General features: G+C 61.3%; 62 protein-coding genes, 1 tRNA gene and 4 pseudogenes (1 of these 67 only partly in view). 37 read left to right on the top strand and 30 right to left on the bottom strand.

Annotated elements, in window-relative coordinates; translation table 11 throughout:
* The 4 genes and pseudogenes from lspA to HJB84_RS31325 all read right to left on the bottom strand — a co-directional run.
* On the bottom strand, positions 1–102 hold the beginning of the coding sequence (gene lspA, locus HJB84_RS31340) for a signal peptidase II (RefSeq protein WP_207582658.1). Its footprint begins 402 nt before the window's first position; only the first 102 of its 504 coding nucleotides appear in the window; the start codon lies at positions 100–102; its stop codon lies off the left edge, out of view.
* Positions 99–959 carry an RNA methyltransferase gene (locus tag HJB84_RS31335; RefSeq protein WP_207582659.1) on the bottom strand — a complete coding sequence of 287 codons (861 nt, stop codon included), beginning with the start codon at positions 957–959 and terminating at the stop codon, positions 99–101. The genes lspA and HJB84_RS31335 overlap by 4 nt, the downstream gene beginning before the upstream one ends.
* The gene (locus tag HJB84_RS31330) at positions 956–2,053 is read right to left on the bottom strand and encodes a class I SAM-dependent methyltransferase (RefSeq protein WP_207582660.1); all 1,098 of its coding nucleotides are present in this window, start codon (positions 2,051–2,053) and stop codon (positions 956–958) included. The genes HJB84_RS31335 and HJB84_RS31330 overlap by 4 nt, the downstream gene beginning before the upstream one ends.
* Positions 2,054–2,149: 96 nt before the next feature.
* Positions 2,150–2,799: pseudogene (locus HJB84_RS31325) on the bottom strand (NUDIX hydrolase).
* Positions 2,800–2,867: 68 nt separating this feature from the next.
* On the opposite strand from HJB84_RS31325, the gene HJB84_RS31320 reads away from it, so the two are divergent.
* Both HJB84_RS31320 and HJB84_RS31315 read left to right on the top strand, forming a co-directional pair.
* On the top strand, positions 2,868–3,323 hold the full coding sequence (locus HJB84_RS31320) for a carbon monoxide dehydrogenase subunit G (protein ID WP_207582661.1): 456 nt from the start codon (positions 2,868–2,870) through the stop codon (positions 3,321–3,323).
* A gap of 50 nt (positions 3,324–3,373) precedes the next feature.
* Complete coding sequence (locus HJB84_RS31315) at positions 3,374–3,808, top strand: GNAT family N-acetyltransferase (RefSeq protein WP_221117806.1); 435 nt, start codon at positions 3,374–3,376, stop codon at positions 3,806–3,808.
* Positions 3,809–3,841: 33 nt separating this feature from the next.
* On the opposite strand, the gene HJB84_RS31310 is transcribed toward HJB84_RS31315, so the two are convergent.
* The 3 genes from HJB84_RS31310 to sppA all read right to left on the bottom strand — a co-directional run bounded on the left by HJB84_RS31310 (position 3,842) and on the right by sppA (position 5,621).
* Positions 3,842–4,174, bottom strand: coding sequence for a DUF1049 domain-containing protein (locus tag HJB84_RS31310; protein WP_164006301.1), 333 nt, complete (start codon positions 4,172–4,174; stop codon positions 3,842–3,844).
* 167 nt (positions 4,175–4,341) lie between these two features.
* A complete protein-coding gene (locus HJB84_RS31305) occupies positions 4,342–4,641 on the bottom strand; it encodes an integration host factor subunit beta (RefSeq protein WP_221117805.1) in 300 nt (99 codons plus the stop codon).
* Between the two features lie 29 nt (positions 4,642–4,670).
* Positions 4,671–5,621: a signal peptide peptidase SppA gene (gene sppA, locus HJB84_RS31300; RefSeq protein ID WP_207584241.1), complete on the bottom strand. Its 951-nt coding sequence runs from the start codon at positions 5,619–5,621 to the stop codon at positions 4,671–4,673.
* 225 nt (positions 5,622–5,846) lie between these two features.
* Between sppA and lptC the strand changes: the two genes are divergently transcribed.
* From lptC to ptsN, 7 genes are all read left to right on the top strand, one after another.
* Entirely contained in the window at positions 5,847–6,512 is a 666-nt protein-coding gene (lptC, locus tag HJB84_RS31295; RefSeq protein ID WP_207582663.1) for an LPS export ABC transporter periplasmic protein LptC, read from the top strand.
* Positions 6,513–6,527: 15 nt separating this feature from the next.
* Entirely contained in the window at positions 6,528–7,178 is a 651-nt protein-coding gene (locus tag HJB84_RS31290; RefSeq protein WP_207582664.1) for an LptA/OstA family protein, read from the top strand.
* A gap of 40 nt (positions 7,179–7,218) precedes the next feature.
* Positions 7,219–7,995: an LPS export ABC transporter ATP-binding protein gene (gene lptB, locus HJB84_RS31285; RefSeq protein WP_007633745.1), complete on the top strand. Its 777-nt coding sequence runs from the start codon at positions 7,219–7,221 to the stop codon at positions 7,993–7,995.
* Between the two features lie 221 nt (positions 7,996–8,216).
* Entirely contained in the window at positions 8,217–9,770 is a 1,554-nt protein-coding gene (gene rpoN / locus HJB84_RS31280) for an RNA polymerase factor sigma-54 (RefSeq protein WP_207582665.1), read from the top strand.
* An 88-nt stretch (positions 9,771–9,858) separates the two neighbouring features.
* Positions 9,859–10,773: a DMT family transporter gene (locus HJB84_RS31275; RefSeq protein WP_207582666.1), complete on the top strand. Its 915-nt coding sequence runs from the start codon at positions 9,859–9,861 to the stop codon at positions 10,771–10,773.
* A gap of 291 nt (positions 10,774–11,064) precedes the next feature.
* Complete coding sequence (gene hpf, locus HJB84_RS31270) at positions 11,065–11,640, top strand: ribosome hibernation-promoting factor, HPF/YfiA family (protein WP_007633740.1); 576 nt, start codon at positions 11,065–11,067, stop codon at positions 11,638–11,640.
* 70 nt (positions 11,641–11,710) lie between these two features.
* On the top strand, positions 11,711–12,175 hold the full coding sequence (gene ptsN, locus HJB84_RS31265) for a PTS IIA-like nitrogen regulatory protein PtsN (RefSeq protein ID WP_003570770.1): 465 nt from the start codon (positions 11,711–11,713) through the stop codon (positions 12,173–12,175).
* 155 nt (positions 12,176–12,330) lie between these two features.
* Here the strand turns inward: ptsN and HJB84_RS31260 are convergent, their stop codons facing one another.
* Entirely contained in the window at positions 12,331–13,230 is a 900-nt protein-coding gene (locus HJB84_RS31260) for a ribokinase (protein ID WP_221117804.1), read from the bottom strand.
* 141 nt (positions 13,231–13,371) lie between these two features.
* Complete coding sequence (locus HJB84_RS31255; RefSeq protein ID WP_207582668.1) at positions 13,372–14,595, bottom strand: DNA recombination protein RmuC; 1,224 nt, start codon at positions 14,593–14,595, stop codon at positions 13,372–13,374.
* Positions 14,596–14,798: 203 nt separating this feature from the next.
* Here HJB84_RS31255 and HJB84_RS31250 point away from each other — a divergent pair, with 203 nt between their 5' ends.
* The 6 genes from HJB84_RS31250 to truA all read left to right on the top strand — a co-directional run bounded on the left by HJB84_RS31250 (position 14,799) and on the right by truA (position 19,412).
* Positions 14,799–16,295, top strand: coding sequence for a globin-coupled sensor protein (locus HJB84_RS31250; protein ID WP_221117803.1), 1,497 nt, complete (start codon positions 14,799–14,801; stop codon positions 16,293–16,295).
* A gap of 97 nt (positions 16,296–16,392) precedes the next feature.
* Positions 16,393–16,908 carry a peptide deformylase gene (gene def / locus HJB84_RS31245; RefSeq protein WP_221117802.1) on the top strand — a complete coding sequence of 172 codons (516 nt, stop codon included), beginning with the start codon at positions 16,393–16,395 and terminating at the stop codon, positions 16,906–16,908.
* Positions 16,909–16,973: 65 nt separating this feature from the next.
* Positions 16,974–17,234, top strand: a complete 261-nt coding sequence (locus HJB84_RS31240; protein WP_164006310.1) for a FitA-like ribbon-helix-helix domain-containing protein — start codon at positions 16,974–16,976, stop codon at positions 17,232–17,234.
* Positions 17,231–17,650: a type II toxin-antitoxin system VapC family toxin gene (locus HJB84_RS31235; RefSeq protein ID WP_207582671.1), complete on the top strand. Its 420-nt coding sequence runs from the start codon at positions 17,231–17,233 to the stop codon at positions 17,648–17,650. Before HJB84_RS31240 ends, HJB84_RS31235 begins: the two co-directional genes overlap by 4 nt.
* Positions 17,651–17,670: 20 nt before the next feature.
* Positions 17,671–18,606, top strand: a complete 936-nt coding sequence (gene fmt / locus HJB84_RS31230) for a methionyl-tRNA formyltransferase (RefSeq protein WP_207582672.1) — start codon at positions 17,671–17,673, stop codon at positions 18,604–18,606.
* Positions 18,606–19,412 carry a tRNA pseudouridine(38-40) synthase TruA gene (gene truA / locus HJB84_RS31225; protein WP_207582673.1) on the top strand — a complete coding sequence of 269 codons (807 nt, stop codon included), beginning with the start codon at positions 18,606–18,608 and terminating at the stop codon, positions 19,410–19,412. Before fmt ends, truA begins: the two co-directional genes overlap by 1 nt.
* Positions 19,413–19,418: 6 nt before the next feature.
* Here the strand turns inward: truA and HJB84_RS31220 are convergent, their stop codons facing one another.
* The 3 genes from HJB84_RS31220 to dapD form a co-directional block, all read right to left on the bottom strand.
* Positions 19,419–20,015 (bottom strand): hypothetical protein, encoded by a 597-nt coding sequence (locus HJB84_RS31220; RefSeq protein ID WP_207582674.1) that lies wholly within the window; start codon positions 20,013–20,015, stop codon positions 19,419–19,421.
* Complete coding sequence (gene dapE, locus HJB84_RS31215) at positions 20,002–21,195, bottom strand: succinyl-diaminopimelate desuccinylase (RefSeq protein WP_207582675.1); 1,194 nt, start codon at positions 21,193–21,195, stop codon at positions 20,002–20,004. Before dapE ends, HJB84_RS31220 begins: the two co-directional genes overlap by 14 nt.
* Positions 21,196–21,295: 100 nt before the next feature.
* The gene (dapD, locus tag HJB84_RS31210; protein ID WP_207582676.1) at positions 21,296–22,156 is read right to left on the bottom strand and encodes a 2,3,4,5-tetrahydropyridine-2,6-dicarboxylate N-succinyltransferase; all 861 of its coding nucleotides are present in this window, start codon (positions 22,154–22,156) and stop codon (positions 21,296–21,298) included.
* Between the two features lie 193 nt (positions 22,157–22,349).
* On the opposite strand from dapD, the gene HJB84_RS31205 reads away from it, so the two are divergent.
* Positions 22,350–23,216 (top strand): LOG family protein, encoded by an 867-nt coding sequence (locus HJB84_RS31205; protein ID WP_207582677.1) that lies wholly within the window; start codon positions 22,350–22,352, stop codon positions 23,214–23,216.
* A 120-nt stretch (positions 23,217–23,336) separates the two neighbouring features.
* Here HJB84_RS31205 and HJB84_RS31200 read toward each other — a convergent pair whose 3' ends face one another.
* Positions 23,337–23,972: a calcium-binding protein gene (locus tag HJB84_RS31200; protein ID WP_207582678.1), complete on the bottom strand. Its 636-nt coding sequence runs from the start codon at positions 23,970–23,972 to the stop codon at positions 23,337–23,339.
* A 130-nt stretch (positions 23,973–24,102) separates the two neighbouring features.
* Positions 24,103–24,816, bottom strand: a complete 714-nt coding sequence (locus HJB84_RS31195) for a pyrimidine 5'-nucleotidase (protein WP_207582679.1) — start codon at positions 24,814–24,816, stop codon at positions 24,103–24,105.
* 103 nt (positions 24,817–24,919) lie between these two features.
* Here HJB84_RS31195 and HJB84_RS31190 point away from each other — a divergent pair, with 103 nt between their 5' ends.
* Both HJB84_RS31190 and HJB84_RS31185 read left to right on the top strand, forming a co-directional pair.
* Positions 24,920–25,993: a bifunctional transcriptional activator/DNA repair enzyme AdaA gene (locus HJB84_RS31190; RefSeq protein ID WP_221117801.1), complete on the top strand. Its 1,074-nt coding sequence runs from the start codon at positions 24,920–24,922 to the stop codon at positions 25,991–25,993.
* Positions 25,990–26,760, top strand: coding sequence for an isocitrate lyase/phosphoenolpyruvate mutase family protein (locus tag HJB84_RS31185; RefSeq protein ID WP_207582681.1), 771 nt, complete (start codon positions 25,990–25,992; stop codon positions 26,758–26,760). Before HJB84_RS31190 ends, HJB84_RS31185 begins: the two co-directional genes overlap by 4 nt.
* A 56-nt stretch (positions 26,761–26,816) precedes the next feature.
* Here the strand turns inward: HJB84_RS31185 and argB are convergent, their stop codons facing one another.
* The gene (gene argB / locus HJB84_RS31180) at positions 26,817–27,704 is read right to left on the bottom strand and encodes an acetylglutamate kinase (RefSeq protein ID WP_207582682.1); all 888 of its coding nucleotides are present in this window, start codon (positions 27,702–27,704) and stop codon (positions 26,817–26,819) included.
* Between the two features lie 143 nt (positions 27,705–27,847).
* Here argB and HJB84_RS31175 point away from each other — a divergent pair, with 143 nt between their 5' ends.
* The 3 genes from HJB84_RS31175 (at position 27,848) to HJB84_RS31165 (ending at position 29,798) form a co-directional block, all read left to right on the top strand.
* Positions 27,848–28,387, top strand: a complete 540-nt coding sequence (locus HJB84_RS31175; RefSeq protein ID WP_221117800.1) for a sigma-70 family RNA polymerase sigma factor — start codon at positions 27,848–27,850, stop codon at positions 28,385–28,387.
* Positions 28,384–29,103, top strand: a complete 720-nt coding sequence (locus HJB84_RS31170) for an anti-sigma factor domain-containing protein (protein WP_221117799.1) — start codon at positions 28,384–28,386, stop codon at positions 29,101–29,103. The genes HJB84_RS31175 and HJB84_RS31170 overlap by 4 nt, the downstream gene beginning before the upstream one ends.
* A 140-nt stretch (positions 29,104–29,243) precedes the next feature.
* Positions 29,244–29,798, top strand: a complete 555-nt coding sequence (locus HJB84_RS31165) for a fasciclin domain-containing protein (RefSeq protein WP_221117798.1) — start codon at positions 29,244–29,246, stop codon at positions 29,796–29,798.
* An 87-nt stretch (positions 29,799–29,885) separates the two neighbouring features.
* On the opposite strand, the gene HJB84_RS31160 is transcribed toward HJB84_RS31165, so the two are convergent.
* The 4 genes from HJB84_RS31160 to HJB84_RS31145 form a co-directional block, all read right to left on the bottom strand.
* Positions 29,886–30,962, bottom strand: coding sequence for a sensor histidine kinase (locus HJB84_RS31160; protein WP_207582685.1), 1,077 nt, complete (start codon positions 30,960–30,962; stop codon positions 29,886–29,888).
* A gap of 325 nt (positions 30,963–31,287) precedes the next feature.
* Positions 31,288–31,497, bottom strand: a complete 210-nt coding sequence (locus tag HJB84_RS31155) for a cold-shock protein (protein ID WP_003588915.1) — start codon at positions 31,495–31,497, stop codon at positions 31,288–31,290.
* A 338-nt stretch (positions 31,498–31,835) separates the two neighbouring features.
* Entirely contained in the window at positions 31,836–32,489 is a 654-nt protein-coding gene (gene yihA / locus HJB84_RS31150; protein WP_207582686.1) for a ribosome biogenesis GTP-binding protein YihA/YsxC, read from the bottom strand.
* Between the two features lie 118 nt (positions 32,490–32,607).
* Positions 32,608–33,240 (bottom strand): TetR family transcriptional regulator, encoded by a 633-nt coding sequence (locus tag HJB84_RS31145; RefSeq protein ID WP_221117797.1) that lies wholly within the window; start codon positions 33,238–33,240, stop codon positions 32,608–32,610.
* Between the two features lie 89 nt (positions 33,241–33,329).
* Between HJB84_RS31145 and HJB84_RS31140 the strand changes: the two genes are divergently transcribed.
* On the top strand, positions 33,330–33,986 hold the full coding sequence (locus HJB84_RS31140; protein ID WP_221117796.1) for an O-methyltransferase: 657 nt from the start codon (positions 33,330–33,332) through the stop codon (positions 33,984–33,986).
* Between the two features lie 214 nt (positions 33,987–34,200).
* Here the strand turns inward: HJB84_RS31140 and yidC are convergent, their stop codons facing one another.
* Genes yidC through rpmH form a run of 3 tightly spaced genes read right to left on the bottom strand, consistent with a single transcriptional unit; the run spans position 34,201 to position 36,551 of the window.
* Positions 34,201–35,994: a membrane protein insertase YidC gene (yidC, locus tag HJB84_RS31135; protein WP_207582689.1), complete on the bottom strand. Its 1,794-nt coding sequence runs from the start codon at positions 35,992–35,994 to the stop codon at positions 34,201–34,203.
* Positions 35,994–36,395 carry a ribonuclease P protein component gene (gene rnpA, locus HJB84_RS31130; protein ID WP_207582690.1) on the bottom strand — a complete coding sequence of 134 codons (402 nt, stop codon included), beginning with the start codon at positions 36,393–36,395 and terminating at the stop codon, positions 35,994–35,996. Before rnpA ends, yidC begins: the two co-directional genes overlap by 1 nt.
* 21 nt (positions 36,396–36,416) lie before the next feature.
* Entirely contained in the window at positions 36,417–36,551 is a 135-nt protein-coding gene (gene rpmH / locus HJB84_RS31125; protein ID WP_207582691.1) for a 50S ribosomal protein L34, read from the bottom strand.
* Between the two features lie 417 nt (positions 36,552–36,968).
* On the opposite strand from rpmH, the gene HJB84_RS31120 reads away from it, so the two are divergent.
* The 4 genes from HJB84_RS31120 (at position 36,969) to HJB84_RS31105 (ending at position 41,667) form a co-directional block, all read left to right on the top strand.
* Positions 36,969–38,966 carry a methyl-accepting chemotaxis protein gene (locus HJB84_RS31120; protein WP_221117795.1) on the top strand — a complete coding sequence of 666 codons (1,998 nt, stop codon included), beginning with the start codon at positions 36,969–36,971 and terminating at the stop codon, positions 38,964–38,966.
* A 157-nt stretch (positions 38,967–39,123) separates the two neighbouring features.
* Positions 39,124–40,656 carry a HAMP domain-containing sensor histidine kinase gene (locus tag HJB84_RS31115; RefSeq protein ID WP_207582693.1) on the top strand — a complete coding sequence of 511 codons (1,533 nt, stop codon included), beginning with the start codon at positions 39,124–39,126 and terminating at the stop codon, positions 40,654–40,656.
* A 122-nt stretch (positions 40,657–40,778) separates the two neighbouring features.
* Positions 40,779–40,855: transfer RNA gene (locus tag HJB84_RS31110), tRNA-Arg, on the top strand.
* 155 nt (positions 40,856–41,010) lie between these two features.
* The gene (locus HJB84_RS31105; RefSeq protein WP_207582694.1) at positions 41,011–41,667 is read left to right on the top strand and encodes a DNA methyltransferase; all 657 of its coding nucleotides are present in this window, start codon (positions 41,011–41,013) and stop codon (positions 41,665–41,667) included.
* Between the two features lie 58 nt (positions 41,668–41,725).
* Here HJB84_RS31105 and HJB84_RS31100 read toward each other — a convergent pair whose 3' ends face one another.
* From HJB84_RS31100 to HJB84_RS31090, 3 genes are all read right to left on the bottom strand, one after another.
* The gene (locus HJB84_RS31100) at positions 41,726–42,151 is read right to left on the bottom strand and encodes a hypothetical protein (protein ID WP_207582695.1); all 426 of its coding nucleotides are present in this window, start codon (positions 42,149–42,151) and stop codon (positions 41,726–41,728) included.
* A 356-nt stretch (positions 42,152–42,507) separates the two neighbouring features.
* Positions 42,508–42,753: a DUF982 domain-containing protein gene (locus tag HJB84_RS31095; protein WP_207582696.1), complete on the bottom strand. Its 246-nt coding sequence runs from the start codon at positions 42,751–42,753 to the stop codon at positions 42,508–42,510.
* A gap of 149 nt (positions 42,754–42,902) precedes the next feature.
* Positions 42,903–43,424: a hypothetical protein gene (locus HJB84_RS31090; RefSeq protein ID WP_207582697.1), complete on the bottom strand. Its 522-nt coding sequence runs from the start codon at positions 43,422–43,424 to the stop codon at positions 42,903–42,905.
* Positions 43,425–43,636: 212 nt separating this feature from the next.
* On the opposite strand from HJB84_RS31090, the gene HJB84_RS31085 reads away from it, so the two are divergent.
* Both HJB84_RS31085 and HJB84_RS31080 read left to right on the top strand, forming a co-directional pair.
* The gene (locus HJB84_RS31085; RefSeq protein WP_207582698.1) at positions 43,637–43,816 is read left to right on the top strand and encodes a hypothetical protein; all 180 of its coding nucleotides are present in this window, start codon (positions 43,637–43,639) and stop codon (positions 43,814–43,816) included.
* Positions 43,817–43,869: 53 nt separating this feature from the next.
* Positions 43,870–44,166 (top strand): hypothetical protein, encoded by a 297-nt coding sequence (locus HJB84_RS31080; RefSeq protein WP_207582699.1) that lies wholly within the window; start codon positions 43,870–43,872, stop codon positions 44,164–44,166.
* Between the two features lie 27 nt (positions 44,167–44,193).
* Here HJB84_RS31080 and HJB84_RS31075 read toward each other — a convergent pair whose 3' ends face one another.
* Complete coding sequence (locus tag HJB84_RS31075; protein ID WP_221117794.1) at positions 44,194–45,069, bottom strand: LysR substrate-binding domain-containing protein; 876 nt, start codon at positions 45,067–45,069, stop codon at positions 44,194–44,196.
* Between the two features lie 116 nt (positions 45,070–45,185).
* Here HJB84_RS31075 and HJB84_RS31070 point away from each other — a divergent pair, with 116 nt between their 5' ends.
* The gene (locus HJB84_RS31070) at positions 45,186–45,890 is read left to right on the top strand and encodes an SDR family oxidoreductase (protein ID WP_221117793.1); all 705 of its coding nucleotides are present in this window, start codon (positions 45,186–45,188) and stop codon (positions 45,888–45,890) included.
* A 7-nt stretch (positions 45,891–45,897) separates the two neighbouring features.
* Positions 45,898–46,506 carry a pyridoxamine 5'-phosphate oxidase family protein gene (locus tag HJB84_RS31065; RefSeq protein ID WP_246762708.1) on the top strand — a complete coding sequence of 203 codons (609 nt, stop codon included), beginning with the start codon at positions 45,898–45,900 and terminating at the stop codon, positions 46,504–46,506.
* A gap of 18 nt (positions 46,507–46,524) precedes the next feature.
* Here the strand turns inward: HJB84_RS31065 and HJB84_RS31060 are convergent.
* Both HJB84_RS31060 and HJB84_RS31055 read right to left on the bottom strand, forming a co-directional pair.
* Positions 46,525–46,812 (bottom strand): annotated as a pseudogene (locus HJB84_RS31060) (hypothetical protein); the annotation flags it as partial.
* Positions 46,813–46,859: 47 nt separating this feature from the next.
* Complete coding sequence (locus HJB84_RS31055; protein WP_246762752.1) at positions 46,860–47,252, bottom strand: hypothetical protein; 393 nt, start codon at positions 47,250–47,252, stop codon at positions 46,860–46,862.
* Between the two features lie 259 nt (positions 47,253–47,511).
* Here HJB84_RS31055 and HJB84_RS31050 point away from each other — a divergent pair, with 259 nt between their 5' ends.
* Positions 47,512–48,099 carry a hypothetical protein gene (locus HJB84_RS31050; RefSeq protein ID WP_221117792.1) on the top strand — a complete coding sequence of 196 codons (588 nt, stop codon included), beginning with the start codon at positions 47,512–47,514 and terminating at the stop codon, positions 48,097–48,099.
* A 114-nt stretch (positions 48,100–48,213) separates the two neighbouring features.
* Here the strand turns inward: HJB84_RS31050 and HJB84_RS31045 are convergent.
* A pseudogene (locus HJB84_RS31045) lies at positions 48,214–48,909 on the bottom strand (class I SAM-dependent methyltransferase); the annotation flags it as partial.
* Between the two features lie 182 nt (positions 48,910–49,091).
* Here HJB84_RS31045 and HJB84_RS31040 point away from each other — a divergent pair.
* The 6 genes from HJB84_RS31040 to HJB84_RS31015 all read left to right on the top strand — a co-directional run bounded on the left by HJB84_RS31040 (position 49,092) and on the right by HJB84_RS31015 (position 53,219).
* On the top strand, positions 49,092–49,412 hold the full coding sequence (locus HJB84_RS31040) for a hypothetical protein (RefSeq protein ID WP_207582704.1): 321 nt from the start codon (positions 49,092–49,094) through the stop codon (positions 49,410–49,412).
* 191 nt (positions 49,413–49,603) lie between these two features.
* Positions 49,604–49,975: a cell surface protein gene (locus tag HJB84_RS31035; RefSeq protein ID WP_221117791.1), complete on the top strand. Its 372-nt coding sequence runs from the start codon at positions 49,604–49,606 to the stop codon at positions 49,973–49,975.
* Between the two features lie 154 nt (positions 49,976–50,129).
* Positions 50,130–50,429, top strand: a complete 300-nt coding sequence (locus HJB84_RS31030) for a hypothetical protein (RefSeq protein WP_207582706.1) — start codon at positions 50,130–50,132, stop codon at positions 50,427–50,429.
* Between the two features lie 309 nt (positions 50,430–50,738).
* On the top strand, positions 50,739–51,410 hold the full coding sequence (locus tag HJB84_RS31025) for a class I SAM-dependent methyltransferase (protein WP_221117790.1): 672 nt from the start codon (positions 50,739–50,741) through the stop codon (positions 51,408–51,410).
* Between the two features lie 19 nt (positions 51,411–51,429).
* On the top strand, positions 51,430–52,065 hold the full coding sequence (locus tag HJB84_RS31020) for a TetR family transcriptional regulator (protein WP_221117789.1): 636 nt from the start codon (positions 51,430–51,432) through the stop codon (positions 52,063–52,065).
* Positions 52,066–52,337: 272 nt separating this feature from the next.
* Complete coding sequence (locus HJB84_RS31015) at positions 52,338–53,219, top strand: aldo/keto reductase (RefSeq protein WP_221117788.1); 882 nt, start codon at positions 52,338–52,340, stop codon at positions 53,217–53,219.
* Between the two features lie 92 nt (positions 53,220–53,311).
* On the opposite strand, the pseudogene HJB84_RS31010 reads toward HJB84_RS31015, so the two are convergent.
* Positions 53,312–53,514 (bottom strand): annotated as a pseudogene (locus HJB84_RS31010) (IS110 family transposase); the annotation flags it as partial.

Here is a 53,514-nt window from a genome sequence, read left to right as displayed (position 1 = left end):
GATCTTGACGGCCTGGTCGATAAGAACGGCGACGACGATGAAGAAGAGGATCGGCGCCGGGCGCGAAAACAGCGCGGGGCGGGCATACGTCTGTTCGGTCATTTGCCCTCGGCAAGTGAGAGGAGATGGCGGCGGGCTTCGAAAAGCATGACGGCAGTGGCGACGGCAAGGTTCAAGGAATCGGCGCGGCCCTGCTGCGGAATGCGGGCAAGCGCGTCGGCCTCCCTGGCCAGCTGGTCCGGCAGGCCGGATTGCTCGTTGCCCATCAACAGCACGACGGGCTTTTTCCGGTAGTCGATCGTGCGGTAATCGACCGCGCCGGCAAGATGCGTCGCGACCACGGAAACGCCGGCCGATTTCCGCCAGGCGATGAATTCCTCCGGCGTTGCGCGTGCGACCGGAACGGCGAAGACCGAGCCCATGGTGGCCCGCACCGTTTCGAGCGAGAAGGGATCGGTCGTCTCTCCGATCAGAATGACGCCGGAAGCGCCGGCTGCATCCGCCGTGCGGATGATGGTGCCGAGATTGCCGGGGTCGCGCACCCGGTCGAGCGCCACCCAGGTCTCGCCCTCCCTCGGCCGGATACCCTTAAGCGGCGCCCAGCGTTGCTCGAAGATGCCGACCACCATCTGCGGATTGTCGCGGCGAGTGATCGAGGCAATCACCTTTTCGTTGACTTCGAGCACCAGCCCGCCCGAGGCGACGGTCCTCGCCGCCATCTGCTCGACCAGCGGCTTGCCCTTGGCCGCCTTGGCATAAACCAGGGTGCGGATCGTCCAGCCGAGTTCGATCGCATCGATGACGAGCTTTAGTCCTTCGGCCAGGAAAGTCCCGCTTTCCTCCCGCGACTTCTTGTTCGTCAGCGCTTTGATGTCCTTGATGATGGGATTGGCAAGCGAGGTGACTTCCTTCACCTGTCCGACCCTGCGCGGTCCCTGATCGTGGAAGTCCTTGCTCATTTCGGCACCCAGCGGGAAAAGAGGGAAGTGGAAAGCGCGCGGCCCTGTGTCTTGCCGTCGAGGCCCGCTTCGCGGATGACCAGTTCGCCGGATTCGACCACCCCGCCGGCGCCCCGCATCGTCTCGCGCATCAGTTCGTGGATCGAATAGAAGCTGGCGCGGATCGAATAGGCCGTCAGTACCAGACCCACCGCCTTCGGCGACAGGATCTCGCGGCAGACATCGAGCATCAATGGCAGGTGTTCGAATAGATGCCAGACTTCGCCGTTCGGGCCGCGGCCGAATTTCGGTGGATCGGTGAGAATGATGTCGTATTGGCTGCCGCGACGTTCCTCACGCAGGATGAATTTCATCGCATCCTCGCAGATCCAGCGGATCGGCAGCTTCTCCATGCGCCCGAGCGCCTGGTTCTCGCGCGCCCAGCCGATTGCCTTTTTCGACGCGTCGACATGGGTGACCTCGGCGCCGGCTGCGGCGGCAACCAGCGAGGCGACGCCGGTATAGCCGAAAAGATTCAGCACCTTCAGCGGCCGGCCGGCCTTTTCGACCTGGTCCTTCATCCAGCTCCAGTGCACGATCTGCTCGGGGAAGACACCGACATGGCGGAAGGATGTGAAGCGGCCGAGGAAATCGACGCCGAGCAGATTGAGTGGCCAGGCCTCGCCCAACGCCTCCTTGGGGAAGCGCCAGCGGCCGGTGCCTTCCTCGTCGGTATCGCCGGTGAAGACGGCATCGACCTTTTCCCAGACATGCGGCGGCAGCGATGGCCGCCATAGCGCTTGGGCCTCCGGGCGGATGATACGGTAGGGGCCGTATTGCTCGAGCTTTTCGCCGTTGCCACTGTCGATCAGGTGGAAGTCGCCGGCCCCGAGCGATTCGAGGATGACGGGCACGCGCTCGGTCGGACGCTCGCCGCTGCGGGTCATCAGCGGACGCTCGATAGCGGCAGGCACAGCCGCCTCGCGCACCGTCTCGCGGCTGGCCGCAGGCTGCGCGACCGGCTTCGGCGGCCGGCTGGCCCGATCGTCCCTGCGGCTTTCACCAGAAGAACCTGAGGTCTTCTTCTGGCCTGGCCGGCGTTCTCTCTGTTTCAACGTGCTCTTCCGCGTCTCTGTCGGGGGTATCACAATGGGTCTGCGTCCTTCACAGCGCCCTTTGAAGTATGCAGTAGCCCAGAAAACCGTGCCGGATCAACTGCGCGCCGGCATGGCAGTAATTTCCAAGCCTTCGGACGACTGCCTGCGAAGCCAGCTTTCCACCGCATAGAGGGCTGCGACATGCATCGACTGCATGATGAGCGCGCCGGATTGCAGGTCGCCAAGGATGGCGGCAAGATCCGCAAACAGCAGCTCGACCTTCTCGCCGGGGTCGAAACGCGGTTCGCCGACCCTGCTGAGGCCGAGCGCCAGCCAGCTCGTCACCGCGTTGCTGTGGCTTGCGGCATTCGGATAGGAGGTCAGCAGCTTGACGAAGGTCGAGGCTTCATAGCCGGTCTCTTCCCGCAGTTCGCGCCTGGCTGCCGCCAACGCCGCATCGCCGATCTCGCTGTCCGCCGGTTCGACGCCGCCGGCAACGAGGCCGTGGAGGATCTCGCCGCGCCCGTGCCGATATTCCCGGGTCAGCAGCACACGCCGTCGGGCATGACAGGCACGACGTTGATCCAGTCGGGATAGTCGAGCACATGGAAGGGCGCGATGACGGTCCCATCGGCGGTGACGCAATCGTCGCTACGGACCCGAATCCAGCGGTCCTCATAGGCGATGCGGCTTGCCGTAACGCTCCAGGGCTTCAATTCGTCACTCATCGCCAATTCCTTGCTCCGCAACGAGCGAGATAACATTCCTCCCCGCCTTGGCAAAAGGCTTTTCCACTGGGATAAGGTGGACGAATCGGAGATGGGGCTATCGAATGGACTTCACCGGCGAAGAACGCATCGCCGCGCCGCGGGACGTCGTCTGGGCAGCGCTCAACGATCCTGAAATCATGCGCGGTTGCATTCCAGGCTGCCAGGGCATCGAGCGGCTGTCGCCAGATGCCTTCGAGGCGACGATCAAGGTCAAGTTCAGCCTGTTGTCGGCCACCTTCCATGGGGTGTTGACGCTTTCCAATGTCGATGCGCCGAAGAGCTACACGCTGTCGGCCGAGGGCAAGGGCGGTCTTGCCGGCTTCGCCAAAGGCAGTGCCGATATCGTGCTCGAGCAAAGCGGCGCCGAGACCATCCTGCATTATCGGGCAAAAGCCGAACTCGGCGGCAGGCTCGCCCAGCTCGGCGCACGCCTGCTCGATTCGACCTCGCAGAAGCTCGCCGAACGGTTCTTTTCGGATATCAATGCCGCCGTCATCGCGAAGATGGCGGCCGGCTGATCGCGCGCTTTGGGCTTGGCGGGGATAGGGGCTTGGGTTAAATCGACGTCATGACGTGGACAATCAGGCCGCCGCGCGCGGAAGACCAGGAAATGCTCGCGGAGATTTATCTTTCCGTGCGTCGCCAAACATTCGTCTGGGTCGACCCCGGCAAGTTCTACCGCGAGGATTTTGCCGCCCATACCAATGGCGAGACGGTCTTCGTCTGCGAGCATGAAAACGGCAGTGTAGCCGGCTTCCTGTCGCTCTGGCCGGCCGATGATTTCATTCACATGCTCTATATCAGCCCGGACTTCCAGGGCTTTGGTGCCGGTACGTCGCTGCTGCAGGCGCTGCCCGAATGGCCGCAACACCGGTACCGGCTGAAATGCCTGGTGAAGAACGGCAGAGCGAAAGCGTTCTACCTCGCCCACGGTTTCCAGGTGACCGGCAACGGCACCTCGCCGGAGGGCGACTACGAGGAACTGAGCTTTTTTCCGGATTGACCGACCGCCGAAGCGTCCCCGGCATTGAGCCTGTTACCGCGACGGCAGCTGCCCGGCGATTTCCTCGGCGCGGTTCTTGTGGCGGTCGGCTTCACCCTGCCAGCGGATGGCTTCCTTGGCTTCGGTGCGGGCGCGCTTGCGGTGTTTGCCCTGGCTGAACCAGGTGGCGGCTGAACCGATCAGCATGCCTGTGATCAGGGCAATGAACAGGAAGACGAAGAAGGGCGCAGAAATTGCAAGCACCTGATCGTCAGGCCGGAACGGGTTGAAGGCGAGCGTAGCGCTCTGCCGGTTGGCGACGCAAAAGATGATGAGGATGACGCCGAGCGGCAGCAGAATCAACAGGTTGACGATCTTCTTGGCCATTTGAGGTCTCCACATGCCGGATTGCGCCGGTCTTTCCTGGCGCGTTTCAAGCCTTTAATCAACGCATCGGCCCCGAAAATCGATTCCGATTTTCGGGGCCGATATGCAAGCAGAATAGGAAAACGGCCTTCGAGTTCAAGTGCGGATTCGCCGCAGGCGGCTGAGACTCAATCCTCTTCGTAGGCCTGGCCGGGATTGAGCCGCTCGCGCAGCTCCTTGCCGGTCTTGAAGAAGGGAACCCACTTCTCCTCGACGAAGACGGTATCGCCGGTGCGCGGGTTGCGTCCGGAGCGGGAAGGGCGGTTCTTCACCGAAAACGCGCCAAAGCCGCGCAATTCGACGCGGTTGCCAGCAGCCAGTGCATCCGTGATCTCGTCGAGAACCGCGTTGACGATATTCTCGACATCGCGATGATAGAGATGCGGGTTGCGTGCCGCAACAATCTGCACCAATTCGGACTTGATCACGTTCGCCCCCTTAAATTATTGATTTCTTATCAATCGTGGCCAACCTGCCAAACTGAAAGCAGCCCGTCAAGAAGCAACTTTGGGGGCAGGATTCCATTGATATCCTGGCCTTTCACGAGATCATCATAACCGAAGATCGTAATCAACCGCGAAACAGCCCCAGCGAGCAGAAAGGGCGTATTGCTCTTCTTGTCCCAGTCCACCATCGGCAGGTCGGCGTCGACGCCGCGCGATTTGAGATAGGCACGGATTTCCGCCTCGCCGCCGATCGTATCGACGAGTTTCACCTTCAGCGCCTGGCGGCCGGTATAGATCGTGCCATCGGCGAGTTTCAGCACCTCGTCGCGCGGCAGCTTGCGCCGGTCGGCGACCAGATCGACGAACCAGTTATAGCTGTCGACCACCATATTGCGGATCATTGCCTTGGCTTCCTCGCTCGCCTCGTGGAAGGGCGAGGGCTCGGCCTTCAGCGGCGAGGACTTGATCTCCTGCAGCGAGACGCCGATCTTGTCGAGCAGCGGCTGGATCTGCGGATACTGGAAGATGACGCCGATCGAGCCGGTGATCGAGCTGTCGCCGGCGATGATCGTGTCGCCGGCAGTGGCGATCATGTAGCCGGCCGAAGCGGCAAGCGTGCGCACGTCGGAGACGACAGGTTTCTTGGCTGATATCGCCCGGATCGCCTTGAAGATTTTTTCGCCGCCATAGGTGGTGCCGCCTGGCGAGGAGATCGAAATCACCACGGCCTTTACCTGGTCGCTGGTCTCGACCTTCTTCAGCCGCTCCAGAAGCTCGTCATCGTCGACGATCAGCCCCGATATCGTCACATGGGCGATATGCGGGCGGCCCGTCTTGGTGTCGCCGACGGTGAAGCTGTAGAAGGCGAAACCAAGCGCCACGACGAGGGCCACCGCGAGCAGGCGCCAGAACCAGAGCTTGCGGCGCAGCCGCCGGCGATCGGCAATCATCGAACTGTCCATAGAAACCTCCAGCGCTGGCACCGGCTTCGGCATGCAGCCGACCAATCCGGTGAAATAGGTGGCAGCGGCGCGTACGAATGCCACTTTTTGATGTTTTTCCGTTTTGTTGCTTGTTGCAGAAAAAATTCCATATTGGCAAGCCAATGTAATAATGCGAAACGAACTGTGATTGGCGGGCCGCCTTTGTTATGAAGGCGCGGCGATCACCGCACATGGACGAGGCCTATGCTCGATACCCTGAAGAACAACGGACATGCCGCCTACGCCAGGTCCGGCAAGAGCGCCTATGGCGATGCGTTGTTCCATTCCGCCCGCGTGCGGCGGCTGAAGATCTTGTTGCCGGTGGCGGCCCTCATCATCGCGGCTGGCCTGACGGCGGTGGCGTTGGTTAGCATCTATCTGCCCGAGAATATCAAGATGGAAGGCGCCAAGATCGAGAACGGCAAGGTCGTGATGGAAAAGCCGGCGATCGCTGGACGCAATTCCGACGGCATCAACTATTCGATGCTCGCCGAAAGGGCGTTGCAGGATATCCGCAATCCCGATCTCATCACGCTTGAGACCATCAAGGCTGCCGTGCCGATGAATGACGGGCTGATCGCCCGTGTCGTCGCCTCGACGGCGGATTACAATCGCGCTACCGACAACCTGCATATGACGGCCCCCTTCACCCTGGTGCTGAGCAGCGGCCTCAACGCGAATTTCCAGTCCGCCCAGCTCGACATCAAGGGCGGAAACATGAAGAGCGACGACCCCGTCACCATCACCAAGGACAATGCCTCCATTGTTGCGAAGACGCTCCAGATAACCGATAAGGGGCGCGTGATCACATTCGAGGGAAATGTTCGCATGAATGTCGATCCATCCACCATCCATAAACAGGGCACTTAACCAGCCGGGTCATCCATGACAAAAGATTGTCGCATTTCCACTTGCAAGACTGGCCTGGCGTTCATTGCCGGCGCGTTTGCCCTTATTCTGACGGCATCGGGCGCGGGCGCGCAGCAGGCGACGGCCTCGATGCCGGGCATGAAGCTTTCCAACGACCAGCCGATCCAGATCGAAAGCGATAAGCTGGAGATTCACGACCAGGAACACACCGCGTTGTTCACCGGCAAAGTCAAGGTCGTTCAGGGGACGACGACGATGCAGTCCGGCAAGATGACCGTCTATTACAAGGACAAGGCGGCAAAGCCGGCGGCGGACGGGGCGCAACCTGCCGCCCAACCGGCAACGCAGCCGCAGCAGTCGGCCTCGCTTGCATCGGGAAGTGCCGATATCGACAAGATCCTGGTGACGGACAAGGTCTTGCTGACCTCGGGCACGCAGACTGCGACCGCCGATGACGGCAATTTCGACATGGCCTCGCAGACATTCACCCTGACGGCGGATCAGGGAAATAAGGTCATTCTGTCGGATGGGCCGAACGTCTTCACCGGCTGCAAATTGACGGTTCACATGCAGACCGGCCAGGCGGAGCTTGAAAGCTGCGGCGGTCGTGTCCAGATTCAGCTCGATCCGAAATCGCAGCCGAATGCACAGCAGAAGCAGAACTGAGAAGCCGGCCTCCCACGTGAAATTATCATCGCTATCAACCATGTTCGGCAAGCCCGGGCCACAAGCTGCGGGTGCCGCCGACAAGAGCCGCTATCAGGGAACGCTCATCGCACGCGGTCTGACGAAGACCTATGCGACGCGTCGGGTCGTCAACGGCGTCTCTCTGGTGGTGCGCCGGGGCGAGGCCGTCGGCCTGCTCGGACCGAACGGCGCCGGCAAGACCACCTGTTTTTATATGATCACCGGCCTCGTGCCGGTGGATGAAGGCACGATCGAGATCGACGGCAACGATGTCACGACCATGCCGATGTACCGCCGCTCACGCCTCGGCGTCGGTTACCTGCCGCAGGAAGCCTCGATCTTCCGCGGCTTGACCGTGGAAGAGAATATCCGTGCCGTGCTCGAAGTGCATGTCAAGGACAAGGCCGAGCGCGAGCAGAAGCTGAACGAGCTGCTGGAGGAGTTTCATATCCAGAAGCTGCGCAAGACTGCCGCCGTCGCTCTGTCAGGCGGTGAGCGTCGCCGCCTCGAAATCGCGCGCGCCCTTGCGACCGATCCGACCTTCATGCTGCTCGACGAGCCCTTCGCCGGCGTCGACCCGATCTCGGTCGCCGACATCCAGAATCTCGTCCACCACCTGACCGCGCGCGGCATCGGCGTTCTCATCACCGACCACAATGTGCGCGAGACCCTAGGCCTGATCGACCGGGCCTACATCATCCATGCCGGTGAGGTGCTGACCCATGGCCGGGCAAATGACATCGTCAACAATCCGGAAGTGCGCCGGCTCTATCTCGGCGACAATTTCAGCCTCTGAACGCGGACGATGCCAAGACAGAGAAGGTGCGCCCCAGTCGTCCTGAAACGGCGCAGGCCTTCCGGCTGCACCTGTCCCACCACAGAAATTAACCGCGCCGACACAGTTCCGCTTGACCAAATGAGATAAAAAAGCAATTTTTGGGCCAGTTGGACTTCCGCGGCCTGAAGCCTTGATCGGACGCGGTTTCCCGGAGGAATCGAGGGAGTTTCGCGTCCGTCATGGCACTGTCCGCCAGTCTTTTCCTGCGCCAGAACCAATCCCTGGTGATGACACCGCAACTGATGCAATCCATCCAGTTGCTGCAGATGACGCATGTCGAACTCAGCCAGTTCATCGCCCAGGAAGTGGAGAAGAACCCGCTGCTCGAATTTCCGTCGAATGACGGCGAGGCAGGGGGCGAACGTGGCGAAGCCGAAGACGAGCCTTATGGTCATCCGCCGGAGGATGCAGGCTCGGACGACGGCTACGACAACCGCACCGAAGCGCTCTCCAGCGACTGGTACGACAATGGCGGCAGTGCCAGCACCAGCCGGCTGAACGACGAACTCGACGCCAACTATACCAATGTCTTTCCCGATGACAGCGCGCCGCAGCGCCTCGATGCGCCGGAGCTGGTCGGCCAGTGGAAATCGATGCCGGGCAGCGGCGGCGAGGGCGCTGATTATGATCTCGACGATTTCGTCGCCGGACAGGTGTCGCTGCGCGATCATCTCGCCCAGCAGATTCCCTTCGTCCTGCCTGACGTTGCCGATCGGCTGATCGCGCAGAACTTCGTCGATCAGCTTGACGATGCCGGTTATCTGCAAGTCGAGACCGGTGAGCGGCTGGGCACCAGCCTCACGGCCGCCGAGCGCGTGCTTGCCGCCCTCCAGACGCTCGATCCGCCGGGGGTTTTCGCCCGCAGTCTCGCGGAATGCCTGGCGATCCAGCTCCGGCAGAAGGATCGATACGACCCGGCCATGCAGGCGCTCGTCGAAAACCTCGAACTGTTGGCGCGACGCGATTTCGCCACGCTGAAACGGCTCTGCGGCGTCGACGAGGAGGACCTTCTCGACATGCTCGGTGAAATCCGCCAGCTTAATCCCAAGCCCGGCAGCGGTTTCGAAGCCGGTGTTTCCGAAGCGATCATGCCTGACGTGGTCGTCAGAGTCTCCTCGGACACCGGCTGGCTGGTCGAGCTCAATCCGGATACGCTGCCGCGGGTGCTCGTCAACCAGTCCTACTTTTCCCGCGTGACCCGGAATGGCGAAGATCACGCCTTCCTCTCCGATTGTCTGCAGAGCGCCAACTGGCTGACGCGCAGCCTCGACCAGCGGGCGAAGACCATCATGAAGGTGGCAAGCGAGATCGTCCGCCAGCAGGACGCCTTCCTGCTTTACGGCGTCGACCACCTGCGTCCGCTGAACCTGAAGACGGTCGCCGAGGCGATCAAGATGCACGAATCCACCGTCAGCCGTGTCACCTCGAACAAATACATGCTGACGCCGCGCGGTCTCTTCGAGCTCAAATATTTCTTCACCGTCTCGATCAGCGCCGTCGCCGGTGGCGACAGCCATTCGGCCGAAGCCGTGCGTCACAAGATCCGCGCGCTGATCATGCAGGAGAGCCCTGACGCGGTGCTCTCCGACGACGATATCGTCGACATGCTGAAGAAGGGCGGCGTGGATCTCGCCCGCCGCACGGTTGCGAAATACCGGGAGGCCATGAACATCGCCTCTTCGGTCCAGCGGCGCCGCGAAAAGCGGGCGCTCGCCAAGGTCGCCGGCTTCTGACGCCGCAATGCTTCGGTCTTGATCGAAGCATCGAGCTCCAAATCCCGCTATTTCTCTGACGTCTTGAACGAACTTGGGAAAGCCGACCATGACGCCGCACAATCCGAAGCTTGCCAGGGAGCTTCTCCTGCTGCTGGTGCTGGCAACCCTTTGGGGGGCCTCCTATACTTTCATCAAGATCGGTGTCGAGACGATCCCGCCGGTGACGTTGATCGCCGTCCGCACGCTGATTGCCGGCGGCATCCTGCTTGTCGTCCTCCGCTATCGACGAATCCGCCTGCCCAGTGACCGCGCGATGTGGCGGCGTTTTTTCATTCAGGCCTGTCTGAACAGCGTCATTCCCTTCACGCTGATCGCCTGGGCGGAGCAGTCCGTAGATGCCGGGCTGGCTGTGATCCTCAATTCGGCAACGCCGATCTTCACCTTCCTGCTGACCGTGCTGATAGCCCGCCATGAGCAGGTGACGGCGCGAAAGCTTTTCGGCGTCATATCAGGGCTTGCCGGTATCTGCCTGGTCATCGGCGTCGAGGTGCTCGGCGGTCTCGGCAAAAGCCTGATGGCGCAACTCGCCATCATCCTGGCGACCGCCTGCTATGCAGGCGCGGCGATTTTCAGCAAGAACTTCAAGGGGCTCGAACCCGCCGTGCCGGCGGCCGGCTCGTTGATCTCAGGCGCGGTCATACTCTTGCCGGTCAGCCTCGTCGTCGACCGGCCGTGGACGCTCGATCCCTCGGGCGCATCGATCCTGGCGCTGCTGGCTCTTTCCGCCTTTTCGACGGCCCTTGCCTTTGCGATCTATTTCCGTCTCGTCCAGACGCTGGGTTCGGTCGGAACGACGTCGCAAGCCTATCTCAGGGTGCCGATCGGAGTGACGATCGGCATCGTTTTCCTCGGCGAAAGGCTGAGCCCGACGGCCTGGATTGGACTCGTTTGCGTCATCCTCGGTGTCGCAGCCATGACGATCCCGGCAAGGGTGAGTGCAATCAAGGCGAGAAGTGTCTAGAAATCATTGGCTGGCGGTCGGCGGCAGGCCCTGTATTCGCACGCGCCTGTCGCACGCAGCACGCGCATTAGCATCGCGGTTTTTCGCCCTATTGACTTTTCGACAACGGCTGGCTAGAAGCCCGCCGCAATCGATGCCGCAAACGGCGTCTGGAGTTATCCCCAGCATCAGAAGGGCACCAAGGACCCCCAGGCTGACGCCGATCTTGCTTGAGATTGCGCGAAGTGCTTGGATGAACCTGAGGCTTGGCGTAAACTGATACCCGCAAACGACGATAAGAAGGGAAACTCCATGAGTGTGCGTGTGTCCGGTAAACATATGGAAATTGGTGACTCGTTCCGTCAAAAGATCGAGGACCAAATTGGTATGGCCATCACGAAATACTTCGACGGGGGATATTCGGGTCAGGTGACCGTGGAAAAGGCGAGTTCTCGTTACTCGGCAGACTGCAAGCTTCATCTCGACAGTGGGGTGGTGCTGCATGCGGCCGGCGAGGCGACGGACCCGCAGCTGGCTTTCGACGCCGCTTCCCAGCGCATCGAAAAACGGCTGCGCCGCTACAAGCGCAAGCTGAAGGACCATCACGCCGGAAACCATCTGAACGGTTTTGCAGAAGTCGCCTACACGGTCATGGATTCCGTTCCTGACCACGAAGATGAAATCCCCGACGATTTCGCGCCAGCGATCGTCGCCGAAAGCACGAAGCAGCTGAAGACCATGTCGGTGGCCACCGCCGTAATGGCGCTCGACATGACCGACGAGCCGCTTCTCCTGTTCCGCAGCCCCGGCAAGGAACATCTGAATATCGTTTACCGTCGGCACGACGGAAATATTGGCTGGATCGATTCAGCCAATATCAAAGGCTGAGATCAGGGCTATGAGCGGCGGTATTGCCGCCGCTCCTTGCATTTGATCAAGGCGACAGAAGGAAAAAGAAATGGCATTGGCAGATTTGCTCCATCAGGATGCGATCATTCCCGCCCTCAGAGTAAATTCCAAGAAACAGCTGCTTCAGGAATTGGCCGCAAGAGCCGCCAGGATCACCGGGCTCTCCGAACGGGAGATTTTCGACGTCATCCTGCAGCGCGAACGCCTTGGCTCGACCGGCGTCGGCAACGGCATCGCCATTCCTCACGGCAAGCTGGTCAACATCCATTCGATCGTCGGCATCTTCGCCCGGCTGGAGCAGCCTGTCGATTTCGAGGCCCTGGACGACCAGCCTGTCGATCTCGTCTTCCTGCTGCTGGCGCCGGAGGGCGCGGGTGCTGATCATCTCAAGGCCCTGTCGCGGATTGCCCGCGTGCTGCGCGATCACGATCTGGTCGCCAAGCTGCGCGCCACCGATTCCGCTTCGGCGATCTACGCCTTCCTCAATGAAGAGCAGACGTCGAACGCTGCGTGAACCAGGCCCTGCAAACCTGTGCAGCAGTTTTGCGATAAGGATCTGCAGAAAGCGCGCCGCATGAATCACCTTCGATGCGATGCGCGTCAGGCAAAAACCGCCGGAATTCCCTGAAACAGCAGGAGTTTTACCGGCGGCTTCGCAAGGAAACCCCGCTATATCCGGGCTGCGACGTCTTCACCCGAAGGGATCGAAGGCTGTGCCCCTGATTTGAGGCAGGCGAGCGAACCGGCAACGGCCGCACGGCGCAGCGCCGAGGCAAAATCGAGGCCCTCGTCGAGGCTCGCAGCGAAATAGCCGCAGAAGGTGTCGCCGGCGCCGACCGTATCGACGGGTTCGATCTTCAGACCCTGCGCCCTTGAAACCGCCCCATCGCGGATGGCGACGACGCCGTCGCCGCCAAGCGTCACGATCAACGTCTGGCCGGTTTCGGCATGCAGCCGGGTCAGGGCTGCCTCACGCGCCTGCGCATCCATGCCATCTTGGCCGGCTAGCCGCTCGAACTCGGTCTCGTTGGCGATGACGATATCGGCAAGTCGGCCGAGACGCGGCGCATCGGGGATCAAAGGAGCAAGGTTGAGGATGCTGGTGACGCCTTTGGCGCTGGCGGTCGACAGGGCGCGTTCGACGGCTGCAGCCGGCACTTCGAGCTGCAGCATCAGGATATCGCCTTCCTTCATGCCGCCGATCGCCGTCTCGGCATCCTCAGGCGCGACCAGGCCGTTGGCGCCGGGAACGACGGCGATCATGTTTTCGCCGTCGCCGCCGACAAGGATCAGCGCCGTGCCGGTGGGACCGTCGACATGTTTGACGAGAGAAAGATCGGTTCCTGCATCATCGAGCAGGGAAAGGGCATCGGCGGCGAAGCTATCCTTGCCGACGGCGCCGGCCATATGCACATAGCGGCCGGCGCGCCGCGCTGCCAGCGCCTGGTTGGCGCCCTTGCCGCCGGCGGCTGTGGCAAAACCGTTGCCGGCCACCGTTTCGCCGGGCTTCGGCAGGCGCTCGGTCGTGGCGATGAGGTCCATGTTGATGGACCCGAAAACTGTTATCATCAAGGGTGTCCCGTCTTTTGGGGCATGCGGCGACGGCATGCTCCACTTCTTCGATAGAGCATGATGCCGAAAAGTGTGCGCGGTTTTCGAAAGACATCATGCTCCTGCTGTTTCATTCGGGCGAGACACTGCCCGAAGCGGTCACTCCTCGTCAACCACCCTGAGCTTGAGAAGACCGGTACGGCTTTCCACCGATTTGGCCGCAGGTTCGCTGTCGCGAGCAGGCTTGGCCTCGCCGCCTGCCTCGAATTCCAGCGCTTCGATCTTGGCGCCGCGCCTGGTGAGTTTGTCGGCCGAGGTGACCACCATGTCGATATCCTTCTGCGCCAGGGCGAAATGACCCTGCAGCTTGCGCACCCGCTCGTCGAGGCGGCCGAGATCGTCCATCAGGATCGCCACCTCGCCCTGGATCAGATGCGCCTGCGCCCGCATGCTCTGGTCCTTGAGCACGGCCTGGATGACCTGGATCGACAGCATCAGCAGCGACGGCGAGACGATGACGATGCGCGCCCGGTGCGCCTTCTGCACCACCGGCTCGAAGTTTTCGTGGATCTCGGCGAAGATCGATTCCGACGGCACGAAGAGAAAGGCCGTGTCCTGGGTTTCGCCCTGGATCAGATATTTCTCGGAAATGTCCCTTATATGGACCTCCATGTCGCGGCGGAACTGCTGGCCGGCGGTCTTGCCGGCCTCGGGACTGCCGGCGTCGCGGATCGCGTTCCAGGCTTCGAGCGGGAATTTTGCGTCGATCACCAGCGGCGGCGCGCCGTTCGGCATGCGGATCGTGCAATCCGGTCGCGAGCCGTTGGTGAGCGTCTGCTGGAAGGCATAGGCGCCCATCGGCAGGCCGTCGGCGACGATGGTCTCCATCCGCGACTGGCCGAAGGCGCCACGTGTCTGCTTGTTGGACAGAATGGCCTGCAGCCCGACGACATCCTTGGCGAGCGTCTGGATATTGTTCTGCGCGGCATCGATCACCGCCAGCCTTTCCTGCAGCCGCTGCAGGTTCTCATGGGTCGATTTGGTCTGCTCGGTGATCGTCGAGTTGACGCGCTGCGACATGCCGTCGAGGCGTTGGCTGATCGTCTGGTTGAGTTCACTCTGCCGCGCGCCGAAGACCTCGGTCATCGCCGCGATGCGGCCCTGCATCTCCGCCTGGATCCTGAGAAGCTCGGCCATGCGCGCGTCGCTTTCCCCAGCGCGAAAGCTCGCTTCCTCCGCCTGCTCGTGGCGAAGGCTCGCGCCCCGTAGCAGCAGCACGATCACCAGCAGGACAAACGCCAACAGAACCCCGCCGGCAAGCGCCAGCATGGCCGGGCTGATCGAGGCAAGCGACACAGTGAACGAATCGGAATTGACGGTCATGTCGCAACCATACCAGAAGAGACGGCAATATATAGATCAAAGGGTGAACGGAATTGGCGGTCGCCACTATCCTCGCACGCCGCTACTTCTGCTGGCTCCTGCGGAGAAATTGCGCCTCGATTTAACGATTGCTCAACCATATTCGCCAAAACCTGCGGCGCAGAATTCCTTCCCGCACACTCGCGCCAAGTACAGAGATCCCGATGACCTCCCGGCAGACCGACAGTGCCCTCAGGCAGCGCCTCGATTTCATCGAACTCGACGAGGCGGCGCGCAAGTCGATGCGGGATCTGCGCCCTGTCATCACCGAGCTGATCGGCGGCGCCCTCGATAAATTCTACGCCAAGATTGCCAGAACCCCGGCTGTCGCCGGCTTCTTTGCCGACAAGAACCATGTCGGCAAAGCCAAGCAGCGCCAGCAGGATCATTGGGCCAATCTCGCCGGCGGTGCGTTCGACGACAGTTATGTCGACGGCGTCACCGCGGTCGGCCGGACGCACGCCCGCATCGGCCTGGAGCCGCGCTGGTATATCGGCGGTTACGCCATCGTCATGTCCGAACTCGTCAAGGGCATCATGGAAAAGCAGTGGCCGTCGGTTTTCGCGCGCCAGCAAGGCAAGCTGCTGGCCGAGAAGCTGTCGGTGGTCATCAAGGCCGGCATGCTCGACATGGATTATTCCATCTCGGTCTATCTCGAAACGCTCGAAGCCAAGCGCCGCGCCTTGGAAGAGCAGCGCGCCAAGGCCGAATCCGACCAGGCGATGGCACTGGAGCAACTGCGCCGCGGTCTGGAAGCGCTTTCGAACGGCGATCTCGAAGCCACTCTGCCGTCCGACCTGCCGGGTAATTTCCGGCAGATGGCCGAGGATTACAACCGCGCCGTCGGCGCCCTTCGCAAGTCCTTCGCATCCGTGCGCGAGGCCTCGGGCCAGATCATGGGCGGCGCCGATGTCATTTCCACTGCGACCAACGACCTGGCGCTTCGCACCGCCCAGCAGGCGGCGGGCGTCGAGGAGAGTTCAGCCGCCCTGCAGCAGCTCTCCGTCAGCGTCGGCCAGACGGCCGCCAATGCCGAAAAGGCATCGGCTGCCGTGCGCGAGACGCAGCAGAAGGCGAAGAACTCCGGCGAACTCGTCACCAGCGCCGTCTCGGCGATGGCCGGCATCGAGAAATCCTCGACCGGGATCTCCAAGATCATCGGCGTCATCGATGAGATCGCCTTCCAGACCAATCTTCTGGCGCTGAACGCCGGTGTCGAGGCGGCGCGCGCCGGTGATGCCGGCAAGGGTTTTGCCGTCGTCGCCCAGGAAGTCCGCCAGCTCGCCCAGCGCACGGCGGAAGCCGCCAAGGAGATCAAGAACCTGATCTCGCAGAGCTCGACCCAGGTCAATGAGGGCGTCGGCATCGTCTCCAGTACCGGCGAGGCGCTGAACGACATGATCAGCCGCATCGACATCATCAACCGTTTCGTCGCCGATATCGCCGCCGCCGCCCGCGACCAGGCGACCGGCGTCAATGAGGTCAGCATCGCGGTCCGCAACATGGGTGCGATCACCCAGCAGAATTCGGACATGGTTGAGCACTCCTCGGCAGAAACCCGCCGCCTCAAGGACGAGGTGGAGAACCTGATCGAGCTGCTGCGCCGCTTCCGCGCCCGGCCCGAGGGCCATGCCGCCATCGCTGCCCGCCGGGCGGCCTGAGGCGAATATGGCGAAATTCCAGGCGGGGATGCAAAAAAGCGTCTTCCCCGCCTGCCGGATAATTCCATAGTCGGAAAAGATGGGTTATGGGAACGCCATGACCATCAAGCCACTCATCATTCTTCCCGATCCCGTTCTCCGTCAGATCTCCAAGCCGATCGAGCGGGTTGACGCCGACCTGCAGCGCCTTGCCGACGACATGCTGGAAACCATGTACGACGCGCCGGGCATCGGCCTTGCGGCAGTTCAGATCGGCGTACCGCGCCGGATGCTGGTCATCGACATCGCGCGCGAGGGCGAGGACAAGCAGCCGCAGGTGTTCATCAACCCGGAGATCGTCACCTCCTCCGACGAGCGCTCGGTCTACGAGGAAGGCTGCCTGTCGATCCCGGATTATTATGCGGAGGTTGAGCGCCCGGCTGTCGTCTCTGTCAAATATCTCGACCGGAACGGCAAGGAACAGACGGTTGAAGCCGACGGCCTGCTCGCCACCTGCCTGCAGCACGAGATCGACCATCTGAACGGCGTGCTGTTCATCGATTATATCTCGCGGCTGAAGCGGGAGATGGTGATCAAGAAGTTCACCAAGGCGGCGAAGTCGAAGGCGCTCTGAGCATTGCGTTGAAAATTCACCGGAAAGGCACTATGATATCACCGATATCATGATGGAGATGCCGAATGGGTGACCTGCTTATCCGCGATGTTCCGGATGTGATGAAACGGCAGCTTCAGGAAAGCGCGCAGCGCAATGGCCGCAGCCTTTCGGAGGAGGCGATCGAAATCCTCCGCCGGCAGATCGCTGCGGAGCGCTCGGGCGTTTCGGCCGGGCAGCGCCTGCGCTCCCTGATGGGTGACGAAAGATTGCGCGAAGATGAAGTGGAAGCCATTGCCGCATCGCGCCACGAACGCGATCGCGAACCACCGCGCTTCGACACATGATCGTCCTCGATACGAATGTGATTTCCGAAATGCAGGGTAGGGCCTACAGCGAGCGGATATTGAATTGGCTTGATGGCCACGACGTTGAAACGCTATTTCTGACGACGATCGCCGTCGCCGAAATGCGCTATGGTCTTGAACTCCTCGACGACGGCAGGCGAAAGACAGCGTTGGTATCCGACTTCAATCGGATCGAATCGGAATTTGCCGGCCGTATCCTCGGGTTTTCCCTCAGTGCGGCGAACCGGTACGGGCTATTGGCAGCGGAGCGCAGAAAGGCCGGGCGGCCGATCGAAACGAAGGATGCGATGATTGCCGCCATCTGCCTTGCCAACGGCGCGACGCTTGCCACCCGCAACACCACAGATTTCGAGGGGCTTGATCTCAAGCTCGTAAACCCGTTTGAAGACGGTTGATCCTCAATTGGCGAGATAGAATGTCTCTTCGCATCATCTTCATGGGAACCCCGGAATTCTCGGTCCCGACCCTGCGCCTACTCGTCGATGCCGGCCACAGGATTGTCGCCGTTTATACGCAGCCGCCGCGGCCAGGCGGGCGGCGCGGGCTCGATCTGCAGAAATCGCCGGTGCATCAGGCGGCCGAACTGCTAGGTCTCCCGGTCTTCACGCCGGTCAATTTTAAAGATCCTGAGGAGCGCGAGAGATTTGCCGCTCTCAAGGCCGATGCCGGCGTCGTCGTTGCCTACGGATTGCTGCTGCCGGAGGCGGTTTTGAACGGCACCCGCGATGGCTGCTATAACGGCCATGCCTCGCTGCTGCCGCGCTGGCGGGGTGCGGCTCCGATCCAGCGGGCGATCATGGCGGGTGACGCAAAGACCGGCATGATGGTGATGAAGATGGACAAGGGTCTCGATACCGGCGCCGTGGCGCTGACCCGAGAAGTCGAGATCGGCCCCAACATGACGGCAGGCGAGTTGCATGACCGGCTGATGCAGGTCGGCGCCAAGGCGATGACCGAGGCCATGGTCAAGCTGGAGATGAACGACCTGCCATTGACCCCGCAGCCGGAAGAAGGCGTGCTCTATGCCGCCAAGATCGACAAGGCCGAGACGCGGATCGATTTCGCCAGGTATGCCAGGGATGTGCACAATCATATCCGCGGCCTGGTGCCATTTCCGGGGGCCTGGTTCGAACTTGAGATCGGCGGCAAGCCCGAGCGGGTGAAGGTGCTGGGCTCCGAGCTGGCCGAAGGCCAGGGGATAGCCGGGCAATTGCTGACCGACGATCTTCTGGTCGCCTGCGCGTCGGGCGCGGTGCGGCTGACGCGGCTCCAGAAGGCAGGCGGCAAGCCGCTGGCGGCAGCCGATTTCCTCAGGGGCACGCCGCTTGGCGCAGGCACGAGGCTTTCCTGATGCCACGTTTCCGCATGACCGTCGAATATGACGGCGGCCCCTATGTGGGTTGGCAGCGACAGGAGAACGGCCCCTCGGTGCAGGGCGCGATCGAAGCGGCGGTGCTGTCGCTGACCGGCGAGGCGGTCTTGGTCCGCGGCGCCGGCCGCACCGATTCTGGCGTCCACGCGATGGGGCAGGTGGTTCATACCGATCTTTCCAAGGACTGGTCGCCCTACAAGCTGCAGAATGCCTTGAACGCCCATCTGAGGCTCGCCGGCGAGCGTGTCTCGATTCTCGATGTCGAGGTGGCTCCCGAATTCTTCGATGCTCGCTTCTCGGCGTTGCGGCGGCATTACCTCTACCGTATCCTCAGCCGCCGGGCGCCGCTGGCGCTTGAAGCCGGCAAGGCCTGGTGGGTACCAAAGGTGCTCGATCACGAGGTCATGCACGCCGCCGCCCAGAAGCTGGTCGGCCGGCACGATTTCTCCACCTTCCGCGCCGCCCATTGCCAGGCAAACAGCCCGGTGCGTACGCTCGACCGGCTGGATGTGACCCGCAACGGCGAGCTCATCGAGATCCGCGCCACGGCGCAGAGCTTCCTCCACAACCAGATTCGCTCCTTCGCCGGCACGCTGAAGCTCGCCGGTGAAGGCAAATGGACGCCTGAAGATGTCGAGGCAGCCCTCGAAGCGCGCGACCGCAAGGCCTGCGGCCCGGTGGCGCCGCCGGATGGGCTCTATTTCATGCGGGTGGATTATCCCGACGTGATCCCGGATCGCCGCAGGCCGGTCACCGATGACGGTGACGGCGAAGATCTGTCGTAAGCCCGCTCAGGGGGGATAGATGCCGAGGAAGTGCTGCAGATATTCCGAAAGGATCATCGACGGCACGAGCAGCACCAGCGTCAGCGCCCCGACCATCAAGGCGTGACCATGGCAGATCATCCGGACAATGCGCGCCAGCGCGAAGACCTGCGCCAGCATGAAGGCAAGCAGCAGCAGCGAGACGAGGCCGACGGAGCCGGGCAGAAAGACCACCATCGCCAGCAGCAGCCCGTTGATATAGGAGAGCGGCACGCCGAGCCAGTTGACGCTGACGACGACCGGGGCGAAACGCTCACCCATGCGGAAGGCCAGCAGCAGCAGCCCGGCAAAGACCAGCGGCACAAACCAGTTGGCGACCTCGACAAGGCCGAGCCTGACATAGAAGGCAAAGCCGACATCGGCTTCCGGCGGCATCGACCGCAGGAAGGCCTGTCGCCACCAGAGCCAGGAAATGCCCATCGGCGGCAGGCACCAGGCCATCGCCCAGAACGAGCGGTTGACGCCGCGCTCGGACATGTCGAGGTAGCGGAAGCCGCGCGGATCCAGCCGGATCAGCAGCCAGAGGCCGGCCAGATAGTACTGGACTTCCCTAAGCCCCGGCATTGGTGAACCAGCGGGCGATGAAGGTCTCGTAGATCGCCGTCAGCGTCTCCAGATCGGCGACTGCGACGCGCTCGTCGACCATGTGCATCGTCTGGCCGACGAGGCCGAACTCGACGACCGGGCAATAATCCTTGATGAAGCGCGCATCCGACGTGCCGCCGGTGGTCGAAAGCGCCGGCGAGCGGCCGGCAACGCTTTCGACGGCCGATGACAGCGAGGCAATCAAGCCATTGTTGCGCGTCAGGAACATGTGGCTTGGCCGGTCGGCCCAGACGATATCGTATTTCACCGGCTCGCGGCCCGGCCGCAGCTGGCCGTTGCCGGCGGCGGCATCGAGGCGGCGCAGGATTTCGGCGCGCAGCGTTTCGGCCGTCCAGCTGTCGTTGAAGCGAATGTTGAAGCTGGCCGATGCCTTCGCCGGAATGACATTGGTCGCCGGATTGCCGACATCGACCGTGGTCACTTCGAGGTTCGAGGGCTGGAAGTCGTCGGTGCCACCGTCGAAGGGCGAGTCCATCAGCGCCTGGGTCAGCTGCAGCATGCCGCGCACCGGATTGTCGGCAAGGTGCGGATAGGCGGCATGGCCCTGGACGCCGTGCACGGTGATTCGGCCCGACAGCGAGCCGCGCCGGCCGATCTTGATCATGTCGCCCAGCCTGTCCGGATTTGTGGGCTCGCCGACCAGGCAGGCATCCCAGCGCTCGCCGCGCTCAGTGGCCCATTGCAGGAGCTTGACCGTGCCGTTGATCGCCGGGCCTTCTTCATCGCCGGTGATCAAGAAGGAGATCGAGCCGGAGGGCGGCCCGTTTTTCTCGATATGGCGGGCGACGGCGGCGACGAAACAGGCGATGCCGCCCTTCATGTCGACGGCGCCGCGGCCGAAAAGCTCACCCTTTGCAATCTCGGCGGCAAAGGGCGGATGCGTCCAGGCGGCCTCGTCGCCGACCGGCACGACATCGGTATGCCCGGCAAACATCAGATGCGGGCCATCCTTGCCGAGGCGGGCATAGAGGTTTTCGATATCGGCTGTGCCCTCTTCGCTGGCTTTCACCTTGTCGACGGTGAAGCCGAGCGGCGCAAGCATGGCGTCGAGCGCCGACAGCGCGCCGCCTTCGGCGGGTGTCACGGAGGGGCAGCGAATCAGCGTCTGGAGATTGGCGACGGGATCGGTAGCGGTCATGGCGGTCGAACTATCCGGCGGGAATGGCAAAGACATGGCAAGGCGGCGGCGCCTCGCGTAAAAGACGCCGTCTGTTTACCGGATCAATGTCCTGGTGTCATCAATCTCTGAGCAGCTCGTTGATGCCGGTCTTGGAGCGGGTCTGTTCATCGACGCGCTTGACGATGACGGCGCAGTAGAGATGCGGCGCCGGCTTGCCGTTGCCCATGGTCGCATTGGCCGACGGCATCGAGCCGGCGACGACGACGGAATAAGGCGGCACTTCGCCGTAGGTCACCTCACCGGTGGCGCGGTCGACGATCTTGGTCGACTTGCCGATAAAGACGCCCATGCCGAGCACCGAGCCCTCGCGGACGATGCAGCCCTCGACCACTTCCGAACGAGCGCCGATGAAGCAATTGTCCTCGATGATCGTCGGGCCGGCCTGCATCGGCTCCAGCACGCCGCCGATGCCGACGCCGCCGGACAGATGCACATGCTTGCCGATCTGGGCGCAGGAGCCGACCGTTGCCCAGGTGTCGACCATCGTGCCTTCGCCGACATAGGCGCCGAGATTGACGAAGGAGGGCATCAGGATGGCGTTCGGGGCAATATAGGCCGAGCGGCGCACGACGCAGTTCGGCACGGCGCGGAAGCCGGCGGCGCGGAATTGGTTTTCGCCCCAGTTTTCGAACTTCGACGGCACCTTGTCCCACCATGTGGAATTGCCCGAACCGCCCTTGACCACGTCCATATCGTTGAGACGGAAGGACAAGAGCACGGCCTTCTTCAGCCACTGATTGACCGTCCAGGCGCCGTCGGCGCCGCGCGTCGCGACGCGGACCGTGCCGGCATCGAGCAGATCGAGTGCGGCTTCGACCGCATCGCGAACCTCGCCCTTCGTCGACGTGTTCACATTGTCGCGATTGTCGAAGGCGGCTTCGATGGTCTTTTCGAGGGATGCGAGGTCGGTGGCGCTCATGAGAATTCCTTAAACTTCGATCTTTATCGTGGAGACGGCGAAATCTCCGGAACGCGGTTGGCGGGGGTTTATCCTGCTCTACAGCATGCAGCCGTAGAACGGAATGATTTTTCCGACAAGATCGCACCTGGATTCAAGGCGTTATAGCGACATATCCGGCTTCGTAGCCGGCAATACTGAAAGGCATTTCGAGATGGCGAAGGGACGGAACGGCGGTTCGCGGCGCAAGGATGGCGTATGGGACCCGCTGAAGAGCAGTTCGACCGACAGGCAGCGCGCCGAGGCCGTGCCGAAGACGCCGCAGACGATGTCGCCTGCCTACCGCCTTGCCTATGTCGACGAGGATTTCCTCTGCCGCGAGGAGCTGCGGCCGATCCGCCTGCAGCTGGAACTGATGAAGCCGGAAATGATGCTGACCGAACGCGGCATCAAGTCGACCGTCGTCATGTTCGGCGGCGCCCGCATTCCCGCCCCTGGGCAGAGCGCCTGGGCCGCCCGCAACGATGTCCAGCGCGTCAACCTGGAGGCGGCCTCGGTCTATTATGACGAGGCGCGCAAATTTGCCGGGCTTTGCTCGAAATATTCGGCGAGCTTCGATTTCCACGAATATGTCATCGTGACCGGCGGCGGCCCCGGCGTGATGGAAGCGGGCAATCGCGGCGCGGCCGACGAGGGCGCACCGTCGATTGGCCTCAATATCGTGCTGCCGCACGAGCAGGCGCCGAACGCCTATGTGACGCCGGAACTCAGCTTCAACTTCCACTATTTTGCCATCCGCAAGATGCATTTCATGGTGCGCGCCAAGGCGATCGCAGTGTTTCCCGGCGGCTTTGGAACACTCGACGAATTCTTCGAATGCCTGACACTGATCCAGACCGGCCGCATGGAGCGTCTGCCGCTGATCCTCTTCGGCGAGACGTTCTGGAGGCGCATCATTAATTTCGACGCATTGGCCGAATTCGGCACGATCGCGCCCGACGACGTCAAGCTGATCAGCTTCGTCGACACGGCTGAAGCCGCGTGGAAGATTGTCCAGGATTTCTACGAACACCGAGAATAACGCAATTCCGAGGCAAAGTGCAAAGCGGTTTTCCGTCCGGAATGCGTAGAACAAACAGTTAGATCTCCGCTCTTTCCTCGCCGAACCAGGGGAAAGAGCGGAGCAATGGTGCGACAGGCCTTACAGAAGCGGCCGGTCCGGCATGTCGTCGATCGAGATGACGCCGTCCTTGTTGCGGTCCATCCGCGCAAACAGCTTGTCGAAGGCGGCGACGGCTTCCTGTTTGGAAATCTGGCCGTTCTGGTCGGTGTCGACCCGGTGCATCATCATCGAGGCGCGCATGAAGTTGCCGCCATGGCGCATCCAGTGATGTCCGTCACGGCCATCGTGCCCGCCGTGCCCGTCGCGGGGCGGCCGTGCCTGATCGTTATCCTCCGGTGTCGCGGCTGCGGTATCCGCATCCTTGGTTTCGCCGGCATCCTGCTTGCGCTGATCCTTCATCGCCTGCATCTGCGTCTTCTGGTATTCGCGGATTTCGCCCGGGGTCAGCGATCCGTCCTTGTTGGTGTCGATCGCAGCGAAAACCTTGTCGAGTCCGGTGGTGGCCTCCTCCTTGGTAACCTGCCCGTCCTTGTTTGCGTCGAATTGCTTGAGCATGCGGACATAGGTGATTTCGCGGAAGGCGGCAGGCCCTGGACCGTGCATGCCTGCCTGCTGACGCGGCCCGTCACCGGGTGCGGCATAGCCTGCCCCGGCGGCTGCGCCGAAGATGAGGGTGGAGGAAAGCGCTGCCAGTATCAGCTTGTTGCGGTACATCGTATTTGCCTTTCGTGAGGTGTCCCCTCACGAAGAAAGCTATGGCAACAGGGCGGAAAGACCCAGTTAAACATCGGTAAGCTGAATGAAACTTTGGTAATGCCGTCGGTCGCCGTCAGCCCGGGCGAAATCAGCCCGGACCGGTAATCCTGCCGAGAAACGCGGCGAGGTCGTCGGTGACGAAGTCGATATGATCCTCTTCGCCGCTGGTCTTTTCCCACCATTCGACGACCGTTTCTTCGAGATTGCGCGGCACCAGCAGCACGGTCTGCATGCCGAGCGCCTTCGGCACGGTCAGATTGCGCGGCAGATCCTCGAACATCGCTGCCTTGCTCGTTTCGACGCGCTTCAACGCCATGAATTTGTCGTAGGTCGCCTGCGCCGGCTTCGGCACGTAGTCGGCGGCGACGATATCGAAGATGTCGTCGAAATGCTCGAGAATGCCGAGCGCTTCGGCCGTCATTTCCGCATGCTTGACGCTGCCATTGGTGAAGATGAACTTGCGCCCCGGCAGCGCCTTGATCGCCGCGCCGAGTTCAGGCTGCGGCGTCAGCGCCGTGTAGTCGATCGCATGCGCCTTTTCGAGGAAGTCGTTCGGGTCGATGCCGTGATGGATCATCAATCCTTGCAGCGTCGTGCCATGCTCGAGGTAATATTGCTTCTGCAGCTTGCGCGCCTCTTCCCGCTCCATCTGTAAGAGCGCCGCGACATAAGCGGTCATGTTCTTGTCGATCTGCGCGAAGAGATTGACATGATGCGGATAGAGCGTGTTGTCGAGGTCGAAGACCCAGTCTGTGACGTGCGCGAAGTCGGCTTTATCAGGCGTGCGGTCGATCTTTGTCATGGCGGACTTATGGCACGGGTACGGCCGCAAGGAAATCGACAAGAATAAAATAGACGCCCGATTTTCGGCGGACGTCGCAGGCTCGGGATGCTAGAAAACGGACATGTTTTTCGAACGGCCCGACGATGATACGCTCTATGATGCCCTGATCGCGCGCCGCGCCGATTATGAGGGCCAGGCCTATGTCTGCGTCAAGACGACGGGCATCTTCTGTCGTCTGACCTGTCCGGCGCGTAAGCCGAAGCGGGAAAATACCCTGTTCTTCGAGACGATCGCCGCCTGCATGCATTCCGGCTTTCGCCCCTGCCGGCGCTGCCGGCCGCTGGAGCAGCCGGGCAGGGAGCCGATCGTCGACGTGTTGCTTGCCGCGCTCGACAGCGAGCCGCAGGTTCGCTGGACCGAAGACGAGCTTGTGCGCCGCGGACATGATCCCTCGACGGTGCGGCGCGCCTTCAAGCGGGCGTTCGGCATGACCTTTCATGACATCGTCCGCTACCGCCGTCTCGGGCAAGCGGCCCGGCAACTGGCCGATGGCGCACGCGTCATCGATGCGCAGATCGACGCCGGATACGAGTCTCCGAGCGGCTTCCGCACGGCATTCCAGCGGCTCGTCGGCAAGGCGCCGGCGCTCTCGCAGAACCGCGAACTGCTTTTTGCCGACTGGTTCGACACGCCGCTCGGGCCGATGATCGCGGTTGCCGACCAGACACATCTGCATCTGCTCGAATTTCACGACCGCAAGGCGCTACTGAGCGAGCTCGAGGCACTGCAGAAGCGCGTCCGCTCCTCGGTCGCGATCGGCCGCACGCCGGCAATCGACCGGATCGAGACGGAGATCCGGGACTATTTCGAAGGGCGGCGCACGGTCTTCACGACGCCATTGGCGCTCGGCGGCACGCCCTTCGAAAAACATGTCTGGGCAAAGCTCATGGATATCCCTGTCGGTCAGACCCGCGCCTATGGCGATCTTGCAAGGCAGATGGAAAGGCCGGAAGTCGTGCGTGCCGTCGGCCGCGCCAACGGCGCCAACCAGCTAGCCATCATCGTGCCCTGTCATCGCGTGCTCGGCGCGGATGGATCGTTGACCGGCTATGGCGGCGGGCTCTGGCGCAAGCAATGGCTGCTGCGGCATGAAGAGAAGATCAGCACACAATCAAAGATGGAGGAGACAACATGAACCAGACTGAAAAGGCCAAGGCATTCGGCGCGCTGCACCGCAAGGGCAACCCGGTCATTCTTTACAACATCTGGGATGCCGGAACGGCCAAGGCGGTGACGGAAGCCGGCGCCAAGGCGCTGGCGACCGGAAGCTGGTCGGTCGCCGCCGCTCAAGGCTATGGCGACGGCCAGAAGCTGCCGATGGAAGTGCTGCTTGAGACGGCACGCTCGATCGCCGCCGTCAACGAACTGCCGCTCTCGGTCGATTTCGAAGGCGCCTATTCGACGGACCCTTCAGGTGCCGCGGCCAATGTGGCGAAAGTGATCGAGGCCGGCGCCGTCGGCATCAATTTCGAGGATCAAAAGATCGGCGCGAGCGGCCTTCATCCGGTGGAGGCGCAGGCGGCCCGCATCCGCGCCATCCGGGAAATGGCCGAGGCGAGGGATATCGATTTCTTCATCAACGCCCGCACCGACCTGTTCCTTCAGGAAGGCGACGGCTCCAGGCATGCCGGTCTGGTCGACGAGGCAGTCGAGCGTGGCAAGGCCTATGCAGCGGCAGGCGCCAGCGGCTTCTTCGTGCCCGGCCTCATCGAACCAGCGCTGATCGAGAAGATCTGCGCCGCCTCCAGCATGCCGGTCAATATCATGATGAAGCCGGGCGCGCCCGAACCGGCAGCGCTCGGAAAGCTCGGCGTCTCGCGCATCAGCTACGGCCCGGGGCCATACCGGGCCATGATGGAGAAGCTGAAGGAAGCCGCGGCGGCGATCTATAGCCCGCTCTGATTTCGGCTCCAGTCTTGGAAGATGCGTCCCTTCGCCGGTGAAGGGCGCAACCTCGATCAGGGGACGATCAGCGTTCCGACGCCGTGCTCGGTGAAGATCTCGAGCAGGACGGAATGGGCTGTCTTGCCGTTCAGGATGACGACGCCCTGGACGCCGGCCTTGATCGCATCGATGCAGGTCTCGACCTTCGGGATCATGCCGCCCGAGATCGTGCCGTCGGCGATCAGCGCATGCGCTTCGGCGACGGAAAGCTCCTTGATCAGCTGGCCGTTCTTGTCGAGCACGCCGGGCACATCGGTCAGGAAGAGCAGGCGGGTGGCGTTCAGCGCGCCGGCAATGGCGCCGGCGAAAGTATCGGCATTGATGTTGTAGGTGGCGCCGTCGCGGCCGGGTGCGACCGGGGCGATCACCGGGATCATCTCGGAGCGGGCGAGCAGATCGAGCAGCGTGCGGTCGACCTCGACCACCTCGCCGACGAAGCCGAGATCGAGCACGCGCTCGATGTTGGAATCCGGATCCTTCACGGTCTTGCGCGCCTTTTCGGCGAAGACCATGTTGCCGTCCTTGCCGCAAAGGCCGATCGCCCATTCGCCGGTCTGGTTGATGAGCGCGACAATTTCCTTGTTGATCGAGCCGGCGAGCACCATCTCGACGATCTCGACCGTCTTCTGGTCGGTGACGCGAAGCCCGCCCTCGAATTTCGATTCGATGCCCATCTTGCTCAGCATGGCGCCGATCTGCGGGCCGCCGCCGTGAACGACGATCGGGTTGACGCCCGATTGCTTCAACAGCGCGATGTCGCTGGCAAAGGCCTTGCCGAGCTCGGGATTGCCCATGGCGTGGCCGCCATATTTGACGACAATCGTCTTGTTCTCGTAACGCTGCATGAAGGGCAGCGCCTTGGCCAGAAGCCGTGCCTGCAGTTCGCTTTCGGACTCGTTCATGGGGACCCCGCAGAATTGTTCGCGGCCTTTTATCGCAAGTTTCTGACAGAGGGAATAATCCAGAGGGCAATAGTTTTTCGTATCTGGCGCGGAGCCGGTGGTCTTTACCGTCCGGCGCACGCAAGCATGATATGAGGAACCGCATGCAAGGCGATGAGATTGCAGACCTGATCGGCCGCGTCGCGCTCGGCGACCGCAGGGCCTTTATTGCCCTTTACAATCAGACCGGGCCGAAACTTTTTGCCATCTGCCTGCGTATCTTGAAGGATCGCACGGAAGCCGAAGAAGCCTTGCAGGAAGTCTATATCAGCATCTGGCAAAGGGCCGGAAGTTTCCAGGCAGCCACAGGTTCGTCCTCGGCGTGGCTTTCGGCGATTGCCCGCAATCGGTCGATCGATACGTTGCGGTCGCGCAAGCCTATCGCCGACGAAATCGACAGTGCCTACGATCTTGCCGATGCCGCGCCCGACCCCGAAATGCAGACGGTGACGAAGGATGAAGGAAGGCGGATTGACACCTGCATGGAAGAGTTGGAAGCTGATCGTGCGGTCGCGGTGAAACGGGCTTATGTCGAAGGGCTGAGCTATCAGGAACTGGCCGATCAGTTTGGTGTCCCGCTGAACACGATGCGGACCTGGCTCAGGCGCAGCCTGTTGAAACTGAGAGAGTGCATGGAACGATGACATCGCCCGACAAAAGCAAGGGAGACCGCTCCCGCGACGAGGTTCTCGCCGGCGAATATGTGCTTGGCGTCCTGTCGCTGCAGGACCGACGGGTGGTGGAAGAGCGCATTCGCCACGATCGGCCCTTCGCCGCGATCGTCAGCCGCTGGGAAACCAACCTTTCCGCCTTCAATGACGAGTATGAAACCGCCTCGCCAAACCGGGAAACCTTCAAGCAGATCGAGGCGCGGCTTTTCGGCGATGCTGCAAAACCCGCATCCTTTTCGCAAGGGCTCTGGAATTCGGCGGTTTTCTGGCGCTCGCTGAGCTTTGCCTGTGTCGTCGTCGCCGTCAGCGCCGTCATCTTCGCCTCCGGCGTGGTGCCGCAGCCGCAGGGGCCGACACCGCTGGTGGCCTCGCTTTCCGGTCAGAACAGCGCCATCAATCTTCTTGCCTCCTACGAGCTGCAGAGCGGCCGGCTGAAGATCGTGCCGGTCGCCGCCGGCAAGCCGGAGGAGAAGTCGCTGGAACTCTGGCTGGTGCCGGGCAGCGGCCTGCCGAAATCGCTCGGCGTCTTCCAGCCGGGCGAGAGCGGCGAACTCGTCATTCCCGCCGATCTGCGCAGCAATCTCGCCGATGGTGCAACGCTTGCCGTCAGCCTCGAACCCTTCGGCGGCTCGCCGACCGGCCAGGCGACCGGTCCGGTGATCGCAAGCGGCGCATTACGCCGGCCATGATTGGGCGCCGGTCGTAAATCGCGCCCCATAAAATCATTTTCTCCCGCCTGAAACTCTTTGGCGCAAACCTCCGTAGGTCGAAATGTCCGGACGACGCTCAGGCATAAAGCCCGCGGATGGTGTCCGGTGAGGAGAAAATCATGATCAAGTCCGTATTGCGCGGTTTTGCGCTCGCCACCGCCCTATCCGCTGTCGCCTTTGCCGCCGCCAAGAACCCGGAAGTCGGCGGTGCGGCGATGTTCGCCAGCAAGAACATCATCGAAAACGCCGTGAATTCCAAGGATCACACGACGCTGGTCGCAGCCGTCAAGGCGGCGGGCCTGGTCAGCACGCTCGAGGGCAAGGGCCCCTTCACTGTCTTTGCGCCGACCAACGAAGCCTTCGCCGCTCTGCCGAAGGGCACCGTCGACACGCTGCTGAAGCCGGAAAACAAGGCGACGCTCACCAAGGTTCTGACCTGCCATGTCGTTGCCGCCGATGCGATGGCCAAGACCGTTGCCAAGATGATCAAGGATGACGGCGGCGAGCACGACATCAAGACCGTCGGCGGCTGCGTGCTGAAAGCCAAGGAAAGCATGGGCAAGATCACGCTGACCGACGAAAACGGCGGCGTCTCGCATGTGACGATCGCCGATGTCAAACAGTCGAACGGCGTCATCCACGTCGTCGACAAGGTGCTGCTGCCGAAGATGTAAGTCTGCGTATGTCGGCAGAGGCGTGGGGGCGCTCTCCGGGGCGCCCCAAACACAATGAGAGAGGCGCCAGCGTCACTGATGAGGTGGCTATCGGGCCGCTTCGGCTCTCCGGAAAACGAGTGTGACACTCATGCCGGTGCCGGGGGACGAGGTTACTTCGACGTTAGCGCGGGCGTTCTGTTTCAGGGACTGCACGATCATCGCGCTCAGCTTTCCCGGGTGCGGCCAATTCACATCTTGAGGAAGACCGACCCCATTATCGGCAACGGTGATCCTGCAGCCGGTATCGCTGACGACACAGCGGAGCGTGATCTCTCCGCCGTCACGCCCCACAAAGGCATGTTTCAGCGCATTGGTGAGGAGTTCGTTGATCACCAGCCCGGCGGGCATGGCCACATCGACCGAAACCGGCCAGGTATCGACCTTCATGTCCAGCCGTATGCCTTCCACGGCGTGGGCAGCCATCACCGAGGCGGCAATCTGGCTCACATAGGTGCCAAGATCGACTGTGGCGCCTTTCTCTTCGTCCGACAGCGAGCGGTACAACAGCGCCAAGGCTTCGATCCGCCCGGCAAGCCGTGCAAATCTCTCGCTTTCCTCGCTCTGTTGCGCATTGCGCGCCTCCATCCGGATCAGCGCCGTGATCATCTGAAGATTGTTCTTCACGCGATGCTGAAGTTCGCGCAGAAGCACATCCTTCTCGGTCAGCAGCTCGCCGAAGCTCTGATCCGCCGCCGCCTCATTGCGCGCCGCAAAGGCTACCAATCGGAACAGCGGGGTGTCGTCATCGTCGACGATGGTATTCGACCAGACATCGATAATGGTCGTGCTGTCAGGTTCGGCCACCAGGGAGAACGCGCCAATATACTCTTCCGCAGAAGTCACGGCGGCTGTCAGCGTCGCTCCTCCCGATATGGCGGTGGAATCCAATTCGATCTCGGTCCAGGCTTTTCCCTGGACCTGCGTTGCGCTGAGCGCCGTCAGCCGTTCGAACTCGAGATTGACGTAAATCAGCGCCTCACAGTTATCGAGTTCGGAGACGGCCACAGCAAAGGGGACGTGATCGAGAAAGTGTCGAAACCGATCGTCATCAAGGGCTTCGGCCAGATGGGGCAGGTTGCCGACGCCTTCCGGCGAAAGCGGCTGGTCTTTGCTATCAGTCATCTAACTACTCGCGCACGCGGCTGCTCTTGCACAGCATGGGATGGAGGGTTGCTTTAAAAACTTCGCGGACGCAAGTGCAAACACTGCCGGTCAGCCTATGCAAGCAGTTTCATACTGCGAGGATGATTGACGTGATCCGACCCTTGATTCAGGCCAAACCCGGAAATTGCGCCAGCAGCCACCAAGCATAATTTACGCTCGGTCATGTCAGGGGCTCGATGCACGAGCGAAAACAAAAAGGCCAGGCAAATCGCCTGGCCTTGAATGGATAACGTGCTTCCGGCAGTGCCAGTACATCCGTGGTCAAAGGAAAGCAGATATCGATTTAAGCGTTCTGGAGATTGCAAGCGGACATCTTGCCCGACTTGTTGTCACGCTCGAGATCGAAGCCGATCTTCTGGCCTTCGACGAGTTCGCGCATTCCGGCACGTTCGACGGCGGAGATGTGAACGAAGGCGTCAGCGCCGCCATTATCAGGCTGAATGAAGCCGAAGCCCTTGGTGGAGTTGAACCATTTAACGGTGCCAGTGGTCATGATGAACCCTTTCATAGCAATATTGAAGAACCGCAGCGCCAGGGCGATGCGGATGATGATAGCGATTTTTGAAAGGAAGTTCGTTCAGGCCGCGGTGCTAATCGCGCGATAACCAAGCCAGCAAGCAAAATTCGATAGCCGCCATCTACCGCAACCAACCCGTATCGTCAACCGTTAGTTTTTCATCGATGAACAAGTCAACCTGTAGATGCTCCTTCGGCCTTTGCACCAAATAGGACTCGGCCGCGTGAAAAGCCGAGAATCCGGATATGCCGGAAGCGAGCTTTGGAACGAGCCAGACTCACGCGTCGCCCCAAATACCGCAGCCGGGCGCCGTTCTATTTCCAGCGGGCGATGCCGACGGTATCGCCGATCGCCTGGCGCAGATCGTCCAGGCCGTCGCCCTTTTCCGATGAGGTGGACAGCACGCCGGGATAGGCGGCCGGGCGCTTGCGGATCTTTTCCGCGGTCTCGGCAAGCAGCTTCGGCACAGCGGGCGCCTTGATCTTGTCGGTCTTGGTCAGCACGATCTGATAGGAGACGGCCGCCTTGTCGAGCAGATCAAGCACGTCATCGTCGTTCTTCTTGATGCCGTGGCGGCTGTCGATCAGCACATAGACGCGCTTCAGCGTCGCGCGGCCGCGCAGATAGTCGAAAACCAGCTTGGTCCACTTGTCGACCATCTCCTTCGGTGCCTGCGCATACCCATAGCCCGGCATATCGACGATCGCCATTGGCGGCAGGTCGCCACCTTCGCCGGAAAAGCCGTCCGGAACGAAATAATTGAGCTCCTGCGTGCGCCCCGGCGTGTTCGACGTGCGAGCCAGACCTTTCTGGCCGACCAGCGCATTGATCAGCGACGACTTGCCGACATTGGAACGGCCGGCAAAGGCCACTTCCAGCGGCCCTTCCGGCGGCAGGAAGTTGAGCGACGGCACGCCGCGGATGAAGATCCATGGGTGGCCGAAGAGCGGCTTTTCGTTTTCGGGCATGCGGGCTCTGCAATCTCCGGCTTCTGTCTCTTACCGGGCTTCGTGGTTTTGAAGGAAGATGTCAAGCTTCGAGGCGGTTTGCAGACCATTGCTTCCTTCCCACGCACGGCCTTGCGGGTCACCGCGTACTCAGGCTCAGAAGATAGGCGCAAAGCATATCGGCCATCGCATCCGAATAGGCGTCGACCTCTTCGGTCTTCCGCGGTCTTTCAGAAAATTCCTTTCCGACGGTCGTCAGGGTCGTCATGATCAAGTCGCCGGCCAGCACGCGGGCAGCCTCGGGGAGGGCGGGAAGCATCTCCTTCAGGAAGTCCTCGATCACCGGGTCGCCCGCCTGTCGTGCCTCCTGGGCCTCCGGCGCATCCCTGTAAAGCGGGGCAGCGTCGCCGAGCGCCACCCGCACCGCGGCTTCTTCGCACTCCGACCGAATGAAGGCCCGAACCAATCTACGCACCCGCCGAAGCGGCGGCTCCGATCGGTCCTTCAGGATCTCATTCAGCAGATCGGTGGTTTCTCGCCACTCGTCGCTCTGCAGCCGGAACAGGATCGCGGCCTTGTTCGGAAAATATTGGTAAAGCGATCCAACGCTGACGCCTGCTTTTTGCGCCACGCGTGCAGTGGTGAAGCGGTGCGCGCCTTGCTGCGCCAAAACCTGAACAGCGGCCTGCAGAATTGCCGAAACGAGCTCGTTCGAGCGCGTCTGTTTAGGCTGTTTTCGTGAGGAAAGTCTGGAGCTTGGGCGGTCGGTCATCTCTAGGCTTCCGGATGCGATTAGCGAATGTGACGAATTAATCGTATTTTCCCGATCGGCACAACAACGCTCTCGATGAAGGATTTGATATGACCACTTTAACGACCGCTCCGCTTGCACCGCTGCTCGACCAGCTTTTCGATGAAGCCGACAAGGCGACCAGCCCCGGCCTGGCGGCACTGTCAGAGGCGGAGCGAGATCGCCTCTTCCACAGCAAGGCGGAATACCGCAATTTCTATGGCCTGGTAAAGGATCTCTGGCTTCCGGTGTCACGCCAGACCGGAGAGTTGCTCTACATGCTGACACGCAGCAGTGGAGCACGCGTGATCGTGGAGTTCGGCACGTCGTTCGGCATTTCGACGCTCTATCTCGCCGCCGCACTGCGCGATAACGGTGGCGGCCGGCTGATTACCACCGAGTTCGAACCTGAAAAGGTCGCCAAAGCACGGCAGCACCTCCAAGCCGCAGGGCTCGCCGATCTTGTCGAGTTTCGCCAAGGCGATGCGCTTGAAACCCTCGGCGACGATCTTCCGGGCAGCATCGATCTGGTCCTGATGGACGGCGCAAAGTCGCTGTATCTGGAGATTTTGCAGATCCTGGAAGGCCGCCTTCGCCAGGGCGCAATCATTATCGCCGACGATGCGGACGCCTGCCCGGAATACCTCGGTCAAGTGCGCGCACTTGGCAGCGGTTACATGTCCACACCGTTTTCCGAAGACGTCGAACTTTCCCTGCGTGCCGCCTAGAACAGGATGATTTTAGGCCGGCTCAGCCTAAAATCTGAATCCTGTTCTAAACTAAATAGTAGAGCATGATGCCGTCCGAAAACCGCACACACTTTTCGGCATCATGCTCTGAAGCCAATGTCGGCATAGGATCATTTTTACAGATCCGAAAAGAAAAGCCCGCCGAAGCGGGGCTTGTCTATCGCACTTTGAGCTGCTGCGATCTGCAGCGGCGTCATTTCGATGGCGCCGGTTTTCGTCGGAACAGACCCTTCAGATTGTCGAAGAGTTCGACCTTGACGCCGTGGCGCTTCATGATCACCGACTGCTGGGCGACCGAGAGCGTGTTGTTCCAGGCCCAGTAGATGACCAGGCCGGCCGGGAAGCTTGCCAGCATGAACATGAACACCAGCGGCATCCAGGTGAAGATCATCGCCTGCGTCGGATCGGGCGGTGTCGGGTTCATGCGCATCTGCAGGAACATGGTGACGCCCATGATCAGCGGCCAGACGCCGAGATGCAGAATGGTCGGCGCCTGGAAGGGCAGCAGGCCGAACAGATTGACGATCGTCGTGGGATCGGGGGCCGAAAGGTCCTTGATCCAGCCGAAGAACGGCGCGTGCCGCATCTCGATGGTGATGTAGATCACCTTGTAGAGCGAGAAGAAGATCGGGATCTGCAGCGCCACCGGCCAGCAGCCGGCGATCGGGTTGATCTTCTCTTCCTTGTAGAGCTGCATGGTCGCCTGCTGCAGCCCCATGCGGTCGTCGGCGAATTTCGCCTTCAGCTCCTCCATCTTCGGTTGCATGCGCTTCATGTTCGCCATCGAAGCATATTGCTTGCTGGCGAGCGGGAAGAACAGCGCCTTGACGACGATGGTGGTGCACAGGATCGCCACGCCGAAATTGCCGAAGAAGCGATAGAAGAAGTCCATCAGCTTGAACATCGGCTTGGTGATGAAATAAAACCAGCCCCAGTCGATCAGCCGGTCGAACTTCGGGATCGAATAGCTGGCCTCGTAGCCGTCGATGACAGGGACTTCCTTGGCGCCGGCGAAGACGAGGTTCTTGAGCTCGATCGATTGGCCCGGCGCAACGGTGAAGGCATCGTCCTTGTAGTCGGCCTGATAGCGTGGCTGGCCATCGGTAAAATGCGAGAAGCGCGCTTCATAGGCAGCACTCTGCGGCGGAATGATCGTCGCGGCCCAATATTTGTCGGTAATACCAAGCCAACCGCCGGTGGATTTCGCCGGCATGACAGCTTCCTTCTCGGCGGCGGCATATTTGGTTTCAACGAGGCCGTCCTCGCCGATGACGCCGATGAAGCCTTCATGCAGGACGTAGACGGAGGGCGTCGTCGGCTTGTTGTAACGTGTGACGCGGCCGTAGGAGGAGAGCGAGGCGGGCGCCTGGCCGGCATTTGCGATCTTGTCGGCGACGGTGAACATATAGCGTTCGTCGACGGAAATCGTCCGCGTAAAGGTCAGGCCCTTGTCATTGGTATAGGAAAGCGTCACCGGCGTCTTCTCAGTGAGCTTGGCGCCCTCGGGCGCCGTCCAGAGCGTCGAGGCACCGGGAACGTCGCCGGTGGCGTCGCTGCCGATATAGCCGAGCTCGGTGAAGTAGCCGTCCTTGGTTTCGGCCGGGCTGAACAGGGTGATGGTCGGGCTCGAGTCGTCGACGGTCTCGTGATAGGCCTTGAGCTTCAGGTCGTCGAGCCGGGCGCCGGCAAGGTTGATCGAGCCGGAAAGCGCAGGAGTATCGATGACAACGCGCGGAGTCTTTGCGAGCGCCTGTTCGAGCGTCGCCGTGGCGACGGCCTGACCGGAAGGCGCTGTGCCATTCGTCGGGGCCGGCGTCGCACCGTCGGCTGCAGGCTGCTGCACCTGTTCGGTCTTCTGCTGCGCCTTCTGGGCTTCCTGCGCCTTGCGCTGGGCCTCGATGCGCGGGTTCATATAGAGAAACTGCCAGCCGAGGACGATCAGCACCGAGAGAGCGATCGCAATGAAGTAATTGCGGTTTTTTTCCATCATACGTTCCTGGGGCGTCCGTCTCCGGAGCGCCGGGGTTTCGGCCTGGTTTCCACGCGAAATTTCAGTTCCGCGGCCAATTCTTTGAAGGACGCTTTAAGCACGTCCCTGCGCGCGACAACCACATAGTCGTGTCCGGGCTGCATTGCAAACCCCGCATGAAGCCGCACCGCCTCTTTCAGGCGGCGGCGCATACGGTTCCGTTCGACCGCGTTGCCATGTTTTTTGGTGACTGTGAAACCGACACGGGCTTGGCTATCGGGTTCCTTCCGGTCGAGGACTTCGAGAAGGAAGAAGCCGCCACGGCGTTTCTCGCCCTCGCGCGCGGCAAGAAACTGCGGGCGGCTCTTCAGCCGCCCGACAGCGTGTTTTTCTTCTTTGGTCGTCAATTCGCCCGCCATCTTTTCTCGGGCAATCCGGCCTTAAGCCGAAAGACGCTTGCGGCCCTGCGCGCGGCGGGCAACGATGACCTTGCGGCCACCCTTGGTGGACATGCGCGCACGGAAGCCGTGGCGACGCTTGCGAACAAGCTTGGATGGTTGGTAGGTACGCTTCATTTATTTAAACACCGCGGAGTGCGGCCCTTCTTGAATTTGCATAGTGCAAGGAGCGTTGTTTTTCGAACGGGCGAGCCATGAAAGGCTGAGTGACCGGACGTGCGGCGGCTTATACGGATGAAGCCTATGAAAGTCAATTATACCGGATAATTTCACTTTGAGCCGCCGGCTTGACAAGTATTTTCGCACTCTGGTGTTAAGAAATCCGATCTGCCCCAACTGGTTGTGGTTTTGCCGCAGCCGGATATCATAGCCCCGGTTCTCAGGGGTTTCCGCGTCCCAACCAAGGTCAACATGGATAATTTTCCGTCGCCATAATCGTAAACATTGGAAATCTAACTTTAATAACTTTCGCCGATATTCGGATCATCGGCTGGAATTTGCTTTCCAGGCAGTGGCATAGCTAGGAGACAGTGCATGAAGATCCGCGGCAAAATTAATCTGCTGGTATGCGTGATGGGCGCGGTGGCGCTTTTGATCGGCGCAACGGCACTGTCGGCCATGCACGAATACAATCGCAACCTGACCGCTTATGAGGAGGCCGCCGCCCGCGCCTATGCCGGCGAACGGCTCAACCGTTTCGTAACCGCCGTGGTCATGGAAGCGCGCGGCATCTATGCCGCCAAGACGATCAAGGACACGCCGAACTTCGCCAAGGGCATCATGGCCGATCTCGAGGAGATCGATAAGGTCATCGCGGGCTGGGCGCCGCTCGTCACGGCGGCTGAGAAGGATGATTTCGCCAAGCTCGTCGCCCGTGCCGCGGAATTCCGCACCTTCCGCACCGAAACTGCCCGTCTCGGCACCGAAGTCGGCCCCGAGGCCGCCAGCGCCCAGGGCAATAATGACGCCAACCGCGCCAACCGCAAGGCGTTCCAGGCCGAAATCGACGCGGTGGTCGCCACCGACAAGGCAGCGCTCGAAACCGTCAACACCGAGATCGAAAGCTTCCGCACCTGGGTGCTGATGCTGGTCCTCAGCATCACCGGCATCGGCATCGCCGTCGGCATCGGCATGGGCTTCTATATCGGCACCAGCCATCTGAGCCGCCCGATCAAGCGCGTCACCCGGGCGATCAACGAGGTCGCCAGCGGCAATTTCGAGGCCGAGGTTCCCTTTGCCGGGCGCCAGGACGAAATCGGCGAGATGGCCGCAGCCGTCGCGGTGTTCAAGGCCAACGGCCTTGCGATCAAGCGCCTGAACGCCCAGGAGGCGGCGATGCGCGCCAAGAGCGACGACCTGCAGTCGAGCATGTCCGTCGTCGTGGCTGCGGCTGCAGCCGGCGACTTCGGCCACCGCATCAGCAAGGACTACGAGGACGAGAACCTCAACCGCTTCGCCGGCAACATCAACACGCTGCTGTCGAGCGTCGATGCCGGCATCGGCGAGACCCGCCGCGTCATTGCAAGCCTTGCCGATGGCGACCTCACCCAGACGATGAACGGCAACTTCCAGGGCGCCTTCGCCGAGCTGCAGCAGAACGTCAACAACACCTTCGTCACCCTGCAGGCGACGATGCGCGAAGTGCGCCAGACGACGGAAGCGATGAACGGCAACACCGCCGAACTGCGCAATGCCAGCGACGACTTGTCGAAGCGCACCGAGCAGCAGGCCGCCGCCCTCGAACAGACCTCGGCGGCACTCGATCAGATCACCGCCGTCGTTCAGAATTCCACCGAGCGGGCGCATGAAGCCACCATTATGGTGTCGGAAGCCAAGGACAAATCAGGCGCTTCCGGCGTCGTCGTCGGCAATGCCGTCGAGGCCATGGGCCGCATCGAGCAGGCATCGCGCGAAATCAGCCAGATCATCAACGTCATCGACGAGATCGCCTTCCAGACCAACCTGCTGGCGCTGAACGCCGGCGTCGAGGCGGCACGCGCCGGCGAGGCCGGCAAGGGCTTTGCGGTTGTGGCACAGGAAGTGCGCGAGCTCGCCCAGCGTTCGGCAAAGGCCGCCAAGGACATCAAGGCGCTGATCACCAAGTCGGGCAACGAGGTGCAGGTCGGCGTCAAGCTCGTCCAGGCGACCGGCGAGGCGCTGGCCGAAATCGGCACCCGCGTCATCGCCATCAACGATCATATCCATTCGATCGCCACGGCTGCGACCGAACAGTCGACCGGCCTCAAGGAAGTCAATACCGCCGTCAACCAGATGGACCAGGTCACCCAGCAGAATGCTGCGATGGTCGAAGAGACCTCCGCCGCCACGCACAGGCTTTCGGCCGAAGCCGGTGGGCTGGTGCGGCTGATTTCCCGCTTCAAGCTGTCGGATGATGCACCGGCGCCTGTGGCGCTTGTCCGCAACGAGCCGCAAAGGCCGGTCGCCTCGCCCGCCCGCCGGGCGATCGCCAAGGTCGCCCGCGCCTTCGGCGGCAATGCGGCCGCCGCAGAACAGAGCTGGGAAGAGTTCTGATCCTTATCGATCGTCAGCACCTTGAAACGCCGCCTCCCTCCGGGCGGCGTTTCTTTGTGACGACGTGACGCTGTTCGCAAAGATTTGAAAGCGGAGCCGTTTGGTCTAATATAGAGCGAGAGGGCGGCTGAAGTGCCGCCGTTCGTGCGAGACCAGAATGCCGGTACAAGATCAGGGCGACAATCCTTCAGCGGAAATCCCCGCGGCCGGCGAGGCCGCAAGGGCGCCGTGCCCGTCTGCCGGCATGTTCGGCGGCATGTTCGGCGGATTGTCGGGCAAGCTGCTCTGGCTCACCGTCTTCTTTATCATGCTCGCCGAAATCCTGATCTTCTTCCCCTCGGTCGCCAGCATGCGCATCCGCTGGCTGGAGGACAGGCTGAACACGGCCGCTGCCGCCGCCATCGTCATCGATGGGCTGCAGCCGGTCGAGCTGCCGCGCGCGTTGCAGAAGGAGACGCTGGAGGCGACCGGCACCAAGGCGATCGTGCTGCGCAAGGATGGCACCTCGCGGCTGCTGGCGACGACCGACATGCCGACCTCGGTCGACGAGGCCTATGATCTCACCGACGTGCCGCCGGCAACGGCAATCCGCGATGCGCTCGACACCTTGATCTTCGGCGGCGGCAGGATGATCCGCGTCTACGGCCCCGTCGGCGACACCAATACCGGCGTCGAGGTGGTGATGAAGGACAGGCAGCTGCGCACGGCAATGTTTGCCTATTCCCGCAACGTTCTCCTGCTGTCGGTGCTGATCGCGCTGTTCACCGCGACGCTGATCTTCTTTGCGATCAACCGCATCCTGATCGGCCCGATCCGCCGGCTGACCGGCAGCATGCAGCAATTCTCCTCCGATCCCGAGAACCCCGCCCATATCTATATCGGCGATGGCGGCCGCGACGAACTGGCGGTCGCCGGCCGCAACCTCACCTCGATGCAGATGGAGCTGCAGAAGACGCTGAAGCAGCAGAAGAACCTTGCCGCTCTCGGCCTCGCCGTCTCCAAGATCAATCACGACATGCGCAATATCCTGGCCTCGGCGCAGCTGATGTCGGATCGGCTGGTCGATGTCGATGATCCGATGGTCAAGAGCTTCGCCCCGAAGCTGCTGCGTACCATCGCCCGCGCAGTCGGCTATACCACCGAGGTGCTGTCTTACGGCAAGGCGAGCGAATCCGCCCCGCGCCGCCGCCATGTCCTGCTTTTGGAACTGACCCAGGACGTCAAGGACATGCTGGCGATCGATCCGCAAAGCGGCATCGAATTCACCGAGCAGATCGGCGCCGATCTTAAGGTCGATGCCGATGGCGAGCAGCTGTTCCGCGTCATCCACAATCTCTGCCGCAACGCGCTGCAGGCGCTGACCGCACCGGGCGAGGGTGCCCCGGGCGCGGTCAGGCGCATCACCGTCGCCGCCCAGCGGGTCGGCAGCGTCGTCAGCATCACGGTTGACGATACCGGCCCTGGCATGCCTCTGAAGGCGCGCCAGAACCTCTTTGCCGCCTTCCGCGGCTCCGCCCGCTCCGGCGGCACCGGCCTCGGCCTGACGATCGCCCGCGAGCTGGTGCTCGCCCATGGCGGCACGATCGCGCTTGTGGAAAAACCGACGGTCGGTACCCAGTTCCGCATCGAGATCCCCGATCGCCCGGTTTCGCTGGAGGATTACCGCAGCCGGACGCACATCGAAAAGTGACCGGATTTCGTAAGTCGTGGCCACAAACTGTTAAACGCGCGATTTTTTCCGAAATGCTCTTGCATTGTCCCGAAGGACGCTTTAGAGGATCGCCCACGCAAGCGGCACCGCCGCAATTGCACGCACCCGTAGCTCAGCTGGATAGAGCACCAGACTACGAATCTGGGGGTCGGGCGTTCGAATCGCTCCGGGTGCGCCATTTTCCTTTTTATCAGCTTTAATTCCGCTCGGCTCCGGAAGGGTAACGTCATCTGACGTGTTCCTCTGATACTGTGCGTAACCGACCAGCATTTTTCCCATAGTCCCAACGGAGGACGTGGGCCCGATGGCAGTTGTCTGCGGAGGAAGTTTACCGTGGCAATTTCAGAATTATTGACGGTCTCCAATCGACATCAATTCCCCTTGCCGGACTTTCAGAACGGGGATGAAATCAGGTTTCCCGGCGCTTTGGTGTCGGCATTGCTTGATCGGTTTACAAAACCAGGAGACGCCGTTCTCGATCCTTTTGTGGGACTGGGAACGACTTTCTTTGCCTGCGAGGAGAGGGGCAGGATTCCTTATGGGATAGAAGCCGACCGGCAGAGATGTGAATGGGTCAAGGAACGCATCACGACAAAGCATCATCTGCTCTGCGGTGATAGCGCAGAGCTGGCAGCCTTCGATTTTCCCGAGATGGATTTTTGCATCACATCGCCGCCATACATGCCCCATTGGCATAAATGGAACCCGCTTTACAACGGCGATCCGGATTATGATGGCTATGACGTTTATCTGAAAAGAATGCAGGAAATATACGGCCGGATCTGCAAACGCATGAAGACAAACGCTTACCTCGTCGTTCAGGCCGACAATCTGACCAACGAACAATTCTCCCCCCTTGTCTGGGATCTAGGACGAGCTTTGTCGGAGGTTATGACGCTTGAAGGGGAAATTATGGTGAATTGGTCTGATACAGTGGAAAGCGGCAACCGGTTCACACAGTGCCTCGTGTTCAAGAATGCAAGCGGATGAAATCAAGTTTGCCGCGACGGCCGCTCCAGTCTGTGCCTCAAGGCAGCGAAGCGAAAAACTATTGCTCGTCCGGATGGTCTCTCAAATAGTCTTCCCTTTCTTTCTTCCCGAACAAGGATGAGTAATAGCCGCTGCAAACCAGATATGAGCACTCGTCCGGGTTGCCCGTTTGCCATCCCGGCTGGCAGAGGACGACGCGACGGAATTTGGCGTTGCAAAGTCCGTGGTTTGCCAAGAGCCGCGGGTCGTTTCCGAAATACGCGCTTATGGCGTCCTTGTGAGTCCATGCAGGAACGGCTTTCCAATCTGCGGCGCCGCCCTCATCGCTCACATTGGCGATCGCACAGAACGACCAATTCGAAATCACGACCGGCTGATCGCAGGGAAAGGCCTGGACGGCGCTTCCCAGCAGGATCGAAACCAATACCAACAGCCGCTGGCCATAGACCATCGCGCCCTTCTCCGTTATGCCGACCTTTCGCATCCTGGCCTCCACCGCGTGCAATTACCTGTCATCATCTGACGGGATCAGGCAATCTCAAAACCGCCCTAAGATTTTTTTCCTAGTTCACGAAATGTTCTTACGCTAGATTGCTCGCCGTTGCAACCATGGAATGTTGAAGAATCTTGTGGCGATTGGCGATGCGGGCGCTTGGGCCGGTCTTTTCCCTCCGCACGCGTGAAAAACCAGTTCTTCTGCCCTTTCCCGGAAGGACGTGCTGGCAGCCAAGGTGAGGGCTGATCAACCGGCGGGACAAGAGCCGTACCAGTTGCCGGAAACCGCCGGCGCGTGCCCCTTGGTGGAGGCATCAAGCCCAACAGAGGCCAAATGCCCTGGCCCTACTCCTTGATGGGGATTCCGGCTTCGATCGCAGCTTCGATAAAGGCCTGCCGCGCCTCTTCCCGGTTTCGTTTGCCCGACATGACATCAGCGCAAACCGCGCACGCCCGATCCAGGGCCGGCCCATCCTCGGTCGGCCAGTCTTCAACCAGCGCCCATGTAGCGGCCTGGGTCGTCTGGATGACCACCCACTGATCCGGGCCTTCAAGGGCGAGTGTCACCGGCTTCTTCCAAATGGTTTGCATTGTCTCAGGACCTCCGCTGCGTGCTCTCTGCCGCCTCCTCACATAAGGCGGTTTAACCCGCGTGGCGAGGCGAGGGTGTGAGCGAGATGCTTTTTTTCAAGCGCAAGCAGCGAGTCTGAAAGATCGCGACGCCCTTTCGGTGGCGCTTCTCAAAATTCTTGGGCGAATTCACACGCCAGCAATGTTTTACCCGGCAAGGCCTCCCCCTGGCGGGCGACGATCGAGATCTTTCCAGGCCCGGCAAGTCCCGCTTCGGGCTGCTGATCGGCCGGAAGCTCGCGCGAATAGCCCTTGGTAGATGTTCCGAGCAGGTCCGAACTCTCCGGCTTCAACCCGTATTTTGCGGCCAGATCGTCAGCGCGTTCTCCCTCGACCAGAATCCCGACCGCGTTGCTGGAAAAGAAAACCTCGGTCGATTTGAAGCCGTCGCGGCCGATCTGGTTCGGAATCTTGTAGATCGCCGCACCGAGCGACGAGGTGTTTGGCTTGGCCAGAGCTTCCGCGGCGTCATAGATCTCCATGGTGGATGTCATCGAATAGGGTGGTTTGCACAGCGCCGCGTCAAAGAACTTGTTATTGGCCGGAGCGGCCATGACGCCTTCGGCTTGAAATGCCGCAATAGCGACGCCTAACGAGAAGGCGGCGTAGTGAATGAATTTGGCGTTGTGCATGTCATATTCCCGAAAGTAACTGCAGCTGGTCGCATTCGTGTGCGAATTTCCAGATGCTTAGGGGATTCGGAACGGCTTTGCCACCTTGAGTTTAGTTTTCGGCCTTTTCGAAAGTGCCGCCAGATGTTTAGTTGGAGGTCTGTCCGGCTCGGATGGAGCGGCTTCGCCTGTCGAGACAGAGCATCACAGTCCTTTACGACGGCAGGAGAGCCATGATCGCAGCCTATATCGATGAAATCATCATGTTTTGCGCCGGCCTGTGGATGACCCTCGTGGGCCTTGGTTATCTGCCGTTGCCTGGCTACTCGGCGAAACCGCCTCTGGTTCGTCACTTCAAGTGGATGGGTCCCCTGCTGCTCGTCATTGCCATCGTTCTGGCCGCTGCCTCGTAGGTTCGCCATTTTGGATATCGGAGAGGCTTGCAAGCTCAGGCTGGAGTGAACCAATGAACAATATGATGGCCTGCCCATCGTGCGGATTGGACAAAACAGAATCGATCGTGCACCTCGGTTCGTACATTCTTCGATGCGCCGCCTGCGGCGAAGCAATCGTCGCGACATCATCCATGGGCATATTCGAGTCGGATCACGCGTTTTCAGCCTTTGCCGATCCGGGTCCCGGAAAACACCCTGCTCCAGAGATGCTCATCGCTCGTGGACCGCTTCGGCAGATCTCAACGACAACCAGCGGCGCGGCGCGTAACGGAACGCTGATACGCCTGATCCCTGAACCCAAGGATTGAAATCCGACTTGGCGTCGGTTTACCGGTTTAACCGACCGACAGCCTCGCCGCGCACCAATGCCATACCGCATCGACCGCCTTTCGCGGTGATGACGAACGTTTGCGGATAAGAAAATAGTCGGGTTCGATGGTCGTCGTCGCATCCGTCACCTGCACCAGCCGCCCGGCCTCGAGATCCGCCGCCACGAACGCCCGGCACGCCAAGGCGACGCCCTGGCCGGCGAGCGCCGCATCGAGCGCCAGCGTCGTGTGGTTGAACACGGCACCCGGCAGTTTCTCGCGCGATCGCAGGACGAGCGGCCAGGGACTGACTGCGTCATGCAGAAGCGGCAGCTTGCGAAGCTCATCGGCCATCAGCGGAAGGGGCAGGTCCTTGACCAGGTGTGGACTGGCGACGGCGACGAGGGTCTGGCGGAACAGCAGCCTTGCTTCCAGCGAGGCCGGAAAAGGCGGGCGGGTCAGCCGCACAGCAATGTCCACCTGATCGCGATCGAAGTCGGACAGCGCCTCGGTGGCGACCGTTCGCAGTTCCACGTCGGGAAGGGCCGCCTTGAATTCGGCGAGGCGCGGGATCAGCAGCTTGGCGGCGACAGTTGGGGTTACGCTGATCGTCACCGCGTCCGGCCGAGCGAGAAGACGCCCGGTCGCCTCACTGAGCGTATCGAAAGCGCGGGTCACATCCGCAAGATAGGCCGCGCCCTGCGGGGTCAGAGCCAGGCCGCGCGGCAGGCGCTGAAACAACATCAGGCCGAGTTGATCTTCCAGCGCGCGCACCTGCTGCGCGACCGCACCCTGCGACACTCCCAGTTCTTCGGCGGCGGCGCGAAAATTCAACCTGCGGCCCGAGACTTCGAAGGCGCGGAGAGCATTCAGCGGCGGCAGCTTGCGGCGGGGTTGCATCATTGATCTTTCCGGGGGCTTTCCAGTAGATTTTCTACAGTCTGACACGTTTCTTTCTGAGGCGAAAGTCTGCGCTGTCTCTGGCATACTGCTTGGCAATTCAACGATTGGAGGCTCCGATGTCTAAAGAAAAAGTCGCTCTCATTACCGCAGGCGGTTCCGGCATGGGTGCCGCCGCAGCAAGGAAACTGGCCGCGGATGGCTATCGCATTGCGGTGCTCTCCTCGTCGGGCAAGGGCGAGACGCTCGCCAGGGAATTGGGCGGTGTAGGCGTCACCGGCTCGAACCTGGTGAACGACGATGTCAAGCGGCTCGTCGATCTGGCGATGGAGAAATGGGGGCGGATCGACGCGCTGGTCAATTCCGCCGGCCATGGGCCGCGCGCGCCGATCCTCGAAATTACTGATGAAGACTGGCACAAGGGCATGGAGGTCTATTTCCTCAGCGCCGTGCGGCCGATCCGGCTGGTCACGCCGATCATGGAGGCCCAGGGCGGCGGCGCTGTCGTCAACATCTCGACGGCATGGGCTTTCGAGCCGTCGCCGATGTTCCCCACCTCGGCGTTCGCCAGGGCTGGGCTGGCGAGCTTCACCAAAATCTTTGCCGATACCTATGCGTCGAAGACCATCCGCATGAACAATGTCCTGCCCGGCTGGATCGACAGCCTGCCCGCCACCGACGAGCGGCGCGACAGCGTGCCGATGGGCCGCTATGGCACGGCCGAGGAAATCGCCGCGACGGTTGCCTTCCTGCTGTCTGAGGGCGCCGGCTACATCACCGGCCAGAACATCCGCGTCGATGGCGGCATTACCCGTTCCGTCTGAGCCGGCCATGCAGACAGATCATGAAGCCGTGCCACTGAACCTCGCCGATATAGATGCTTCGGCATGGCGAGAGCTGGAAACGGCGGCAGCAAGCCCGCAGTCGGGTTTCCGGTTCTTGAGCCTCTGCTCCGTCGATGCGGGGCAGAGGCCACAGGCGCGCATGGTGGTCTTGCGGCGCGCCGACGGATCATTGCGGGTTCTGGAATTTCACACCGATACGCGCAGCCCCAAATGGCGGGAGCTTTCGGCAAATCCTCATGCCACGGTCCTCGGCTTCTGCGCGCAGACGCGGCTGCAGTTTCGGCTTCAGGGGATAGTCGAACTGCACGCCTCCGGCAGCGACCGGGCCAAAGCAGCCTGGGACAAGCTCTCCACCTGGACGCGGACGACCTATGCCGGCGGTCCGCCCGGGGACGAGCGTGCCTTTGACGCCATCGACGCGGCAGCCCCATCCAAGCTTGCGGATGAGGCGGAGGGAAAGCCGCATTTCGGCCTGTTGATCTTTCGCGCCCGGACGCTGGACTGGTTCCAGTTGCGCCAGCAGGACAATCGAAGGGCGATGTTGACCTATGACGAGACGAGCGCTCTTGCGGCCTGTCGATGGGTCAATCCATGACAGGCGCCGGTGGCGCCCTCACGGGCGCAACCGGACGATAATCGAAGCCCCTGGAATCCTCAACTGCTCTGCCATCGCCTCTAAATCTTTCCCATCGGTTCCCGCCAGCACAATGCGGCCATCCATGATCGGCTCCCTCATCCACGGTTCCATGACGATCTTGTCATTGATCAGCAACTGCGTTTGCCGTCCCAATGCCGCCTGCGTGAAATCGCGGAATTTGGCGGCGCTTTCCGGGGTGAGCAGGATATTCAGACCCTGATCGTAGGATACTGGGGACCGGGCGAGCTCCGCGCTCTTCACCCTGACTGGCCTCTGACATTGAAGGGTAGGCGGTGGCCTTCCGGCTGAGATCAGCCCCCATCCGGTACTCTTTTCCATGAGGCGCCATCGCAAATGCGATAAGAGCATTTGTCCTTGTCGCCCTCATCCCATCCCGGCCAGCAGATAACGACGCGGTGGAACTTGGCGTTACAAAGCCCGTGATTGGCCAGTGCACGCGGATCATTCAAGAAATACGGGCTTATGGCTTTGCTGCGAGTCCATTCAGGCACGGCCTTCCAATCTGCGTCGCCACCCTCTTCGCTCAATGAAGCGATCTGACAGGACTTCCAGTTGGACAGCACGATGCGTTGATCGCAAGGAAAGGCATGGATGGCGCTGACAAGAAATATCGAAAGCGATGCCAGCAACCGCTTCCCGTAAATGCCGATCATTCGCCTCGTCTCCTGTCGCCTGTGATGCATCACTGTCAACATTCTAGCAGGAAGACCTCGGTTATATAAGATCAAAACTAAGAATATTTTCCTAGTTCATGGATCGTTCTTGCGCTAGGTTGCCCGCAATTGCAACCATGGAATGCCGGATGTTGAGCAAATTTTTCCCTATCGGCGAAGTGATCGCCTGGACGAGCCGCGGCCGTCGCCCCCTTTATGAACAGAGTTCCCGGCCTCGCAGAACATACGTCTTGCCAAAGGATAGGCCGGCAATGAGGGCAAGGGGCTGATGGTGGAATTCAACCCGCGCGACAAGAGCCGAACCAGCGCCGGAAAGACGCGGGCGATGGTGCGCAAGCATACCGCTCCGCCCGGCAGGTGTGATGACGGCAGCCTTCGCTGGCATTGGCTGACGATCCAGTTGCTGGAATCGCCGGCTTTCACGACATTGAGCGCCAATGCCTGCCGAGCCTTCTTCCGCATCGTCATCGAGCACACCTCGCACGCCGCCTTGGAAAACGGCAAGCTTGTCGTGACCCATCCCCAATTCGTGTCCTACGGCGTCACCGGCGAATATGTGGCCGATGCGCTCGATGAGCTGGAATATAAGGGGCTGATCAAAGTTCGCCGCGGCCGGGCAGGCAGCGGGGTCGCGCATCCCAACCGGTTCACGCTGACATTTGTCGGCGACCATGAAGGTGCGCCACCCACCGATGAGTGGAAGCGGTGCACGGCTGAAAACTGCCGGAAATGGTCCGAGACCGACCGCAAGCTTGCCGCCGACAAACGCGGGCATGTCGGCAGGAAGAAAAAAATCCCACTTCGGGATCCCGAAATACTGCCGCTTCGGAATCCCGAAATCCGCCGCGCTTCGTGAACTGTGACCCTCAGGAAACATTGAATGGTTTCAATGCCGCAGCCAATTTCGGGATTCCGAAGTGCTATATAGAGTTTGGTGGGAGTTGCCCTTGTTTTGATGCACGTCGTTATCCCGAAGGCACTTTGCCACGATCAGAAACTCCGTCTCCCGCCCGCCGATCCTTCCGGCAGAAACTGTGCGAAGCAGCAGGCCGAAGGCTTCGTAGAGCCAATAAAGCGGGGGAATCCGGTCCTTGAGCGCATGCACCTGCGTCGACACATACTCGCCGACGAAGACGATATCCATGCCGAGTTCCTTCAGTGTCCCGGCAATCTCCGAATGCGATGCTTCTGCGGCGTGCTCGACGCGAAAGGGGGCATAGCCGGGCTCGCCGGCGTTTTTCTGCCGCAGGACGTAGCGATAGAACAAGACGTGGCTCCACCAGGGCGTCAGGTCGGTGAAGATCCCTTTGGCTGAACTCAGGATCGGACCTTTCACGAACACCAGGCCACCGGGAGACAGGGTATCATGGGCTCTCAATAAGGCAGAGCGCGGGCTTTCCAGATGCTCGAGAACATCCCAGAAGACACAGGCGTCGAAGTGACGATCTCCGTAGTCGATGGTTTGCGCATCGCGGAGGATCCGTTCAGAAGCGTCCCGGTTCTTCTCGAGCTGCTCCTTCGAGATGTCCAGGACCGTATATCGGGCCCCCTCCAAGCGGATATGGGTTCGAGAGCCGCCCCCAACCTCAAGGATATCTGCGTTGATCTTGCTGGAAAATGCTGATCGCGCGTGCGACAGCGCGTCGTTCACCCACGGCGAAGCCATAATCTTTCTCCCCCGGAGAGATTAGTGTCTACACCCATAAGTAAGCATTAATATAATATTTAAGCAATATTTAAACTTCTGCGCCGCTGCACACTTCTGGCCGACATGCTCTAGTTTCGCGCAACCTTGCTGACGTAAGCGCAGATCTGATGATCTCAGAGGCGGTTCGGCCGGAGGAATGCATGACGATGGGAATTTTTCGGGCTCTGGCTGCCCTGGGGATGATGACGGCGCTTGCCGGCTGCATCGACCATGCCAATGATCCGGTCCTCCTGGCGGTCGGCGTGCCGGTCAATCCGTCTGCTGTTGCGCACGGCATTTGCATGACCGATGGCAACGCCATGTATGACGAGGCGAGGCGACAATATCAGCTGCGCGCCCAGCTGACCGGCTATGCCCAAGCCGATGATCTGGAGGCGGAAACGATTGCCCGTGCCGCGGCCCACCGGCAATATGTCGCCTGCCTCTCTGGCCAGGGCTATCGGACATTATACGCGAATTGAGAATAGAGAATTCACCTTTCCGCCCCAGCGCCGTTTGAGCCCTTCCGCCGATCGCGACTTTTCACGTTTTTTGGCGTTTCAGTCACGCCGGATCGTCTGCAATCACGAGTTTAGGAAGTTGCATGCGAGCCCGGAACTCTGCGGGTGGGAAAGGCATTGTCATCAGGTAAATCCACTAAGGAGGGTTTATCATGAAGATGCTCAGACTTGCCCCTTCCACCGTCGCGCTCGGCGCCCTTCTCGCCCTCGCGTCGATTGCCCCAGCGCAGGCAGCCCCCGTTCAGGCGGTTCGGCCGCCCGATGTCCAAGCCGTAAAAATGGTGCAATATAAACCAGATGCCGGGTCCTGGCATGGCTATCAAGGCTCTCGCAGCGAGCGGCCCGGCACCCGCCGCCATTCCGACGGCTACTGGTATCCGCTTGCCGCCTTCGGCGTAGAGGCCGGTACCACGGGCTCGATCGTCCGCCAGCCGGCGAACCGACCTGCAGCCCCGGAAATGTGCAACCCTACGTTCTCAGGATCGATCGGTCCCGGCAGTATGCCCTGCGATAACGGCTATTGAGCCGGCAAATGAAAGAGGCGGCGATGAGCCGCCTTTTTCTCGATCATGGGGCCGCTCACATATCCGTGACCTCGGCTCTGGCGCCGTAGATTGTGACAGATCGCCTTCCTAACTCCGGGGCGTAAATTCGCTGAATCCTCCCAAGGAGACGACTATGACAACGACCTTCAAGACCGGCCTGATGGCCGCTGCCCTCGGTGCGATCCTCGGCCTCTCGGCCTTTTCAGCCGCGGCAGCTCCCCTCCAGTCGAGCGCGACAGAACAGGGTGCAACCCGACGTCCGGTTGCCCAGCAGGAAACCAAGGTTGAACATGACAGGCGCACGACCGGTTCGATCGGCGAGCGCGCGGAAAGCATGGGCTCGACACATTATATGATGAGCCCGAAAAAGCCCCTCAACATGGATTGTAAGCTCGGCTTCAACCCGACGAGCAGCTCTGGTTGCAACTATTGACGAAGCGCTCGGCCCTTCGCCAACGCGACGTTGGCCGATTTTGTTGACCAGCCTGGAGGCGGCCTTGGGCCGCCTTTTGCATTGAGGATAGCGGTCAGCCGGATTCGGCCCGTCCTTGCTCGGGTCCCCTATTAAATCTTGCACTAACTGCAAAAATGCAATAAATACAAAATCACAGCTACTCCCGACCGAAAAATCGGGAGGATCGCCTGTTCAGGCGGGTGTTTGATGCCTTTGCCTTGGAATTGCCATGCTCGCCGCGATGGTCGTTTTTCATAATCAATCGAATTTCAGACAGGTGGGATAATCATGACCGCAAAGGCTGCATGCTCCGATTTCCTGCATTTTTTCCGCTCCTGGATCAGCAACCCGCTTCGGGTCGCAGCCATCGCGCCGTCGGGCGATTCGCTTGCCAGGATCATGACCAGTGAAATTGCCGCACTCGACGGGCCGATCATCGAGCTCGGCCCCGGCACCGGCGTTTTCACCCGGGCACTGCTGGCGCGCGGCGTCAGCGAGGCGGACCTGACCCTGATAGAATACGGTCCGGAGTTCATCACTTCGCTGCAGGCGCGGTTCCCGACGGCGCGCGTGCTGCAAATGGATGCGGCCCATCTCGCCCATGCCGATATTTTCGAAGGCGAACCGGTTGGCGCCGTTATCAGTGGCCTGCCGCTTCTGTCCATGTCGCCGCGCAAGATCACCTCAATCCTGGCCGGCGCTTTTGCCTATATGCGGCCGGGCGCAGCGGTCTATCAATTTACCTATGGCCCGCGCTGCCCGGTGCCGCGGCCGATCCTCGACCGTCTCGGCTTGAAGGCGGTGCGCATCGGCGGCACGGTGCGCAACCTGCCGCCGGCCTCCGTCTACCGGATCTCCCGCCGCAAGCCGCTGGAGCTGTCGCGCGAGCGCTTCAGCTATCGTGAGAGCGAGGCTGAACTCGACGATGTCGCCGCCTTTTCCAACGAAACCGGCGGCTGAACGATGATGCCGGGCAGGAATGGCTGACAGCAAGCGGACGGCAGCGACGGAAGGCAGGCGGCAACGCAAGCGGCGGCAGACCCGCGAGCGCATCGAGCAAGCGGCGATGAGTCTCTTTCTCCAGCGCGGCTTCGAGGCCACGACCATCGAGGACATCACCGAGGCGGCCGATGTCTCCAAGCGCAGTTTCTTCGACTATTTCCCCTCCAAGGAAGAGGTGGTTTTCGCCTGGCAGGATGGTTTCGCCGATCGGCTGATGGCCGAGATCGCCGCAAGGCCGGCAGAAGAACCCTCGGTGGCTGTGGTCGAGGCGGCGATCACCGCCACCGTCATCGCCTCTGTCGACGAGCGCGGCCTGGCGCTCAGTGAACTCATCCGTCGCACGCCGGCGCTGAAGGCCCGCGACCAGCTGAAATATGCCAGGCTCGAACAGAAGCTGGCCGAGGCGTTGCTTCTGCTCAAGGGAAACGATCCGGGCGAGCGGTCGCGCATGCGCGTGCTTGCCGCGGTCGTCATCGGCGCGCTGCGCGTCGGTGGCGAACTCTGGCAGCAACGCGAGCCTGGCGCCTCGCTGCACGATTTCGCCCATGAAATCTTCGCCGAACTCTGGAAGACCCTGGCGGAATTCGGCGACGAGGCGAAGAACAGGTTTTGAAAGCCGGCTTCGCCGGCGGCAAATTGCCTGGCGCCGCGATATGGCCGCCGGCCTACGGCATGCCGCGCATCTTTTTATCACGGCAGCAAGCGCCCGCTCATTGCATCTGGCAGCCCTCCGGCCCATCTCCTGTCAGGGCGCGCGGCAATGCTCCCGCCCACGAACAGCTTTTTTGAGTCTCCCGCACCGAATTTAGCGCCTGCAAACGGCGATCCAGTTTCACCGGCTTTGAACGTCCGGCTTCGAACGTATCGACCAAGAGAGGAAAGACCATGTCCAGTCATAACGCAGCCAAGTCAGGCACCTTCAAGATCGGCGGCGATATCGAGATCAACCGTCTCGGTTTCGGCGCCATGCGTGTTACCGGTGACGGCATCTGGGGCGAGCCCGCCGATCATGCCGAATCCATCCGCACGCTGAAGCGCTTGCCCGAACTCGGTGTCAACTTCATCGATACCGCCGATTCCTACGGTCCCGATATTTCCGAATGGCTGATCAAGGAGGCGCTGCATCCCTATGGCGCCAAGTCCGTCGTCGCCACCAAGGGCGGCCTGACCCGCCACGGCCCCAATCTCTGGCTGCCGGTCGGCCGCCCGGAATATCTGATCCAGCAGGCGCATAAGAGCCTGCGCAATCTCGGGCTCGAGCAGATCGATCTCTGGCAGCTTCACCGCATCGATCCGAAGGTGCCGGCCAAGGAACAGTTCGATGCGATCAAATCGCTGCTCGATGCCGGCCTCATCCGCCATGCCGGGCTGAGCGAAGTCTCCGTCGCCGACATCGAAGCGGCGTCGAAACACTTCAAGGTGGCGACCGTCCAGAACCGCTACAATCTCGTCGATCGCACCAGCGAGGACGTGCTCGATTATTGCGCCAACCACAATATCGGCTTCATCCCCTGGTACCCGCTCGCCGCCGGTGATCTCGCCAAGCCCGGCTCTCTGCTCGACACGATTGCCAAAAAGCACAATGCCGCGCCGAGCCAGATCGCGCTCGCCTGGGTGCTGAAGCGCAGCCCGGTAATGCTGCCGATTCCCGGCACCTCGAAGGTCAAGCATCTCGAGGAGAACGTCGCCGCCGTCGATATCACGCTATCGGAGGAGGAATTCTCGGCGCTCGACGCTGAGGGCCGGAAGGTCTTCAAGGCGGCTTGATGGGGTAAACTGGTGGCCCGACGATAGTGCCCAAGGCTGCCCCTCACCCTAACCCTCTCCCCGTAAAACGGGGAGAGCGACTGTCTTATTTGTCAAGCGTTTTGCCATGGTCGTCCGTCCCTGATGATGGCATTGAGGATGGTGAGCAGCTTGCGCATAGTTGCGACGGTTGCGACGATCTTGGGCTTGCCGGCCGCGACCAGACGGTCGCGGAAGGCCTTGAGGTCGGGGTTGTACCGACTGGCGACGAGGGCGGCCATGAACAGCACAGCCCGCACCTTGCCGCGGCCGCCGC

The organism is Rhizobium sp. NZLR1b, assembly GCF_019685155.1.
Classification (GTDB): domain Bacteria; phylum Pseudomonadota; class Alphaproteobacteria; order Rhizobiales; family Rhizobiaceae; genus Rhizobium.
This window is presented reverse-complemented; position numbering and strand designations above follow the sequence as displayed.

Bases quoted from the DNA above. Each gene is read 5' to 3' on its own strand.
- HJB84_RS31155 (WP_003588915.1), bottom strand. From the start codon at position 31,497: ATGACCACTGGCACCGTTAAATGGTTCAACTCCACCAAGGGCTTCGGC.
- HJB84_RS31335 (WP_207582659.1), bottom strand. From the start codon at position 959: ATGAGCAAGGACTTCCACGATCAGGGACCGCGCAGGGTCGGACAGGTG.
- lptC (WP_207582663.1), top strand. From the start codon at position 5,847: ATGCTCGATACCCTGAAGAACAACGGACATGCCGCCTACGCCAGGTCC.
- lptB (WP_007633745.1), top strand. From the start codon at position 7,219: ATGTTCGGCAAGCCCGGGCCACAAGCTGCGGGTGCCGCCGACAAGAGC.
- dapE (WP_207582675.1), bottom strand. From the start codon at position 21,195: ATGACCGCTACCGATCCCGTCGCCAATCTCCAGACGCTGATTCGCTGC.
- HJB84_RS31275 (WP_207582666.1), top strand. From the start codon at position 9,859: ATGACGCCGCACAATCCGAAGCTTGCCAGGGAGCTTCTCCTGCTGCTG.
- HJB84_RS31320 (WP_207582661.1), top strand. From the start codon at position 2,868: ATGGACTTCACCGGCGAAGAACGCATCGCCGCGCCGCGGGACGTCGTC.
- HJB84_RS31220 (WP_207582674.1), bottom strand. From the start codon at position 20,015: ATGCCGGGGCTTAGGGAAGTCCAGTACTATCTGGCCGGCCTCTGGCTG.
- HJB84_RS31035 (WP_221117791.1), top strand. From the start codon at position 49,604: ATGAAGATGCTCAGACTTGCCCCTTCCACCGTCGCGCTCGGCGCCCTT.
- hpf (WP_007633740.1), top strand. From the start codon at position 11,065: ATGAGTGTGCGTGTGTCCGGTAAACATATGGAAATTGGTGACTCGTTC.
- HJB84_RS31250 (WP_221117803.1), top strand. From the start codon at position 14,799: ATGACCTCCCGGCAGACCGACAGTGCCCTCAGGCAGCGCCTCGATTTC.
- HJB84_RS31200 (WP_207582678.1), bottom strand. From the start codon at position 23,972: ATGTACCGCAACAAGCTGATACTGGCAGCGCTTTCCTCCACCCTCATC.
- HJB84_RS31020 (WP_221117789.1), top strand. From the start codon at position 51,430: ATGGCTGACAGCAAGCGGACGGCAGCGACGGAAGGCAGGCGGCAACGC.
- HJB84_RS31315 (WP_221117806.1), top strand. From the start codon at position 3,374: ATGACGTGGACAATCAGGCCGCCGCGCGCGGAAGACCAGGAAATGCTC.
- HJB84_RS31170 (WP_221117799.1), top strand. From the start codon at position 28,384: ATGACATCGCCCGACAAAAGCAAGGGAGACCGCTCCCGCGACGAGGTT.
- rpoN (WP_207582665.1), top strand. From the start codon at position 8,217: ATGGCACTGTCCGCCAGTCTTTTCCTGCGCCAGAACCAATCCCTGGTG.
- HJB84_RS31165 (WP_221117798.1), top strand. From the start codon at position 29,244: ATGATCAAGTCCGTATTGCGCGGTTTTGCGCTCGCCACCGCCCTATCC.
- HJB84_RS31015 (WP_221117788.1), top strand. From the start codon at position 52,338: ATGTCCAGTCATAACGCAGCCAAGTCAGGCACCTTCAAGATCGGCGGC.
- HJB84_RS31085 (WP_207582698.1), top strand. From the start codon at position 43,637: ATGATCGCAGCCTATATCGATGAAATCATCATGTTTTGCGCCGGCCTG.
- dapD (WP_207582676.1), bottom strand. From the start codon at position 22,156: ATGAGCGCCACCGACCTCGCATCCCTCGAAAAGACCATCGAAGCCGCC.
- HJB84_RS31145 (WP_221117797.1), bottom strand. From the start codon at position 33,240: ATGACCGACCGCCCAAGCTCCAGACTTTCCTCACGAAAACAGCCTAAA.
- HJB84_RS31115 (WP_207582693.1), top strand. From the start codon at position 39,124: ATGCCGGTACAAGATCAGGGCGACAATCCTTCAGCGGAAATCCCCGCG.
- HJB84_RS31310 (WP_164006301.1), bottom strand. From the start codon at position 4,174: ATGGCCAAGAAGATCGTCAACCTGTTGATTCTGCTGCCGCTCGGCGTC.
- HJB84_RS31235 (WP_207582671.1), top strand. From the start codon at position 17,231: ATGATCGTCCTCGATACGAATGTGATTTCCGAAATGCAGGGTAGGGCC.
- rpmH (WP_207582691.1), bottom strand. From the start codon at position 36,551: ATGAAGCGTACCTACCAACCATCCAAGCTTGTTCGCAAGCGTCGCCAC.
- HJB84_RS31095 (WP_207582696.1), bottom strand. From the start codon at position 42,753: ATGCAAACCATTTGGAAGAAGCCGGTGACACTCGCCCTTGAAGGCCCG.
- HJB84_RS31240 (WP_164006310.1), top strand. From the start codon at position 16,974: ATGGGTGACCTGCTTATCCGCGATGTTCCGGATGTGATGAAACGGCAG.
- HJB84_RS31025 (WP_221117790.1), top strand. From the start codon at position 50,739: ATGACCGCAAAGGCTGCATGCTCCGATTTCCTGCATTTTTTCCGCTCC.
- HJB84_RS31080 (WP_207582699.1), top strand. From the start codon at position 43,870: ATGAACAATATGATGGCCTGCCCATCGTGCGGATTGGACAAAACAGAA.
- HJB84_RS31290 (WP_207582664.1), top strand. From the start codon at position 6,528: ATGACAAAAGATTGTCGCATTTCCACTTGCAAGACTGGCCTGGCGTTC.
- HJB84_RS31075 (WP_221117794.1), bottom strand. From the start codon at position 45,069: ATGATGCAACCCCGCCGCAAGCTGCCGCCGCTGAATGCTCTCCGCGCC.
- HJB84_RS31175 (WP_221117800.1), top strand. From the start codon at position 27,848: ATGCAAGGCGATGAGATTGCAGACCTGATCGGCCGCGTCGCGCTCGGC.
- HJB84_RS31055 (WP_246762752.1), bottom strand. From the start codon at position 47,252: ATGCATCACAGGCGACAGGAGACGAGGCGAATGATCGGCATTTACGGG.
- HJB84_RS31140 (WP_221117796.1), top strand. From the start codon at position 33,330: ATGACCACTTTAACGACCGCTCCGCTTGCACCGCTGCTCGACCAGCTT.
- rnpA (WP_207582690.1), bottom strand. From the start codon at position 36,395: ATGGCGGGCGAATTGACGACCAAAGAAGAAAAACACGCTGTCGGGCGG.
- yihA (WP_207582686.1), bottom strand. From the start codon at position 32,489: ATGCCCGAAAACGAAAAGCCGCTCTTCGGCCACCCATGGATCTTCATC.
- HJB84_RS31120 (WP_221117795.1), top strand. From the start codon at position 36,969: ATGAAGATCCGCGGCAAAATTAATCTGCTGGTATGCGTGATGGGCGCG.
- truA (WP_207582673.1), top strand. From the start codon at position 18,606: ATGCCACGTTTCCGCATGACCGTCGAATATGACGGCGGCCCCTATGTG.
- argB (WP_207582682.1), bottom strand. From the start codon at position 27,704: ATGAACGAGTCCGAAAGCGAACTGCAGGCACGGCTTCTGGCCAAGGCG.
- HJB84_RS31070 (WP_221117793.1), top strand. From the start codon at position 45,186: ATGTCTAAAGAAAAAGTCGCTCTCATTACCGCAGGCGGTTCCGGCATG.
- HJB84_RS31090 (WP_207582697.1), bottom strand. From the start codon at position 43,424: ATGCACAACGCCAAATTCATTCACTACGCCGCCTTCTCGTTAGGCGTC.
- HJB84_RS31100 (WP_207582695.1), bottom strand. From the start codon at position 42,151: ATGCGAAAGGTCGGCATAACGGAGAAGGGCGCGATGGTCTATGGCCAG.
- yidC (WP_207582689.1), bottom strand. From the start codon at position 35,994: ATGGAAAAAAACCGCAATTACTTCATTGCGATCGCTCTCTCGGTGCTG.
- HJB84_RS31255 (WP_207582668.1), bottom strand. From the start codon at position 14,595: ATGACCGTCAATTCCGATTCGTTCACTGTGTCGCTTGCCTCGATCAGC.
- HJB84_RS31205 (WP_207582677.1), top strand. From the start codon at position 22,350: ATGGCGAAGGGACGGAACGGCGGTTCGCGGCGCAAGGATGGCGTATGG.
- HJB84_RS31065 (WP_246762708.1), top strand. From the start codon at position 45,898: ATGCAGACAGATCATGAAGCCGTGCCACTGAACCTCGCCGATATAGAT.
- fmt (WP_207582672.1), top strand. From the start codon at position 17,671: ATGTCTCTTCGCATCATCTTCATGGGAACCCCGGAATTCTCGGTCCCG.
- HJB84_RS31160 (WP_207582685.1), bottom strand. From the start codon at position 30,962: ATGACTGATAGCAAAGACCAGCCGCTTTCGCCGGAAGGCGTCGGCAAC.
- HJB84_RS31030 (WP_207582706.1), top strand. From the start codon at position 50,130: ATGACAACGACCTTCAAGACCGGCCTGATGGCCGCTGCCCTCGGTGCG.
- def (WP_221117802.1), top strand. From the start codon at position 16,393: ATGACCATCAAGCCACTCATCATTCTTCCCGATCCCGTTCTCCGTCAG.
- HJB84_RS31040 (WP_207582704.1), top strand. From the start codon at position 49,092: ATGACGATGGGAATTTTTCGGGCTCTGGCTGCCCTGGGGATGATGACG.
- HJB84_RS31260 (WP_221117804.1), bottom strand. From the start codon at position 13,230: ATGATAACAGTTTTCGGGTCCATCAACATGGACCTCATCGCCACGACC.
- ptsN (WP_003570770.1), top strand. From the start codon at position 11,711: ATGGCATTGGCAGATTTGCTCCATCAGGATGCGATCATTCCCGCCCTC.
- HJB84_RS31050 (WP_221117792.1), top strand. From the start codon at position 47,512: ATGGTGGAATTCAACCCGCGCGACAAGAGCCGAACCAGCGCCGGAAAG.
- HJB84_RS31195 (WP_207582679.1), bottom strand. From the start codon at position 24,816: ATGACAAAGATCGACCGCACGCCTGATAAAGCCGACTTCGCGCACGTC.
- HJB84_RS31190 (WP_221117801.1), top strand. From the start codon at position 24,920: ATGTTTTTCGAACGGCCCGACGATGATACGCTCTATGATGCCCTGATC.
- HJB84_RS31185 (WP_207582681.1), top strand. From the start codon at position 25,990: ATGAACCAGACTGAAAAGGCCAAGGCATTCGGCGCGCTGCACCGCAAG.
- sppA (WP_207584241.1), bottom strand. From the start codon at position 5,621: ATGGACAGTTCGATGATTGCCGATCGCCGGCGGCTGCGCCGCAAGCTC.